The organism is Paenibacillus cisolokensis (assembly GCF_050481165.1).
Taxonomy (GTDB): domain Bacteria; phylum Bacillota; class Bacilli; order Paenibacillales; family Paenibacillaceae; genus Paenibacillus_AH; species Paenibacillus_AH cisolokensis.
The window spans coordinates 57,672-106,783 of the sequence record NZ_JBCNFP010000029.1 but is presented as its reverse complement, the minus strand read 5'-3'; the positions used below and the strand labels follow the sequence as shown (position 1 = coordinate 106,783).

The 49,112-nt window shown below is 52.1% G+C and carries 48 protein-coding genes and 3 pseudogenes (1 of these 51 only partly in view); 43 read left to right on the top strand and 8 right to left on the bottom strand.

The genetic code is table 11. The features are described 5' to 3' along the window. Nucleotides 1-387, bottom strand: a 387-nt coding sequence (locus tag ABEV74_RS05795; RefSeq protein ID WP_430144238.1) for an SRPBCC family protein, incomplete at its 3' end; no start/stop codon positions are given. Between the two features lie 85 nt (nucleotides 388-472). Next, nucleotides 473-811 carry an ArsR/SmtB family transcription factor gene (locus ABEV74_RS05790; protein WP_430144235.1) on the bottom strand — a complete coding sequence of 113 codons (339 nt, stop codon included), beginning with the start codon at nucleotides 809-811 and terminating at the stop codon, nucleotides 473-475. A 194-nt stretch (nucleotides 812-1,005) separates the two neighbouring features. On the opposite strand from ABEV74_RS05790, the pseudogene ABEV74_RS05785 reads away from it, so the two are divergent. Further along, nucleotides 1,006-1,890 (top strand): annotated as a pseudogene (locus ABEV74_RS05785) (serine/threonine-protein kinase). Here ABEV74_RS05785 and ABEV74_RS05780 read toward each other — a convergent pair. Continuing rightward, nucleotides 1,877-2,452, bottom strand: coding sequence for a histidine phosphatase family protein (locus ABEV74_RS05780; protein WP_430144232.1), 576 nt, complete (start codon nucleotides 2,450-2,452; stop codon nucleotides 1,877-1,879). The pseudogene ABEV74_RS05785 and the gene ABEV74_RS05780 sit on opposite strands and share 14 nt — an antisense overlap. 150 nt (nucleotides 2,453-2,602) lie before the next feature. Here ABEV74_RS05780 and ABEV74_RS05775 point away from each other — a divergent pair, with 150 nt between their 5' ends. The 7 genes from ABEV74_RS05775 (at nucleotide 2,603) to ABEV74_RS05745 (ending at nucleotide 7,129) form a co-directional block, all read left to right on the top strand. Beyond that, nucleotides 2,603-3,148, top strand: coding sequence for a GrpB family protein (locus ABEV74_RS05775; protein WP_430144229.1), 546 nt, complete (start codon nucleotides 2,603-2,605; stop codon nucleotides 3,146-3,148). Between the two features lie 211 nt (nucleotides 3,149-3,359). Further along, nucleotides 3,360-3,857, top strand: coding sequence for a VOC family protein (locus tag ABEV74_RS05770; protein WP_430144226.1), 498 nt, complete (start codon nucleotides 3,360-3,362; stop codon nucleotides 3,855-3,857). A gap of 218 nt (nucleotides 3,858-4,075) precedes the next feature. Continuing rightward, nucleotides 4,076-4,546, top strand: a complete 471-nt coding sequence (locus ABEV74_RS05765) for a DinB family protein (protein WP_430144223.1) — start codon at nucleotides 4,076-4,078, stop codon at nucleotides 4,544-4,546. A gap of 37 nt (nucleotides 4,547-4,583) precedes the next feature. Next, nucleotides 4,584-5,060: a DinB family protein gene (locus ABEV74_RS05760; RefSeq protein WP_430144220.1), complete on the top strand. Its 477-nt coding sequence runs from the start codon at nucleotides 4,584-4,586 to the stop codon at nucleotides 5,058-5,060. A 23-nt stretch (nucleotides 5,061-5,083) separates the two neighbouring features. After that, the gene (locus tag ABEV74_RS05755) at nucleotides 5,084-5,665 is read left to right on the top strand and encodes a DJ-1/PfpI family protein (protein ID WP_213529590.1); all 582 of its coding nucleotides are present in this window, start codon (nucleotides 5,084-5,086) and stop codon (nucleotides 5,663-5,665) included. Between the two features lie 111 nt (nucleotides 5,666-5,776). Further along, nucleotides 5,777-6,637 carry a DUF6597 domain-containing transcriptional factor gene (locus ABEV74_RS05750; RefSeq protein WP_430144217.1) on the top strand — a complete coding sequence of 287 codons (861 nt, stop codon included), beginning with the start codon at nucleotides 5,777-5,779 and terminating at the stop codon, nucleotides 6,635-6,637. Nucleotides 6,638-6,727: 90 nt separating this feature from the next. Further along, nucleotides 6,728-7,129 (top strand): VOC family protein, encoded by a 402-nt coding sequence (locus ABEV74_RS05745; protein WP_430144214.1) that lies wholly within the window; start codon nucleotides 6,728-6,730, stop codon nucleotides 7,127-7,129. An 805-nt stretch (nucleotides 7,130-7,934) separates the two neighbouring features. Here ABEV74_RS05745 and ABEV74_RS05740 read toward each other — a convergent pair. Then, entirely contained in the window at nucleotides 7,935-8,828 is an 894-nt protein-coding gene (locus tag ABEV74_RS05740; RefSeq protein ID WP_430144211.1) for a DUF559 domain-containing protein, read from the bottom strand. Nucleotides 8,829-8,978: 150 nt separating this feature from the next. Here ABEV74_RS05740 and ABEV74_RS05735 point away from each other — a divergent pair, with 150 nt between their 5' ends. From ABEV74_RS05735 to ABEV74_RS05660, 16 genes are all read left to right on the top strand, one after another. Then, entirely contained in the window at nucleotides 8,979-10,217 is a 1,239-nt protein-coding gene (locus ABEV74_RS05735; RefSeq protein ID WP_430144208.1) for an MFS transporter, read from the top strand. A 461-nt stretch (nucleotides 10,218-10,678) separates the two neighbouring features. After that, nucleotides 10,679-11,125 (top strand): PaaI family thioesterase, encoded by a 447-nt coding sequence (locus ABEV74_RS05730; protein WP_062493872.1) that lies wholly within the window; start codon nucleotides 10,679-10,681, stop codon nucleotides 11,123-11,125. After that, nucleotides 11,122-11,967: a VOC family protein gene (locus ABEV74_RS05725; protein WP_430144205.1), complete on the top strand. Its 846-nt coding sequence runs from the start codon at nucleotides 11,122-11,124 to the stop codon at nucleotides 11,965-11,967. Before ABEV74_RS05730 ends, ABEV74_RS05725 begins: the two co-directional genes overlap by 4 nt. 7 nt (nucleotides 11,968-11,974) lie before the next feature. Continuing rightward, a complete protein-coding gene (locus ABEV74_RS05720) occupies nucleotides 11,975-13,516 on the top strand; it encodes a class I adenylate-forming enzyme family protein (protein WP_430144202.1) in 1,542 nt (513 codons plus the stop codon). 19 nt (nucleotides 13,517-13,535) lie between these two features. After that, a complete protein-coding gene (locus tag ABEV74_RS05715; protein WP_430144199.1) occupies nucleotides 13,536-14,516 on the top strand; it encodes a zinc-binding dehydrogenase in 981 nt (326 codons plus the stop codon). A gap of 32 nt (nucleotides 14,517-14,548) precedes the next feature. Continuing rightward, nucleotides 14,549-15,319, top strand: a complete 771-nt coding sequence (locus ABEV74_RS05710) for an ABC transporter permease (RefSeq protein WP_062493863.1) — start codon at nucleotides 14,549-14,551, stop codon at nucleotides 15,317-15,319. Between the two features lie 45 nt (nucleotides 15,320-15,364). Further along, on the top strand, nucleotides 15,365-15,757 hold the full coding sequence (locus ABEV74_RS05705) for an ATP-binding cassette domain-containing protein (protein ID WP_430144196.1): 393 nt from the start codon (nucleotides 15,365-15,367) through the stop codon (nucleotides 15,755-15,757). Further along, a complete protein-coding gene (locus ABEV74_RS05700) occupies nucleotides 15,730-15,870 on the top strand; it encodes a hypothetical protein (RefSeq protein WP_430144193.1) in 141 nt (46 codons plus the stop codon). The genes ABEV74_RS05705 and ABEV74_RS05700 overlap by 28 nt, the downstream gene beginning before the upstream one ends. Nucleotides 15,871-16,085: 215 nt before the next feature. After that, nucleotides 16,086-16,889 carry an alpha/beta fold hydrolase gene (locus ABEV74_RS05695; RefSeq protein WP_430144190.1) on the top strand — a complete coding sequence of 268 codons (804 nt, stop codon included), beginning with the start codon at nucleotides 16,086-16,088 and terminating at the stop codon, nucleotides 16,887-16,889. After that, on the top strand, nucleotides 16,886-18,019 hold the full coding sequence (locus ABEV74_RS05690) for an LLM class flavin-dependent oxidoreductase (protein ID WP_430144187.1): 1,134 nt from the start codon (nucleotides 16,886-16,888) through the stop codon (nucleotides 18,017-18,019). Before ABEV74_RS05695 ends, ABEV74_RS05690 begins: the two co-directional genes overlap by 4 nt. Nucleotides 18,020-18,060: 41 nt before the next feature. Next, on the top strand, nucleotides 18,061-19,665 hold the full coding sequence (locus ABEV74_RS05685; protein WP_430144185.1) for a gamma-glutamyltransferase family protein: 1,605 nt from the start codon (nucleotides 18,061-18,063) through the stop codon (nucleotides 19,663-19,665). Nucleotides 19,666-19,866: 201 nt separating this feature from the next. Then, nucleotides 19,867-20,514 (top strand): GNAT family N-acetyltransferase, encoded by a 648-nt coding sequence (locus ABEV74_RS05680; protein WP_430144182.1) that lies wholly within the window; start codon nucleotides 19,867-19,869, stop codon nucleotides 20,512-20,514. A gap of 415 nt (nucleotides 20,515-20,929) precedes the next feature. Next, nucleotides 20,930-22,450, top strand: a complete 1,521-nt coding sequence (adh, locus tag ABEV74_RS05675; protein ID WP_430144179.1) for an aldehyde dehydrogenase — start codon at nucleotides 20,930-20,932, stop codon at nucleotides 22,448-22,450. 19 nt (nucleotides 22,451-22,469) lie between these two features. Then, nucleotides 22,470-22,844, top strand: coding sequence for a DUF779 domain-containing protein (locus ABEV74_RS05670; RefSeq protein WP_062497013.1), 375 nt, complete (start codon nucleotides 22,470-22,472; stop codon nucleotides 22,842-22,844). A gap of 44 nt (nucleotides 22,845-22,888) precedes the next feature. Further along, nucleotides 22,889-23,389 (top strand): MFS transporter, encoded by a 501-nt coding sequence (locus ABEV74_RS05665; RefSeq protein WP_430144176.1) that lies wholly within the window; start codon nucleotides 22,889-22,891, stop codon nucleotides 23,387-23,389. A gap of 28 nt (nucleotides 23,390-23,417) precedes the next feature. Further along, nucleotides 23,418-24,317, top strand: coding sequence for an SDR family oxidoreductase (locus tag ABEV74_RS05660; protein ID WP_430144173.1), 900 nt, complete (start codon nucleotides 23,418-23,420; stop codon nucleotides 24,315-24,317). 198 nt (nucleotides 24,318-24,515) lie between these two features. Here the strand turns inward: ABEV74_RS05660 and ABEV74_RS05655 are convergent, their stop codons facing one another. Next, a complete protein-coding gene (locus tag ABEV74_RS05655) occupies nucleotides 24,516-25,466 on the bottom strand; it encodes a beta-ketoacyl-ACP synthase III (RefSeq protein WP_430144170.1) in 951 nt (316 codons plus the stop codon). Between the two features lie 255 nt (nucleotides 25,467-25,721). Here ABEV74_RS05655 and ABEV74_RS05650 point away from each other — a divergent pair, with 255 nt between their 5' ends. From ABEV74_RS05650 to ABEV74_RS05630, 5 genes and pseudogenes are all read left to right on the top strand, one after another. Next, nucleotides 25,722-26,402, top strand: coding sequence for an Lrp/AsnC family transcriptional regulator (locus tag ABEV74_RS05650; RefSeq protein WP_430144167.1), 681 nt, complete (start codon nucleotides 25,722-25,724; stop codon nucleotides 26,400-26,402). A gap of 72 nt (nucleotides 26,403-26,474) precedes the next feature. Further along, nucleotides 26,475-27,086 carry a sterol desaturase family protein gene (locus ABEV74_RS05645; RefSeq protein WP_430144164.1) on the top strand — a complete coding sequence of 204 codons (612 nt, stop codon included), beginning with the start codon at nucleotides 26,475-26,477 and terminating at the stop codon, nucleotides 27,084-27,086. Nucleotides 27,087-27,108: 22 nt separating this feature from the next. Next, nucleotides 27,109-27,264 (top strand): annotated as a pseudogene (locus ABEV74_RS05640) (patatin-like phospholipase family protein); the annotation flags it as partial. Between the two features lie 179 nt (nucleotides 27,265-27,443). Continuing rightward, nucleotides 27,444-27,746: a phasin family protein gene (locus ABEV74_RS05635; protein WP_430144160.1), complete on the top strand. Its 303-nt coding sequence runs from the start codon at nucleotides 27,444-27,446 to the stop codon at nucleotides 27,744-27,746. Between the two features lie 13 nt (nucleotides 27,747-27,759). Continuing rightward, the gene (locus ABEV74_RS05630) at nucleotides 27,760-29,409 is read left to right on the top strand and encodes an AarF/UbiB family protein (RefSeq protein WP_430144157.1); all 1,650 of its coding nucleotides are present in this window, start codon (nucleotides 27,760-27,762) and stop codon (nucleotides 29,407-29,409) included. 53 nt (nucleotides 29,410-29,462) lie between these two features. On the opposite strand, the gene corA is transcribed toward ABEV74_RS05630, so the two are convergent. Then, nucleotides 29,463-30,407 carry a magnesium/cobalt transporter CorA gene (corA, locus tag ABEV74_RS05625; RefSeq protein WP_430144244.1) on the bottom strand — a complete coding sequence of 315 codons (945 nt, stop codon included), beginning with the start codon at nucleotides 30,405-30,407 and terminating at the stop codon, nucleotides 29,463-29,465. Between the two features lie 413 nt (nucleotides 30,408-30,820). Here corA and ABEV74_RS05620 point away from each other — a divergent pair, with 413 nt between their 5' ends. From ABEV74_RS05620 to ABEV74_RS05575, 10 genes are all read left to right on the top strand, one after another. Then, on the top strand, nucleotides 30,821-33,157 hold the full coding sequence (locus ABEV74_RS05620) for a DUF4855 domain-containing protein (protein WP_430144154.1): 2,337 nt from the start codon (nucleotides 30,821-30,823) through the stop codon (nucleotides 33,155-33,157). Between the two features lie 38 nt (nucleotides 33,158-33,195). Continuing rightward, on the top strand, nucleotides 33,196-34,833 hold the full coding sequence (locus ABEV74_RS05615) for a type 2 periplasmic-binding domain-containing protein (protein ID WP_430144151.1): 1,638 nt from the start codon (nucleotides 33,196-33,198) through the stop codon (nucleotides 34,831-34,833). A 64-nt stretch (nucleotides 34,834-34,897) separates the two neighbouring features. Then, nucleotides 34,898-35,848, top strand: a complete 951-nt coding sequence (locus ABEV74_RS05610; RefSeq protein ID WP_430144148.1) for an ABC transporter permease — start codon at nucleotides 34,898-34,900, stop codon at nucleotides 35,846-35,848. A gap of 12 nt (nucleotides 35,849-35,860) precedes the next feature. After that, on the top strand, nucleotides 35,861-36,754 hold the full coding sequence (locus ABEV74_RS05605; RefSeq protein ID WP_430144145.1) for a carbohydrate ABC transporter permease: 894 nt from the start codon (nucleotides 35,861-35,863) through the stop codon (nucleotides 36,752-36,754). Between the two features lie 20 nt (nucleotides 36,755-36,774). Then, nucleotides 36,775-39,837: a heparinase II/III domain-containing protein gene (locus tag ABEV74_RS05600; RefSeq protein WP_430144143.1), complete on the top strand. Its 3,063-nt coding sequence runs from the start codon at nucleotides 36,775-36,777 to the stop codon at nucleotides 39,835-39,837. A 93-nt stretch (nucleotides 39,838-39,930) separates the two neighbouring features. Beyond that, entirely contained in the window at nucleotides 39,931-40,794 is an 864-nt protein-coding gene (locus tag ABEV74_RS05595) for a MurR/RpiR family transcriptional regulator (RefSeq protein WP_062493813.1), read from the top strand. 64 nt (nucleotides 40,795-40,858) lie between these two features. Continuing rightward, entirely contained in the window at nucleotides 40,859-41,095 is a 237-nt protein-coding gene (locus ABEV74_RS05590) for a hypothetical protein (RefSeq protein WP_430144140.1), read from the top strand. A 181-nt stretch (nucleotides 41,096-41,276) separates the two neighbouring features. Then, nucleotides 41,277-41,648, top strand: a complete 372-nt coding sequence (locus ABEV74_RS05585) for an iron chaperone (RefSeq protein ID WP_430144137.1) — start codon at nucleotides 41,277-41,279, stop codon at nucleotides 41,646-41,648. A 211-nt stretch (nucleotides 41,649-41,859) separates the two neighbouring features. Continuing rightward, complete coding sequence (locus ABEV74_RS05580; protein ID WP_082655284.1) at nucleotides 41,860-43,191, top strand: cytochrome ubiquinol oxidase subunit I; 1,332 nt, start codon at nucleotides 41,860-41,862, stop codon at nucleotides 43,189-43,191. A 14-nt stretch (nucleotides 43,192-43,205) separates the two neighbouring features. Beyond that, nucleotides 43,206-44,222: a cytochrome d ubiquinol oxidase subunit II gene (locus tag ABEV74_RS05575; protein WP_430144134.1), complete on the top strand. Its 1,017-nt coding sequence runs from the start codon at nucleotides 43,206-43,208 to the stop codon at nucleotides 44,220-44,222. 139 nt (nucleotides 44,223-44,361) lie between these two features. On the opposite strand, the pseudogene ABEV74_RS05570 reads toward ABEV74_RS05575, so the two are convergent. Further along, nucleotides 44,362-44,523, bottom strand: a pseudogene (locus tag ABEV74_RS05570) (alkanesulfonate monooxygenase); the annotation flags it as partial. 11 nt (nucleotides 44,524-44,534) lie between these two features. Beyond that, entirely contained in the window at nucleotides 44,535-45,242 is a 708-nt protein-coding gene (locus tag ABEV74_RS05565; RefSeq protein ID WP_213528145.1) for an ABC transporter ATP-binding protein, read from the bottom strand. 771 nt (nucleotides 45,243-46,013) lie between these two features. Between ABEV74_RS05565 and ABEV74_RS05560 the strand changes: the two genes are divergently transcribed. The 4 genes from ABEV74_RS05560 to arsC form a co-directional block, all read left to right on the top strand. After that, a complete protein-coding gene (locus ABEV74_RS05560; protein WP_430144242.1) occupies nucleotides 46,014-47,219 on the top strand; it encodes a chromate transporter in 1,206 nt (401 codons plus the stop codon). Between the two features lie 110 nt (nucleotides 47,220-47,329). Continuing rightward, nucleotides 47,330-47,653 carry an ArsR/SmtB family transcription factor gene (locus tag ABEV74_RS05555; RefSeq protein ID WP_430144132.1) on the top strand — a complete coding sequence of 108 codons (324 nt, stop codon included), beginning with the start codon at nucleotides 47,330-47,332 and terminating at the stop codon, nucleotides 47,651-47,653. A gap of 18 nt (nucleotides 47,654-47,671) precedes the next feature. Beyond that, nucleotides 47,672-48,730, top strand: coding sequence for an ACR3 family arsenite efflux transporter (gene arsB, locus ABEV74_RS05550; protein WP_430144129.1), 1,059 nt, complete (start codon nucleotides 47,672-47,674; stop codon nucleotides 48,728-48,730). A gap of 14 nt (nucleotides 48,731-48,744) precedes the next feature. Further along, nucleotides 48,745-49,112, top strand: the 5' portion of a protein-coding gene (gene arsC / locus ABEV74_RS05545; protein WP_062493778.1) for an arsenate reductase (thioredoxin). 52 nt of this gene lie beyond the right edge of the window; only the first 368 of its 420 coding nucleotides appear in the window; its start codon is at nucleotides 48,745-48,747; the stop codon falls past the right edge of the window.

Genomic DNA, 49,112 nt, shown 5'->3' with positions numbered 1-49,112 from the left:
TGTACTTTCGAAATTCAGGGTCAAGATATTTAGTACTTCCAAGGGGAACGCGGGACTGAACGGAGCTCGGATCTTGTTGCCTTCGGCATCGGAGAACGAATTGACAAATACAATCTTTTCCGGTTCCTCGATTTCCCGATACTCAAACTTGCCCCACATCTCGATGCCGTCAGGCGTGCGCATACTGTAATGGAATACTCCGCCCGGACGAAAATCAAGCTTGGCCGTCCCCCACTCGAAACCTCTCGGTCCCCACCATTTCTTGAGATGATCGACTTCCGACCAGACTTTGAAGACGAGCTCGCGCGGCGCGTTGAACACCCGGGTGTACACAAATTCGTGGTGGTTTCCAGGTGTTTCCTTGCTTGTAACACTGCTTTCAGTCATGTTCATCATCCATTTTTAGATGATTTTATTGATCCAAGCAGCTCCTGAATAATATGACAGGCCAGCTGGGACTCCGCTAGTCAAACTATTCCTTGTCGCCACCACGGTGATCCGGTTCTTGTAATTGGCGCAAATATGCCTCCAAATTGTCGAATTTTTCTTCCCACATCCGGCGAAACGTTTCCAGCCAATCGTCCAGTTCTTGAAACGGTTGGGCGCGCAGTTTATAAATCCGCTTATTGGCCACCGGCTGCACTTCGACAAGACCGGCTTCGTTGAGAACGCGGAGATGCTTGGAAGTTTGCGGTTGTCCCAGCTGAAGCCGGTCTGCGATTTCTCCGACCGGCAGAGGACCGTCTCGCAACAGTTCAACGATATCTAACCGATTGGGTTCTGCAAGAGCGCTGAAAGTCGATACATTCATAAGTCATTTTGCTCCTCGAGAATTTCATGTCTATAATATAACCGATAAGGAATATTCCTGTCAAGTAATATTTATCGCATCAGTTTGCCGCAAATGTTCCGATAATGATCAGGTGAAAACAAGGAAATTATGACCTTGAAATGGAAGTAGTTATGATCGATCGAAGCATATCGGATAAACATGGAGGAGGCCGAATGAGCAGCGTTCCGTACACCATAACCATCGATAACGTTATGTTTCAATTGCAGGAAGCCTATTCGTTTGCTTGGCTTAAAAGTCTGGGCCGCGTATTCACCGTATTCGACCGGCAGGATTCGGGAAACATCGGTTTCGGAGTGGAGAAGGGAGGCAGGAAGTACTTTGTAAAGTTTGCGGGCTGCAAACCTATAGATTTCGAGGGCGATCCTCAGGAGGCAGTAGACCGATTAAAGCAAGCGATTCCGTTGTACCATGAGTTGAGCCATCCGGCTCTTATTTGATTGGTGTCGCATTTCCCGGTTGAAACCGGTTATGCGGCGGTGTTCGAATGGTTCGACGGCGAGTGTCTGCATTCGCACTGGTCTTTTCCGCCTCCGGCCAAATACGAGCATCCGGATTCCCCATTCTATCGTTACAAGCGACTGCCGATTGAGAAGAGACTGGCATCGCTGGACGCCATTTTTTCGTTTCATGTACATGTGGAATCGAAGGGGTATGTCGCCGTAGATTTTTATGACGGGAGCATTTTGTATGATTTTTCAAACCATGCGACCCGAATATGCGATATCGATTTTTACAGAAAAGCGCCTTCGGTAAACGATATGGGGGATTTCTGGGGATCCAAAAGATTCAAATCGCCTGAGGAGTTTACTTACGGGGCACCGATTGATGCCAGGACCAATGTATTCACGATGGGAGCCATAGCGTTCGGATTGTTGGGAGGGGAGCTTGACCGGTCATTTTCCAAATGGGAGGCCGGACAGGCGCTCTATGATGTCGCGATGCGTGCCGTCCGACCGGACCGGCCATTACGGTATGCCAGTGTGGCCGAATTCAAGGCCGCTTGGGATGCGGCCCGACCGCCTCCTATATGGACATGATGTGCCACCCGGTTTCGCCTTGAAAGTCCGCGCGGGTGAGTGCTTCACCGCTGATATGCCGGCGGTAGGAAGCGATTGTGCCGTCATGGGCAACGACGTACAGACGCGGCTTGTTCAGCGATTGGCACCACCGGACGAATTCGTTTGCCAGAGCATGAAAGGAGTGGTCAGGCAGCGCGTTGATTCCGTACTGCCAAACATGCTCCGCAAAATGTGCTGCATGTTCGAAATGCGGGAACTCGCGACGGATCGTTTCCCCGGAAAGAGACCGATCGCATGGCAGAGCAAACTCGGGGGGCAGCAGGGGAAACATGCGCGGCCCTACGAGCGGATGGACGATTTTCACACAGAGGACGTCTTCGCTCCAGATCGAAGCGGTCTGCAGGGTACGTCTTGTCGGGCTGGCAATGACCGCATCCGCCGAAGTAAGCGAAAGCGTTTCTTTCAGCTTCGCTGCCTGGCCAATGCCTGTTTCGGTTAGAGCCGGATCGGGAATCTGCAAGCTTGCGGGCGGGCGTACCGTATGCTCGCCTTGAGCGTGCCGAATAAAAACGATTTCCATAAAAAGCCCCCTTGCAATCTTGGCTATTTGTAGTGGGAAACGACACAACATGGACACATCATGGCGAGGTCAAATAGCATATGCGTAGCTTCTGGAGCAGTAACATAATCATAACTGAAAAATGAAATGGAAACATGAAAGGATGACACCATGCCTGACGAAATTACGGTCGAATCGTACCAGCCCGAATGGCCCCTCCGGTTTCAACGCATAGCGCAATTGCTGCGAGCGGAGCTCGGGGAAACAGCCGTTCGAATCGATCATATCGGCTCCACATCCGTCCCGGGACTTGCCGCCAAACCGATTATCGACATCCAAATATCGGTGCGATCGTTCGAACCGTTCGAAGCTATTCGGCTTCCTTTGGAACGCTGCGGTTTCCGGTGGAGGTCCGACAATCCGGATTTGACCAAACGATATTTCAGGGAGGGACCCGGAATGGCGAGAACACATATCCACGTAAGAAGAGAAGGGAGTTGGTCCGAGCAACTCGCGCTCTTGTTCCGCGACTATCTGCGTTGCCATGAGGAAGATCGCTTGGCCTATGCCGAGTGCAAGATTCGCCTGGCCGAACGATACAGAGACGATCGCCACGGTTATGTGGAGGCGAAACGGCCATTTATTTGGAGTATGATGCAGAAGGCGGATCAATGGAGCCAAATGGTCGGTTGGATGCCCGGCGAACGGGATGCTTAGCAGGTATCCAAAGAATGGGGAACATATGAATGAGAAACCGCGAGGAGAATTTAAAAAATAGTAGTAGGAACAAAAGTGAGCCATAAATCGGTTTTCATTGATATGCTGCTTAAAAAAGAACAACGAAACGTGCGAATAGTACGACAGGGTGAATCGTGAAACACTTGCATAATCGAATTGAAAAAATTTGACGCAGGCAGGAGGAATCGAGATGAAAATTGCTCGAAGAATTACGCCGTATTTGTGGTTTGAAACGCAAGCAGAAGAGGCGGCCCATTACTACACGACTATTTTCAACAATTCCAGAGTTGGCAGAAAAACGTATTACGGAAAAGACAACCGCAGGTTTCCCGAAGGAACGGTCATGACTGTCGAATTTGAATTGGACGGACAACCTTTCATTGCATTGAACGGCGGACCCCAATATAAATTTACGGAAGCGGTTTCTTTTGTCGTCCAATGCGAAGATCAGGCCGAGATCGACTACTATTGGGACAAGCTGTCGGAAGGCGGAGACGAAAAAGCGCAAGTATGCGGCTGGCTTAAAGACAAATTTGGCGTATCGTGGCAAGTCGTCCCCGCGAATCTTACGGAGATGATCACCGACCCCGATCCGGAGAAGTCGGAAAGAGTGATGAATGCTTTGCTCCGGACGGAGAAGAAAATCAACCTGCAATCTTTGCTCCAGGCCTACGAAGGGCGATCATAGCCAACGATGAGGAGAGGCTGGCATGCCTCCGGCTTTCCGCAAAACCGGCAAATGGCGGCGGCAACCAATAACACGATATCTGCGCCATTTGGCTTTTATCCTTCGGTCATCAGATGTATAATCATGGAAGAAGCTCGGACGACATATGACCCGGCCGAAGATCGGAGCTATCGAAGGTCGGGTCTTATCATGAGTACGTGAAAAGGAGGGGGGAAACGATGAAGCAACTATTTGTATATAACTGGGAAGTAAGAGATGAATGGTTCGAGTTATGTCGTCAACTTCCCCATCGGGAATTAACAAAAGAACGCGCGGGCGGAGTCGGATCAATTTTAAAAACTTTTTTTCATATCACGGATGTCGAATATAGTTGGATAAAAGCATTGCAAGAAGAACCTGTCCCGGACCCTGATTATTCGGATGATCTGGATTTGGAATTCATACGTCAGTTGTCCGATCAATATCGGGGGGAAATAAAGGACTTTTTAGATCATTGGACAGCGGATCTGGAAGAAAGGCAAATCCTCGCACCATGGAGTAAACATACATACACACACGGCGAAATTTTAAGGCATGTCATCGCGCATGAAATTCATCATATGGGACAATTATCCGTTTGGTCAAGGGAGCTCGGATTACAACCGGTCTCCGCCAGCTTTATTGGCAGAGGGATTAAAAACGATTTGTAGGGGCCAACTAAGTTCAATCGCGCTGGGAGAGAGTGGAATGAACGGACGGATTTTTCAATTGTATGATTATCATATTTGGGCGAATGAAAGAATGATGAATCATCTGAAATCATTGCCGGGTGAGATATTATTGAAAGAAGTCGATTTGGGGTTCAAATCCATTGCGGAAGTCATCGGCCATATCGTCTCCGTCGATGAAGTGTGGTTTTCCAGGATCAAGGAGGAACCTTCGGCATCGCTTGCGAACAAGCAATTTTCCAATATCGAGGAAGCCGGCAATTACATGAACAATTTGCAATCGCAAATTCGTGAATATTTATTATCCGTTCATGATATGGAGAAGAGCGTGACCTACACGAACACAGCGGGACAAGAGTTTCGGAATTCCATTGCTGAGATCGTTCAACATGTCGTGAATCATGGAACCTATCATCGGGGCAATATCTCTACGATTCTTAGACACTTAGGCTACTCAGGTATCCAAACCGATTACATTGCCTATTTAAGAAAGTAACTTTGAATCCAGGGGGGGCGCCTATGAGGATTGGTTTCGTCGTCTTTAACGGGATCACGTTTTTAGACTTTATCGGTTTTTATGATGTTGTAAATCGGTTGAATTGGTTTGAAGAGACAAAAGGAACGACGTGGGATATTTGCGGACTTTCGGAAGAAATATCCGATGAATCAGGATTAACGATTAAAGTCAACCGGATTAAGCCCGACCTGTCTGAATATGATTTATTGTTTGTTCCGGGAGGTATGGGAACGCGAAAACTTCGCTTCGATGAGGAATGTATTTCATGGCTGCGGCAAGCCGGTCAAGTCCAATACATCGTATCCGTTTGTACCGGCTCGCTCTTGCTCGGAGCTGCAGGTTTTTTAAAGAACAAGAAAGCAACCACCCATCCTAATGCTTATGAGCTATTAGAACCGTATTGCAAAGAAGTAGTGAAAGCCCGAATCGTTCGAGATGGGAACGTGATAACGGCGGGAGGCGTTTCAACATCCATCGACCTCGCTTTATATATTGTCGAACTTTTGGTAAACAAAGGAGCGGTTGAGATCATTAAGAAGCAAATCGACTATCCCTATGAAAGGCAAGGGATGATTGAGGTGTAGAGACCGATACCCTTGCCGCGATCGACAAGGGATTTTCGCTACGCCAAGCGCTCGGCGGGCAACCTCACGACTCGATCTTCGACGCAAGCCTCACCTTTTTCAATTTTGACAATGGAGGAAAGCGGCCCCGCAGTATGTATCCCGCAGACTCTTTTGGAAGCCGCACAACGGTTTATGCTAATTCACACATACATCCCCATCGCCCCGTTAAGCATGTTTGTCGATTATTTTTGGTATATGGAAGGTTACAACTCTTTTCATACTTGGGAACGCACTTTGCCGGACGGCTCTGCCGATGCGATCTTCGTTCTTCAAGACGAATCCGTCCGCTTGCTTGACCGGAGAGCGGGGCAGATGGAACCGGGGTATTCCGTCCTGTGCGGCCCGCATTCGGATTATTATGCCATTGATACGGCCGGCGAAGCGACAGTCATCGGCATTCATTTCAAGCCCGGAGGAGCCCGTCCGTTTTTGAAAGAACCGCTGCAGGAGCTTCTGAACAGTCATGTGCCGTTGGATGCAGTCTGGGGAGCAAAGGCGGGTTCTCTTCGCGAGGAACTGCTGGCGGCCCAGTCTCCGGAAGGAATGTTCCGGGTGATGGAACGCGGATTGTTGTCCTTCGCGTGTAGGCCTTTAACGATCCATCCGGCTGTCCGATACGCGTTGAATAACTTGCCGGGCCGTCATGTCATGGAAATCGTTGACCGGATCGGACTGAGCCACCGGGCATTCAACCAAATGTTTAAAGAAACGGTCGGCATGACTCCGAAAGTATACAGCCGCATCCTCCGTTTTCAACATGCGCTTGACTGTATCGCACGCAGTGAAAACATCGTCTGGACAGACATTGCCCTCTCTTGCGGTTACTACGATCAAGCTCATTTTATTAAGGACTTTCAGTCTTTTTCCGGCATCAATCCGAGCGATTACCAGGCAGTACCGGGGAGACACCGCAACCATATTGCACTTTAAGCCAAGGTCAAAAATTTACAATATCCGTTCGCGTATCTTCGTTACAATGATTAACGAGTCTGAAATTTGAATAAGCCGGAGGGTCGACCCATGAAACAGTTCGCGCCTGTCGGGTATCAAAGCGTAACGCCTTACTTCATCGTAAGCAATGCGGATCAAATGATCGAATTCCTCGTAACCGCGTTTTATGCGGAGGAACTGAACCGTCATACGGATGAAACCGGCACCGTCACTCACGCTGAAGTTCGTATCGGCGATTCGGTCGTTGAAATTTCGGAGGGGAATGACCGATTTCCGTCTCGCGTCAATACGCTGCATGTATTTGTCGAAAATACGGATGATTGCTTCAAGCGGGCGTTGGACGCCGGTGCCGAAACGCTTTATGAACCATCGGACATGCCGTATGGAGAGCGCAGCGGCGGTATTGTGGACCCGTTCGGCAACCATTGGTATATCGCAACTTTTACCAAAGGGAGCGGTTATTACGGATGAAATGCGCGGATAGGCACTCGCCCCGCCGGTAGTTGAGGCACACACTCTCTTTTGAGTCGCGACTTGCGCGGTGCGGAAGTCCGCGGCCATACTGCGCGATGCGGAAGTCCGCGGCCATACTGTGCGATGCGGAAGTCCGCGGCCATACTGCGTGGTGATTGTTTGCGGTCATGGAACTTTCGCAGTGATTGCTTGTATTCATGGAGCTTTTGAAAGGTGCAAAAGTGCAGGAATTTACGCGCAAACCGAGCACTGGCGGAGAAATTCCTGCGATTATACAGTTTTTTTGCTCGCCACCGCCGATATTTTGGTAGTTCAGGGTAAAAATGATGTATTTTTACAGGAATTTCATCAAAAAAGCGCTTGGCTAAGGAAAAATGATGTAAAAATGCAGGAATCCTGCAACCATGGTTGCCCGCACCGCGCAGTGTGGCCGCGGATCCCGCACCGCGGTGCGGCCGCGGACCCGCACCGTGGTGCGGCCGCGGACCCCGCAGCGCAGGTGCGGCTGCGGCCCCCGCACCGCGCAATGTGGCCGCGGACTTCCGCACCGCGCAGTGTGGCCGCGGACCCCGCACCGCGGTGTGGCTGCGAACTTCCGCAGCGCAGGTGCGGCTGCGGCCCCCGCACCGCGCAATGTGGCCGCGGACTTCCGCACCGCGCAATGCGGCCGCGGACCCCGCAGCGCAGGTGTGGCCGCGGATCCGCACCGCGCAGTGCGGCCGCGGACTCCTGCGCCGGGGTTGCCGCAATCCCGCACGGCGCACCGCTGCCATTCGCAGCAAAGGCTGCCCAGCTGCGATTCCTATAATCCGTGAAACGCGTTGTGCTGCAGAACGTAACGGACGACATACTTCCCGTCTGCTCCGGTAACAGGAGAGAATACGCCTTTCCCGCAAAGCGATTGCAGGGCACGTACGGACGTGCGATAATTAATACCTAAATGTTTTTCCACATCGATCGGACGCAGCGGACGGGCCAGCGCGTAGGCAAGACGGACGATTTCACGCTCCGCCGCGCTTTTCAAATCGGGAGCGGAAAACTGATAGCGGCTAAGCACCAAGCGCAGAAGCGTGATGCATAGATCGGGACGCTGGGCAACATCGTCGTAAGCAAATGAAATCACTTGAAACCCGATCGCTGACAAAAACGTTTCCCGATTCAGTTCGTTGCAATATTTTTGTCTGTCCATATCGCGGACATGAGGTCCGAATCCTTTAATTTCAATGACCAGCTTTACCGTCGGGGTCAGCCAGACGAAATCGCAAAAATAGGAATGCCCCCGCCAATCCAGCACTTCATATTCCGGGTGCAAATCGTCGAAATTTCCGCGGAGAGGCCACCAAACATTGTGGCAAAACAATTTTTCCGCGGTTTGATGTCCCCGTTCCAAACGGCCTTTTCGTTCTCCTTTCCTTTTCTGTAAATGGTATTGAATCCACTGAGCATGCATGTCCTCGAAATTCATCGCCACGATCACCTCCGGGAAATAAAAAACGTCCCGGCTCCATATCGAAAATGGATCGGGACGTGCTTCGTCTTTTTCCATTATATTGGAAAACTGCCCGCCGGACAACCCGCACAGACGATCTTTTTCTTTAGGCCGGGAAGTTCGGGCCCGTGGGGTGATCCGAGCAGCCCTGCCATGCGGCGAGCAGAGCAGTCCGGGGGCGTGCGGCAATTCGAGCAACCCGGCCATACGGCAAGCCGAGCGGTCCGGCTATGCGGCAAGCCGAGCAGCCGCGTTCAATAACGTATAAACCCGGAATTGTATGGAAAAGATGTTCGCAGCCGCAGACGGCGCATGAAATGATGAAACGAATCGGATAAGGGGAGAAGCAGGTTGGATATGTATCGAAATTGGAAAAAGAATCTTACCCTCTTTCTCGCGAGCCAGACGATTTCGCTCTTCGGGTCGTCGCTCGTGCAGTACGCGATTATGTGGTATATCACCTTAAACACGCAGTCGGGCGTTATGATGACGATCTTCATTATTTGCGGCTTTCTGCCGACCTTCTTTCTTTCCCCCTTCGCAGGGGTATGGGCCGACCGCTACAACCGGAAAAAGCTTATTATGATATCCGACTCCTTAATTGCCCTCTCGACGCTTATTTTGGCGATGTTGTTTCTTATCGGTTACGATGCGCTGTGGCTGCTCTTTGTCGTCTCCGCGGTCCGCGCGCTCGGGACCGGCGTTCAGACGCCGGCGGTCGGCGCTTTTCTGCCGCAGCTTGTGCCGGGAGACAAGCTGACCAAAGCGAACGCGACATACGGCAGCCTCCAATCGCTCGTCATGCTGGCGTCGCCGATGCTTAGCGGCGCTTTGATGACGATGGCCCCGATCGAAACCATCTTCTTCATCGACGTCGTGACGGCGGCCATTGCGGTGTCGATCCTGCTTCTGTTTTTGAAGGCGCCAGTTCATGCGAAGGCGCTAGACAAGCAAGAGATCAGCTATTTCGACGATATGCGGAAAGGCTTCGCCTATATTAAAAATCACGATTACGTGAAAACATTTTTTCTGTTTGTCGCCATTTTCATGATACTGGCCGCTCCCGTCGCCTTTCTGACGCCGCTGCAAGTGACGCGCAGCTTCGGCAACGATGTCTGGCGTCTGACAGCCATTGAAATCACGTTCTCGATCGGCATGATGGCCGGAGGCGTCATGATGGCTTCGTGGGGCGGCTTCAAAAACAGAGTTTATACGATGGTGCTGGCGAATCTGGCGATGGGCGTCTGTACCTTTGCGCTCGGCATTATCCCGGTGTTCTGGCTATACCTCGTCGTGATGGGGATGATCGGCATTGCCATGCCGGTCTTTAACACGCCGTCTACCGTTTTGCTTCAGGAGAAGGTGGAGGAAAATTATTTGGGCCGGGTATTTGGCGTGTTCGGAATGATCACAAGCAGCATGATGCCGCTCGGCATGCTGGTGTTCGGACCGATAGCCGATGTCATCGAAATCGAATGGCTGCTGATCGGGACCGGTGTCCTGCTTGTGATCCAAAGCTTGATCATGCTCGGCAACAAAGTGCTCATTAAAGCGGGAAGTCCGCTTCCGCAGGTACAGGCAGAGGCAGAGGAATAAGGGGGGACGAGATCGCCAACATGATCTCCACGTGGCTACTAAGCTTACGCAACATGCCGCGCAGATCGTGCGGCTCGCCTCCGTAAATGCGAATTTTGCGGACTCCCAGTGCTGCAAAGTGTTTTGCGAGAGATAAGCGGCTTGCCCATCGTTCTATAACTAACAGGTATCGAATCAGACTGTTGACGGAAAGTGTCGACAGTCTTTATTTATGTATATGGGGAAGGCTGTACGAAATACGGCTCGAAATTTCACGAAAAAACACGTTGTTTATCAAAAAATGACGGATTGACTATAAGAAATATTGTGGTATGATTTAAAAGTACTATTCCAATTGGAATTATATTATTAAGCATCTAGCGGCCGACTAGACATACTGGAGGCCCCAATTTAGGTGATCGCGATCACCCGAATTGGGGCCTTATTTTTTTTAAGAAAATACCCGACAGGAGGGCAAAGCAGTGTCTGTTTTGACAAAAGATCAATTATCCGAATTGCTCCTCAAATCCAATTTTCATCGATTTTTAAATATTACGGTGGAAAGCATCTCGGAAAATACGATAACGCTGCGCCTGCCTTTCAAAGAAGAATTTTTGGCGGGGGCAAGCGGAACACATATTCATGGCGGCATCATCGCCTCGCTCATCGACATTGCCGGAGACTTCGTATTTGCCGCGATATTGGGTACGGCACTGCCGACCATCAATATGCGGGTCGATTATTTATCCGCCGGGGGCAGAGAGGATTTGATCGCTTCCGCTCATGTCATTAAACTCGGCCGATCGGTAGGCATCAGCGATATTGTCATCGCCAACCCGGAAGGCAAAACGATCGCCATCGGACGGGGGCTGTACAGTACGGCGGCGGCCGGAAAATCATCTCCTCCGGGCGAGGGGAAACAGGGATGAGCTTCGAATTCGATCATCTCATTCATTACGTTCGCGAGCCGAATGAAGCGATCCGTCTGTTGCGCCAGACCGGACTCCATGCAGTCGAAGGCGGACGGCATGAACAACGGGGGACCTACAATGCCCTGTGTTACTTCGATTTAAGCTACATCGAGCTGATCGGCGTCTTTGACAAGCAGCTGGCGGATCGGAACCGGACACCTCACAGCTTGCTTCATACGATCGCCAATGCTTCCTACGCCGAAGGTTTTGTCCGTCTCGCCATTCGGACCAACCGGATCGAAGAGGATGCCGAACGTTACGCGAAACAGGGATTCGAGGTGATCGGGCCGGTGCAGGGCCACCGCAAAAGGCCGGACGGAAGCTCCGTTCGATGGCAGCAGCTGTACTTGGCGCATCCGGATCAGCGGTTTCCGCTGCCCTTCCTCATTCAGTGGGAGGAGAACGATGAGGAACGAAGACATGACCTCGCGAAACGGAATGTCATTTCCCCTCATCCGTCAGGTATCGTCGAGCTTTCCTACGTCGCTCTCGCCGTTCTCGATTTCCAAACGGCGGCGGATTGGTCGCGGTGGTTCGGCCTTGCTTTGGGTGACGTCGTGACGGACGAATCCATTCAAGCCGTGCCGGACGCTGAAGCTGCACGGCGGGAATCTGAAGTTTTGCAAGCCGGCAGGCGCCGGAATCGTATCCGACGCGCTGGCGGAACGCGGGGAAGGCCCGTTTATGGTCGGTTTATCGGGAGGCTTGAAGCGAGAGGAAGCGCATCTTCTCGGCGGACGTTACCGATTCAACATATAAGGCGCACAAAGAAAAGCATACAGATGCAAGGGGAAAGGTGACATTGACATGAAGGCGTCCAATTTCGGATTGCTGATCGATCAGGCTGTCCGGCTCCATCCCGACAAGGCAGCACTCATCTCCGGGGAACAAACTTGGACTTACGCCGAATTGAACGACAGAATGAACAAGGCCGGCAATCTCTTTAAGTCCTTCGGGGTGAAACGAGGAGACCGGGTCGCCGTCTTCTTCGGCAACGACTTGCGTTTTATTGAAATCATTTTCGGAATTATGCGAATCGGGGCCATCCCCGTTCCGGTCAATGTCAAGCTCGGCGACGACCATTTGGCTTACATCATACGAGACTGCGGCGCGGACGCGATCGTCTTTCATGCCTCGTTCGAGGAAAAGAAATCCCGCCTGTACGAAGCCGGACTGCTCAAGCACTATATCGGGGCGGGCAGCACCTCCTTGTTTCCCGCTCATTCGTATGACGAGCTGCTTGCCGATCAGCCTGCCGGGCTGGCTGTGGCGGAAGTGCAAGCGGAAGACGTATGCTACCTTCCTTATACGTCGGGTTCGACCGGAAAACCGAAGGGCTGCATGCTGACCCACGGAGGGCAGTACTGGATTTCCGAAGCGCTGCGGACGGTGCGCAAAGTCAGCCACGAAGACCGGGCGCTGATCGCGGTGCCGCTGTATCATGCCAATGCGATGGTGAACATCCAGATGAGCTTGCGGGCCGGCGCCTCGATCGTCCTATTGCCGGGTGTCGATCCGAAAAACATTCTGGAATCGGTGCAAACGCACGGCTGCACGTTTATGACGGGCGTCCCGGCCATGTACCAGATGATTCTGGCCTATTACAAGGAAAATCCTCATTACGATTTGTCTTCGCTGCGGTTCATTCTTTGCGGTTCGTCGGAGGTTCCTCTCGAGCTGGTGCAGGAATTGGAGAGGAATTTGCGCGTGGACATTCTGGAAAGTTACGGATTAACCGAAGGCGGTCCGGTCGTATTCTCCAGTTCCAGAGGCGCGCATAACCGGCAAGGGTCTCCGGGACACCCGCTTCCGGGTTGCCAGGTGCGGGTCGTAGGGGAAGACGGCGAAGATTTGCCGCCGGGCCAGGTGGGAGAGCTTTGGGTGAAAAGCCCGGGGGTCGCCAAAGGATACTGGAACCTTCCGGAAGTCAATGCCAGCCGGTTTACGCCGGACGGTTGGCTCAAGACAGGGGACCTGGTTCGCCTGGACGAGGAAGGATACGCCTATATCGCCGGACGGAAGGACGACATGATCAACATTGGAGGTGAAAAAGCCTACCCGAAAGAAATTCAGAACCTGTTATTGAAGCACCCGAACATCGCGAATGTCTGTGTCATCGCCAGGGCGCATCCGGTTAAAGGTCAGGTTCCTGTCGCTTTCGTCGTTCCGACTGAAGATTCGGAATTATCTGCGAAAGACGTCCAAGACTACTTCTTTCAGCACGGAGCCGCCTATGCGTATCCGCGCGAAGTTTACTTCCTGGACGAGCTGCCGTTGACGGGTACGGGCAAGGTTGACCGGACCAAATTAACAAGTTTGTTGAACGAAAACGATGCAAACGCAAATTGAGAAAGGGGTATCTTCTTCTATGAAAGCAGCTCTGATTGTAGAGAATGGAGATTTGAACAACGTTGTTATCGGCGAATATCCGAAGCCGGAACCGCAAGCGGGAGAAGTGCTCATTCAGGTCAAAGCTTGCGCGCTCAACCATCTTGACATCTTTGTCCGTCGCGGTATTCCGGGCAGACAATTGAAGCTGCCCCATATTTCGGGCGGAGACGTGGTCGGGATTGTCGCCGAGTTGGGAGAGGGCGTCACGGAAGTACAAGTCGGACAAAGGGTGCTCATCGACCCGAAAATCCCGAAATTCGGAGCGTTGGGCGAAGATCTGCAAGGCGGGTTGGCGGAATATGTGAAAGTGCCGGCCGGCAACTGCATTCCTTTGCCGGACGATATTTCCGACGAGGATGCGGTTGCCCTTCCGATCGCCTACGGTACGGCGTTGCGAATGCTCGTTACGCGCGGAAAGCTGCAGGCGGGCGAAACGATACTCATCCTGGGAGCAAGCGGAGGAGTAGGCAATGCGGCCGTGCTCATCGCCAAATCGATAGGCGCCACGGTCATCGCCGCCGCCGGATCGGACGAGAAGCTGGAGAAATTGAAAGCGCTGGGCGCCGACTATTTGATCAACTACAACAAGGTGAACTTTTCCCATGAAACATGGCATATTACCGGCAAACAAGGGGCTGACGTCATCGTCGATTATTCCGGTAAAGAAACCTGGCCGAAAAGCATTCTCGCATGCAAAAAAGGCGGACGCATCCTGACCTGCGGAGCGACGACCGGGTTCGAAGCGGTAACCGACCTCCGCTATGTCTGGAAACGCGAAATTACGATCATCGGCTCCACCAGCTGGGAGCGCAGCGATCTGCTTACGTTGCTCGATTGGGTCAGAAGCGGCAGATTGAAGCCGGTCATCGATCGCGTCCTTCCGCTGGAAGAAGCGCGCGAAGCTCATCGTTTGATGGAACAGCGGGAGATTTTCGGAAAACTGATCCTGAAACCGTAATCGAATCTATCAAAAATCAAGGAGTCGCAAGCATGAGTGAGCGTGGAATATTGTGGAGAATCGTTGCCGGACAAATACTCTTGCTGGTGCTGTTTCTCGGAACGGTAGAGGTTGTGGTTCAAAAGGGCATCGTCGGCAGACTCTACCTCTCTGCGCCGACTCAGGTGGTCCAGGAACTGGTCAAGCTGCTCCAGCAAAGCGAAACATTCCGAAATCTGTATGTCACGCTGTTGGAATTCGCGCTGGGGTTTGGCCTGTCGGTCGTCTCGGGATTTGGAATCGGGCTGTTTCTGGTGCTGGTGTCCAGAGCGGAACAATTCTTTAATCCGTTCCTGTCCGCGCTGATGGCCATCCCTAAAGTGACGATCGTTCCGCTGCTGACGTTGTGGCTCGGAATCGGCCTCGTTCATAAAGTGGCGGTCGTGTTCTTGTTCTGCATCTTCCCGATTATTTACAACACCGTAGCAGGCATCAAGCAGACGTCGGAAAATTATCTCAAAGTCGCGCGCGTATTCGAGGCCACATCCTATCAGACCGTCACCAAAGTGATCTTGCCGTCGGCCGTACCTTCGATTTTCGCCGGATTGCGGGTTTCGGCCGGGTCCGGCCTGATCGGCGCTTTGTTCGGGGAGATGCTGGCCTCCAAAGAAGGGCTCGGCAACATGCTGGTCCAATCGACATCGCTTTACGACACGGCCCGGGTCTTTGCGCTCATCACCGTCGTGACCGTCGTTTCGATTCTGATTATCGCGTTTATCAATTTGCTCGAGAAAAAAGTGTTTCTGAGATGGAAATCGTCCTGAGGAACCTTCGGAACGTTAAATTTTGCAGACTGGGTGGTTAATGCCATGAAAAAGAGCGGAAAAACCGGACAAGCCCTCTTGCTTGTCATGCTGCTTTTCGTATTCGCGAGCCTGCTTGCGAGCTGCTCGGGCGGCAAACAAACGACGGCGGCGGAAGGGGCGCAGGAAGACGGGCAGCCGAAGCTGGAACCCGGAAGATTGGGGGTCGTATTCCAGGACCCCTCTTTGTATCCTTGGCGTACGGTGTTTGAAAATGTCGAATTAGGATTGGAAATTCGCGGGGTGAAAAAGGCCGACAGAAAGAACACGGTGCAGAAATATTTGACCATGGTCGGACTGGACGGCTTCGAGCACAAATATCCTCACCAGCTTTCCGGAGGGATGAAGCAGCGTGCCGGGCTGGAAGGGCTTTGGCCAACCGTCCGGACGTCCTGCTGATGGATGAGCCGTTCGGCGCGGTCGATCATCTGACCCGGCTGCAGCTCCAGAACGATCTGCTGAACATTTGGAGGCGGAGAAGAAAACCGTTGTGTTTGTCACCCATGATGTGAACGAAGCCGTTTTCCTGGGCGACCGGGTCGTTCTCCTGTCTCCGAGACCCGGGAAGTTGAAGCAAATTTTCAACATTTCGCATCAGCGACCGAGGGAACGCGGTGACGCGGGTTTGCTGAAAATTCAAAACGACATTTATGCGGCCATCTACGAAAACAAAAAGCAGGCCGAACCGGAATATCATTTATAGACAGGAAAAGAAGACCGTCGATCGATGACAGCGCAAGCCGGCACTTTTACGCAGAAACAAGTTTCATTGCCTTCCGGCGTTATGGAATATTGGGAATCCGGCCAGGGCAGTCCCGTTTTGTATTTGCACAGCGCGGGAGGCGTAAGTGTAAATACCGCCTTGGAGAAGCTCGCGGAATCGTATCGCGTGCTCATTCCGGTTTTCCCCGGCTTTGATGACACCCCGGTCTTAGAGCATATCCGCTCGATGCAGGATTTGGCCCGCCTGTCCGCGCAGTTCGTCGTTCATGCGCTGGGGGAACAAAGGCAGGTGGACGTGATCGGCCATTCCTTCGGCGGTTGGGTTGCGGCGTGGCTTTCGGTGCTGCATCCGGAAATCGTCGGCCGCTTGGTTTTAGAAGCCCCCGCAGGCTTTCGTCCAAACGGCCAGGGCGGTCTCGTCGGCGATCCGGAAACCATTCGGCGGAAAATGTTTGCCTATCCGGAACGTGCCGCGCTATCGGAAAAACCGGCGTCCGTCAAAAAAAGGAACAGGGAAATGGTTCACTTCTACCATGAATCCGTCTCGCTGGACGAGGAGTTGTTGTCGCGATCGGGCGAAATTTCGATGCCGACTCTGATTTTGGCCGGTACGGAGGACGGCATCATTCCGGCAGAAGGCTTGCGGATGCTGAAAGCGAAAATCCGGACCTCTTATCTTTTCTACATTTATGATGCCGCCCATCAGATTGAAGTAGATCAGCCCGAACGGTTCGTTCGCGTGGTGAAAGATTTTTTCACTTATGGAGAACTGTTTCTGATTCCACGGAAAGAAGACGAGCAGATATGAAATTTTTATTCTTCCATTTGATGCCGTATTTGGACGCTAACGATTCACCGACCGGCTGGCCGGCGCCCAATAAACAATTTAATCCCGGACTCGGTCACGAATTGTACGATACGTATTTGAAGGAAATCGTTCTGGCAGAGCAGTGCGGCTTCGACTTCCTTGCCGTGAACGAGCATCACATGAGTCCATACAGTCTGATGGCGAACCCGAATCTCATTGCCGGCGCGTTGAGTTACCGGACGCAACATGCGAAACTGGCCGTACTGGGCAACCTGGTCCCGCTGCTCAACCCTGTTCGCGTAGCCGAAGAATATGCTATGCTGGACGTGATGAGCGGCGGACGGCTGATTGCCGGATTGATGCGCGGTATTCCGCATGAGTATATGGCTTACAGCATTCCTCCAGACGAATCGTGGGAACGGTTCAAAGAAGCCTGTGATCTCATTGTCAAATGCTGGACCGAACCCGAACCGTTCGCTTGGGAAGGCAAGTATTATCAGTACCGTGCGGTATCGATTTGGCCGCGTCCGATGCAGCAGCCCCATCCCAACATTCTCCTTTCGGGCGGAAGCATCGAATCCGCCAAATACGCGGCCAAAAAACGGGCGATGATCGGCATTATTCGGGTAAAGTCAATCGACGATGCGAAACGGAATATCCAGGCCTATGTGGACACCGCCCGGGCTGAAGGATGGGAACCGACGCCGGAGCATGTTCTCGTCGGTTTTCATGCCTGCATTGCGGAGACGGATAAAAAAGCCCGCGAATTGCTGGAAGCCGGCGAAAACTATTTTTACCATGTGTTGTCCAAAGCCCAGCACGAAGCCGGCCAGCTCATCCTGCAAAAATCGAAATATGACAACAGCCGAGACAGTCAGCCGCAAAAGGGCCGGTTCAACGAGGTTCAAGCCAAAGCGGGCGAGATGAGCTTTGACGACAGAATACGCAATCATACTCTGATTTGCGGTTCGCCCGAGACGGTAGTCGAGCAGATCAAGTTTTTGCGCAAGGAACTGGGCGCAGGCATATTCAGCCTCAATTTCAAAATCGCCAAAATTCCGCACGAAGATGTGGTCAAAGGGTTGCAATTGTTTCAGGAAAAAGTGCTGCCCCACGTGCGCAATCACTAGTTTCTCTAGTTTCTCTAGTTCATGCAAGGGAGTTGAAGGCCATGAGGAATCACGATTCCCAGTACTACCCGTATCCCTCCCGAAGAACCCCCGTATATGCGAACCGCGGCATGGTCGCCACTTCGCAGCCGCTCGCGGCTCAAGCCGGACTTGCGATATTGCGAAAAGGCGGAAACGCCATCGATGCGGCGATTGCCACGGCCGCCGCTCTAACCGTGGTCGAACCGGGCTCCAACGGGATCGGCGGCGATGCCTTTGCCTTGGTGTGGTACAAGGGCAAACTGCATGGGCTTAATTCGAGCGGCCCCGCTCCCCGCAACCTCTCGATTGAGGCGCTGAAACGGGCGGGAGTGAACGTAATCCCCAAATACGGCTGGATACCGGTGACGGTTCCGGGCACACCGGCCGCATGGGCCGAGCTTTCCAGACGTTTCGGCAAGCTGCCGCTCACAGAGGTGTTGGCTCCCGCTATCGAGTACGCCGATCGAGGCTATCCGATTTCAGCGGGAAACTACTGGGGGCGGGCATACGAAATTTTCAAAACCGGGCTGGTCGGCGAACCGTTTCACGAATGGTTCCATACGTTCACGCATAACGGCAACGTACCGAAGATCGGCGAGTTGTTCCGCTTGCCGGATCATGCCAAAACGCTTACGTCCATCGCCGAGACGAATGCGGAAGCTTTCTATCGCGGCGAGCTGGCCGAGCGAATCGACCGTTTGTCGCGACAATACGGAGGCTTTTTGCGCAAAGAGGATCTGGAAGCGTTCCGGCCGGAATGGGTCGAACCGATCAGCGTCAATTACCGCGGGTATGACATTTGGGAAATCCCTCCGAACGGGCAAGGGCTCGTTACCCTTATCGCGCTGAACATCTTGAAGGGCTTCGACTTTGCCGAAAGAGACACGGTGGACACGTATCACAAGCAGCTGGAAGCGATGAAATTGGCATTTGCGGACGGGCAGAAGTATATCGCCGATCCGGCCCGGTCGCATGTACCGATTCAGGCATTGCTGTCCGACTCTTATGCGGAACAACGGAGACGGCTGATCGGACGCAGCGCCCTGGAGCCCGCGCCGGGCGAGCCCCCGCAAGGAGGGACCGTCTACTTGTGCACGGCCGATGCGGACGGTCATATGGTTTCGTTCATTCAGAGCAATTACATGGGATTCGGTTCGGGACTGGTGGTGCCGGGTACGGGCATCGCGCTGCATAACCGCGGTCACAACTTCTCCCTTGATCCGTCGCACGCCAATCGACTGGAGCCGGGCAAAAAGCCTTACCATACGATCATTCCGGGTTTCATTACCCATAAGGATCGTCCTGTTGGTCCTTTTGGCGTGATGGGCGGGTTCATGCAGCCGCAAGGGCATGTGCAGGTGGTGATGAACCTGCTGGATTTCGGCCTGAATCCGCAGGCCGCTCTTGATGCGCCAAGGTGGCAATGGTTGAAGGGCAAGACGGTGGAGTTCGAGCATCAGACGCCGGCCCATCTCGTGCAAGCGTTGGCTCGCAGAGGCCATGACGCCCAATGGGCGTTGAATTCCACGACGTTCGGACGCGGACAGATCATATGGAGACTGGAGAACGGGGTGCTTGTGGGCGGCACGGAACCCCGGACAGACGGACAGGTCGCCGCGTGGTAAACGCGTTTCGCCCGCAATAGATCGATAACGAGGTGAACTATGATTTTCTCCCTTCCATCCCATCAGCGGATTCAAGAAATCGCTTCGTCGGAAGCCGATTACATGCTTGATCGCATGACAGCTATTCGGAGCAGACCTCATAATCCCGAAGGAATTGAAATCGAGCGGTTCGGAAATGCCTTATGTTTATACAGCAGGACTATGCCATGGGCCACCTTCAATACGGTCAAAGGAATAACAAGCACCGATATCGAATACATGGACCGGATCATCGATTTTTACCGCACGAGAGACCGGAAAGCCCAGTTTGAAATCGTCCCCTCGTTGGCAGATCAGCAAGTGCTGCAGCGCTTGTCGGATCGCGGATTTTATCAGTCCGGATTCCATACTTCCCTCTATATCGAACCGACAGAATTCCAAGACGACGACCGGGAACAGATCAGAATTGAAGAGCTTCGGGAAGATCAATTTCAGCTCTATGCGACTATTCATTGCAGAGGCACCGGATTATCGGACGATGGAATCCCCTATGTCGCGGCGAATAACGAAGTGTTGTACAACCGGCCCGGCTGGAAGTTTTTTATCGCTTACATGAATGACGAACCGGCGGCGGTGGCGGTCATATATAGGAAGGATGGCATCGCTTCCTTGACATTTGCCGCAACATTGCCGGAGTTTCGAAATCAGGGATTGCATCAAATGCTGTTGAAAAGAAGAATCGCGGAAGCCGCGCATCGCCATTGCAGACTGGCTGTAAGCCAATGTGCTTTTTTATCGCAAAGTCATCGGAATATGGAACGGATCGGAATGAAAATCGGATACGTCCGAACAACGTGGACCGAAAGATAAGGGAGGCGGAAATGTCCAAATCGACGAACATGCTGTCCATTTTGTGGATGCTTCGGGCGGGCAGACGAATGACGGCCCAACACCATTCATCATCGCGGCCAAATGACGGTACTGCGGGTGCCCGATATGATGGGCCCGGCCTACGAGGATTGGATCGAGAAGGGCGAGGCGCCGCGCGCTTGAGCCTCAATGAAGCGATGCGCTCATTCACGCGTTTAACCTGCCATGAGGCGGCCTGCCGGGATTGCGCCAGTCGCACAACTCGAGCCTTTCTCGCCCTATTTATAGCGAGCTAATAAGTTCATTATGACGCCTCCTTCTGTTTATGTTCCTGGCATGAAAGCCGGTCCGGGACCATATTTATGGTACAGGCAAAGAATGCTGGCACTATTTTAAAAAACGAAGGAGGTATTTCATGGTGTACGCGTCACCAGGTCAACCGGGGTCGAAAGTTGTATTCAAACACCGGTATGAGAACTATATTGGAGGAAGGTGGGTTCCGCCGATTGACGGGGAATATTTTGAAAACGTCTCCCCGGTGAACAACAGGGTGTTCTGCGAAGTTCCCCGCTCCAATGCGAAAGACATCGAGTTTGCGCTTGATGCTGCGCATGATGCCAAAACGGCCTGGGGCCGCACGTCTCCTGCCGAGCGCGCCAATATTTTGAACAAGATCGCCGACCGCATTGAAGCCAATCTGGAATTGCTGGCCGTCGCCGAGACGTGGGAAAACGGCAAGCCAATTCGCGAAACGCTGAACGCCGATCTGCCGCTCGCGATTGACCATTTCCGCTATTTCGCCGGAGCGGTACGGGCGCAGGAAGGATCGATCAGCATTATCGACGACGATACGGTCGCATACCATTTCCATGAGCCGCTCGGCGTTGTGGGTCAGATTATCCCGTGGAATTTCCCGCTCTTGATGGCTACCTGGAAGCTGGCGCCCGCGTTGGCTGCCGGAAACTGCGTCGTTTTGAAGCCGGCGGAGCAGACGCCGTCCACCATTCTCGTTTTAATGGAGCTGATCGAAGACTTGCTGCCGCCCGGCGTTGTCAACATTGTCAACGGTTTTGGGCTCGAGGCTGGCAAGCCGCTCGCTTCGAGCAGCCGGATCGCGAAGATCGCCTTTACCGGCGAAACGACCACGGGCCGTCTGATCATGCAGTATGCATCGCAAAATTTGATCCCGGTGACCCTGGAACTGGGTGGAAAATCGCCGAACCTTTTCTTTGAAGACGTGCTCCGCGAAGACGATGCTTTCCTGGATAAAGCGCTTGAAGGTTTCGTTATGTTCGCGCTGAACCAGGGTGAAGTGTGTACGTGTCCGTCCCGGGCGTTGATCCAAGAGTCGATTTACGACGAGTTCATGGAGCGTGCGCTGAAACGCGTTGCCGCGATTAAACAAGGAAATCCGCTTGATCCGTCGACGATGATCGGAGCGCAAGTGTCGACAGAACAGATGGAAAAAATCCTTAGCTACATCGACATTGGCAAGCAGGAAGGCGCGCAAGTGCTGGCCGGCGGCGCCAGAGCCGAACTGGGTGGCGATATCGCCGATGGGTATTACATTCAGCCGACGGTACTCCTCGGCAACAACAAAATGCGCGTCTTTCAGGAAGAAATATTTGGTCCGGTCGTAGCTGTCACCACGTTCAAGACACAAGAAGAAGCACTGGCGATTGCGAACGATACGCTCTATGGTCTTGGAGCCGGCGTGTGGACCCGAGATGCGAATACGGCTTACCGTGTAGGTCGTCAAATCGAGGCCGGACGTATCTGGACGAACTGTTATCATGCCTATCCTGCGCACGCAGCATTTGGCGGCTACAAAATGTCCGGCGTCGGACGCGAGAACCACAAAATGATGCTGGCCCATTACCAGCAAACGAAAAACTTGCTGGTCAGCTACAGTCAGAACGCTCTCGGCTTCTTCTAAATTGCGGGGCATGAGCAAGATGGATAAGAACCTTGCCGTACCCAAAGTGGTGGCGACCGACGCCGCGCTGGAGCTCATCCGCGTAGTGCGAGCGAAGCATGGTCCGGTCATGTTTCATCAATCCGGTGGCTGTTGCGATGGCAGTTCGCCGATGTGTTATCCGCTCGGCGAATTTCTGGTTGGAGACAGCGACGTACTGATGGGCGAGATTGGAGGCGCGCCGTTTTATATGAGCAAGGCGCAATACGAGTACTGGAAATATACCCAGCTCATTATCGATGTTGTGCCCGGCAGAGGCGGAATGTTTTCGCTCGAGGGACCGGAGGGTAAACGGTTTCTGACCCGTTCGCGGGTGTTCACGCAGGAGGAAATGCAAACGCTTGGACTGATGTAGCAGGCAGAAAACATCGATTTCGCTGTAAATAACGGGGCAATCACTTGCGGTGGATGGTGGTAGAATCGCCGGTTAGTAGCTGTCAGTATATCATAAGCCAGCAACTCTTTAAGATAAGTTGTTGGCTTTTTCGCATTGTTCACGCGAAGCTCCCCATTTTTGCACCCATTTCTCCATTTCTTTCAGCGCCGTTTGTTGATCGGCGCTACGGTACGGATAAATGGGGGACGATTCGAACCATATCTTCGACCGCGGCCATCGCCGCCATTTCGCTTACGCTGCTTCCCGCGTTTACCGCCGCGCTCTTTGCTGGACTGGCGCTGATCCTGGTGTGGATGTTTACGGTGTTTATGAACACTCCGGCTGTTCAGGCCTACTTTATCCAGTCGGCGCCCCAATCGGCCAACCTCGTACTCAGTTTCAACACTTCGATTTCCCATTTGTGGGAACGGCGGCGGGAGGTCTGCTGGTCAATTTCAATTCCACCGTTCAATACCATCCGTGGCGGCATGTTTGATTTCGGCCGAAAATACAATAGGTTATGACATTGCAGTCTCGGAAGGAGAATGAACAATGGCATATCCGATGTATCCTTATATCGGTTGGGAGCAGCAATGCACCAATGTTCCGGTCGTCTTTCCTCCGCAGCATCAGAACCGGCATCCGGGGTTCGAATATTTGATGAATCCCCGGCCGATATCCGACAATCCGGGTTATACGGGAAGCGGGAAGTTGAAAAATAAAGTGGCGATCGTGACGGGCGGGGATAGCGGGATCGGGCGGGCAGTGGCCATAGCTTTTGCCAAGGAAGGGGCCGATCTGGTTATTCCGTATCTCGACGAACACCGGGACGCGGCCGAAACGAAGCAAATGATCGGCAAGCTTGGCCGAAGCTGTCTGCCCATTGCTGCGGATTTGAGGGAGGAAGATGCTTGCCGCTACGTTGTCGAGACCACGGTTAAAACCTTCGGACGGATCGACATCCTGGTGAATAATCACGGCGTGCAGTTTCATCAGAACAGTATTATGGACATTACGAGAGAACAGCTGATGAATACGTTCCAAACCAATATTATTTCTTTTTTCGATATGACCAAAGCCGCGTTGCCTCATATGTCCGCCGGGAGTTCCATCATCAACACGACTTCGGATACCGCTTTTTCCGGAATGGGGAATATGATCGATTATACGGCGACGAAAGGGGCCATCGTATCGTTTACCCGTTCGTTGTCGCTGTCGCTGGCCAAACACGGGATTCGCGTAAACGCGGTGGCGCCCGGACCGACCTGGACGCCGCTCATCCCGTCCGCCTTTACAGCGGAAGAGGTGAAAACCTTCGGAACGGAAGTGCCGTTGAGACGGCCGGGACAACCGTTTGAATTGGCGCCGGCTTACGTGCTGCTGGCTTCCGACGATTCATCCTACATATCAGGTCAAATTATGTTCGTAAACGGGGGCTCGATCGTAACGTGATCGATGCCCGGGCTGAATTTGAAGTCCCGGTTAGATTATTATAAAGAAGATAAACCGCACATGATTTTTTATGAGGAGGAATAAACTCCGCAGCTGCGCCAGTTGCGAACGGACGGCCTGGAGGTACGAGACGTACCCGCTTTTCACCGGTTCCTGGCGCATTGCGGACATGGCGGCGTATATCCGGAACGAAATGCTTCAGGCTATCCGGATAACCTGAACGCCCCAGTTCAATCCGGCGCCAAAACCGATCAGGATGACAAGGTCCCCGGAACGGAGACGGTTTTGGTCCATCGCTTCCGTGAGCGCGATCGGAATGGAAGCCGCTGAAGTATTGCCGTATTTATCAATGTTTACAAAGAATTTATCGATCGGAATGTTCGCCTTTTCGGCGGCATGCTCGATAATCCGGATATTGGCTTGATGCGGAATGATCAATGCGATGTCATCGATATTCAAGCTCAACTCGGTCAGCGCTTTCCGCAGCAACGTCTCGACATTGCGAACGCCGAACTTGAAAACTTCTCGGCCTTGCATGGAAATGGGACCTGTGACCGGCGCTTGGAGCAGTTCCGCCCCGCCGTCTTCCGAACCCAGCAGGGAAAAGCACGGAAGTGCGCCGGGCCGGGATTGCAGCACGACGGCGCCTGCCCCGTCTCCGAACAGCACGGCGGTGCTCCGGTCCTGCCAGTCGATGAGTTTCGACATCAAGTCTGCGCCGATCACCATGACGTTGTTGTAGGCGCCGGAACGGATCATTTGACTGCCGACCGAGAGGGCATAGACAAAACCCGAGCAGGCGGCCGACAGATCGAAGGCAGGCGCGCGGATATCCAACTTCTGCTTGACCAGCATGGCCGTGGACGGAAAAGCGTAATCCGGCGTCGAAGTCGCCACAATAACGAGGTCGATTTCTTCGGGCGACAATCGGGCACGGCTTAAAGCAGCGGCAGCCGCTTTGGCTGCCAGATCGGATGTAGCCATCGGCTCGCCGGCGATATAGCGCTGGCGAATGCCTGTTCGCTTGCTGATCCATTCATCGGAAGTTTCTAGTGTCTTGGATAAATCATCATTGGTTAACAGGGATGGCGGCACACAAAAGCCCGCCCCTGTAATGGCGACCCCATTCCGATCGAAATTGAAAGACATGACAATCCCTCCATACATTCATAACACACAAAAGACCCAAAAACAAAAAAACCAAAAAGACCCAGAAAAAACCTACAGACTGTAATATATAACAGGTCGTTTTAAAAGAAAATATGTTAACCAGGAAGAGGAAGCCGTTTGGAATAGGCCGCATTTCATTCTTGACTTTATGCGATTTCGATGCTACGATACTAATCACAAAAAACCCAAAAACATACATCATCGTTGCGAATGCGAAGGGAAGAAGGTGTTGCCGTGGCGCTTACGAAACGACGTCTCCAGTTTTTGCACAAGTTAATGGATTTATACCAGAAAACGAATTTGCCCATCCATTACGAAGCGTTGGCCAAATCGATCGGCGTCAGCAAATGGACGGCTTATGACATGCTGAAGGAAATCGAAAAGCTGGGCTTTATTTCCCGAAGCTATGAAGTCAATTCGAAAGAAACCGGGAGATCCCAGGTGGTGTTCATTCCGACGTCCAAAGCTTCGGAGCTTTTCAACCAACCTCGAAGCGAAGCGTTCGATCTGACGGATTGGAACAAGACGGTTGCGAATATTTCGAAGCTGCTCAAGGATTTGAAGAACACCGGTCTGAACGAGGCCCTTCGGAAAATGATCGACGAAATTGTAAAAATGAACACACGCATTCATTTTTGCGCGTATATGATCGGCTTGCTGCTGGTGTATCTGAAAAAGCTCGGAGGCAAGACCGAGTCTTTGATTCATCATATCGTCCGCAAGGCGCCGAGCAAAGAGTCGGGTATGACGATGTTTATCGGCACCGTGATGGGAACGGCGATCCAAACGTTGAACGAAGATTTGGGCCATGAGATTACGGAGCTTGTTTCCAAGCTTCTGAAATCGATTTCGGATCTTTCCCGTGAGGAAAAAGATATGCTGGCCGATTTTCTTGAGAGAAGCTTCGCAACGTAAGCCTCTCGTTCGCTTTGTTTTTGGGTCTTTTGTGTGGAATATATGAATTTTATCGCGAAAGGAGCATACTCGATGTCCCACTATCGCGAATTTTTTTCCAGCAACCTCATTCGTTTTGTTGCCGGATCGAGCCTGCTTGGCGTGACGCTGACTTGCCTTTATTTTGACGGCTTTGTCACGATTCTTGCGCTCGCCTTGGGCGCGCTCGTTTATGCCGTTGCCGAGTACGTCGTGCACCGGTATGTGCTGCATGAGTTTCCCAGGCTGATGCCCGCGTTGTACCGGGGACATGTCGAGCATCATAAACATCCGCAGGAGCTGAAATATTTATTCAGTCCGGTTCACTATGACGTTTTGATTTACGCCGTTTACATTCCTCTGGTTTGGCTCATTTTTCGCCAGTTTTCCGTCGTTGTAGCTGTCGTTACCGGCACGCTTCTGTTTCAGCTCTATTATCAAAGGATGCATTATGCGGCGCATCGTCCGGTTGTTCCCCGGACAGCCTGGGGGAGGTGGATGAAAAAGAAACATTTGCTGCATCATTTTAAAGACGAATACGCTTGGTACGGCGTGTCTCACCCTGTCCTGGATTATGTGATGGGAACCGACAAGGAACAGGATCGAGCGGCAAGGAAAGCGGGCACGGAAACGGGAAGTTCGTCGACTGTCCATGACGTAAAGTGAATTTGGTTTAGAGGAGCTTATCATGGGGAAAGTTGGCCTCGTATTAGGCGGAGGCGCGGTCAGAGGGCTTGCGCATCTCGGTGTGCTAAAGGTGTTTGAAAGACACCGGATCCCCATTGACCGCATCGCGGGTACCAGCATGGGCGGCGCCATCGGCGGGTTGTACGCGGCGGGTGTTCTCGGCTTGCCGATGTTGTCATTCGGCCTGAAGTCGGACATATTCCGGCATTTGATTTTACGAAATGGCAGGAATGTATCGCAGCGGGCGAGGAAGCGGCTGAACGCATCATCGATGAGTTGAAGCTGCAAATTGCGCAACAATCAAGAATAAATGGATAAAAAGGAGCTGTGAACGATATGAAAGACACGATCGAAAAAATCATTTCGCTCGGTTTGGGCATTGTAAGCGCAGGCAAGGAACAGATCGAGAAAACGGTTGGTGAATTAGTGAAAAAAGGCGAGGTAAGCCGGACCGAATCCAAAGCTTTGGTGGAGGAACTGATCCAGAAGGGAGAAGAGGCGCGGCGGCAAATCGAGGCGATGGCGAGGGAACGCGTAAACGCCATTCTGAGCGAAATGCGGTTGGCTACCCAGGAAGACATCGCACGGCTCGAACGGCGATTGGATGCTTTGGAACGGAAAGACCATACCGAGAACTGACGGGAGGAGACCGATGAGCGCCGGAAAACGGATTCGACAGCTGCAGCGGTACCGGACGATCGCCTCGGCTTTTGCGCGCAACGGACTCGGATACGTCTTTCATGAAATGGGACTGACCGAGAAGTTTCCGTTTATTCGGAGCGAAGAACTTGGCGAGCGGATTCGTCTGCTGCTGGAGGAATTGGGTCCGACCTTTATCAAGCTGGGGCAAATCGCCAGCACGCGTCCCGACTTGATTCCGCCCTCTATCTTGTCGGAACTGGAGCGTCTCCAGGACAACGTGCCTGCGTTCTCTTATCGGGAAGCATCCCGAATCATTGAACAGGAACTGGGGGAGCCCATCGAAAATCTGTTTCTGCAGTTTTCTGAAACTCCCCTTGCGGCTGCCTCCATCGGGCAGGTCTATCGCGCCGTATTAAAGGATGGAACCGCCGTCGCCGTCAAAGTGCAGCGTCCGGATATTCAAGCGCTGATCGAAACCGATCTGGACATTCTGACCGATTGGGCAAGATTGGCCGAAAATCGATTGGAGTGGGCGCGAAATTACCGGCTCCGCGACATAGTGGACGAACTCGGAAAAGCGCTGCGCGCGGAATTGGACTATATGACCGAAGCGCGGAATGCCGAAAGGTTCGCGCACCAATGCAAAACATGGAAACATGTCCGCGTGCCGACGGTTTATTGGGATTACTGCACAAGACGAGTACTGACTATGGGATACATAGAAGGGATTAAGCTATCCGACCAGGAACAGCTTGATCGGGCCGGACTGGATCGCAGATTGCTTGCGGAGCGTTTTGCCGAGACCATCTTTCATCAGGTTCTGGTCGAAGGTTTCTTCCACGGCGATCCTCACCCGGGCAATGTGCTGGCGCTTCAGGACGGCAGCCTTGTCTTGCTGGACTTCGGCATGGTGGGGCGGTTGACGCCCGAGATGAAGAAGCATTTTGCGTCATTTGTCATCGCCTTGCGGAATCAAAGCTCCAAAGGGGTGATCCGTGCCATTTCCAATATGGGCGTTGTCCCGGAAGATATGAACAAAGAATTGCTGTATGCAGATGTAGACGAAATGCGCGAAAAATATTATAAGGTGCCGTTAAACCAGGTCAGTCTGGGAGAAGCCGTCCAGGATTTGTTTTCCGTGGCGTTCCGCCACCGGATTCGAATTCCGACGGAATTGACTTTGCTCGGGAAATCGCTTTTGACGATGGAGGGGGTGGTGTCGGCACTGGATCCGACATTCAGCGTCTTCGATGTGGCCGAGCCGTTTGGGAAGAAGCTGTTTTTGGAACGGTTGAGTCCCATCCAAATGCTGAAGACATGGATGGAGGATGTGCCTGAATATATGGATCTGTTGCGAGAAGTCCCGTTAGGCTTGAAGCAATTGTCTTCGCTGATGCGGAAAGGACAGGTGCGGGTAGAAGTTGAGGTTCCTCAGCTGGAAGCCTTGATGAAAAAAATGGATCGCATCAGCAATCGGCTGTCGTTCAGCATTGTGCTGCTATCGCTCAGCATCGTCATGGTCGGCCTGATTATCGGCGCCGCCCTGAGCGATTCGCAAACCTTCATATGGCGGATTCCTGTCATCGAGATCGGTTTTGTCATCGCCCTGCTCTTGTTTATGTGGCTCATCTTCGCCATCTTTCGTTCCGGCCGTTTTTAGCCGGGCTGCATCACCTGAATATTTTTTTTGAATAGTTTTTGGGTTTTTTGTGCTTAATCGAACCAACCTTTGCGGCGAAACCATACATACATGCCGAAGCCTATGCTGAACATGACTCCAAGAACGGTAAAATACCCCCAGTCCCACTTCAACTCCGGCATATACTCAAAATTCATTCCGTATATTCCGGCAATAAACGTGAGCGGCATAAATATCGTCGTAATTACCGTCAGCGTCTTCATAATGGCATTCATCCGATTGGAATTGATTGAAATATAGCTGTCCCGCATATCGGCGGTCATCTCCCGGTTGGATTCGATCATTTCCGAAAGCTTCAGCAAATGATCGTAAATGTCCGTAAAGTAAGCCAAATGTTCTTTAACGCCTTCAATACGTTCCGAATTCAGGATACGGTATAACAGATCCCGCATCGGCAAAATCGTTTTGCGCAGCTTCAGCAGCTTGGCCCGTATTTCAAAAATGTCGTCCATCAGAGCCTGGATCGATTTGCGTGCGCTTTCCGATTCGGAAAGCTGGTCTTCAAGCTGATAAACGGCAGGGAAGTATTGATCCACTAATTTGTCCATCACCAGGTAGGCGGCGTAAAGCTGACCTTTTTCCCGCAAGTCGGGCTGCCCGGTTATCCGCTTCCAGGCCTCGTCGATTTCGCTGGATGGCTGCAAATGAAAGGTGACGACAAAGTTTTTCCCCAGGAACAAATCCACTTCTTCCGCATCTAGCGTGATTGGATTGATCGCATGGAGTACGAAAAAATGAACGTCATCGTAATGATCCAATTTTGGACGCTGCAGCAGGTGAAAGCAATCTTCGATGGCGAGCGGATGAAAATGAAAATGCCGTTCCAACAACATCGCTTCTTCTTCCGTCGGTTCGTTGAAATCAACCCAATACCACTGAATGTCTGGTCGGTTCAATTGCTGCAATGGCAAATCGTTTGCAATTGTACCGTCTTTATGGATCGCCATAATCCGAAGCAAATTCAAAACCCCTTATCCCAAAAGTTGCATATCGTTCGACTCCTTGCAGACGTTATTCATTATACCTTAATCAGCATTGAATTACAGAATACCGGGCCATTTTGCAATCATGCGCACGAGCCGATTGTTTGTATCCGCAGTCCTAAGTAGCATGATGTTTATCAGTCCCCGCCTTATGGACAAGGCGGGGATTTTTTTGATGCCCGGACGGTTAAATAAAAAGGATTGAAATAGAAAATGTTAGCAATTATAATGAAGGAGAATAAATTTCCACCCTAAATCAAGTTTTAGGGAGAAAATTTCCACACAAAAGGAGGCGAAGAATAGTGGTATGGAAGAAAGGGCTAAACCTATTTCTGCTCCTTTGTATGACGGTCTCTTTCTTATCAGGAAATGTAAGCGCTCAACAGGAAATGTCAGCGGTTACGAACACGGATGAGGGGGGAGAAGGGGTCAACCTCGCCTATGGCAAACAAGTCGCGATTTCACAGCCGGACGCCGTATTCGACCAGATTCAGGGAATCGGCTTGTATGGAAGCGAATCGCCTTTGAACCAGGCGTGGAAGCTGACCGACGGAAAGTACGGAGATGTAACCAACTGGGCCAACACTGCCGATTGGTTCGTGTTTTATCGGAAGCTGAAGCGCGAGGTTGTCATTGATTTGGAACAAGTCAGCACCATCAACAAAATCTCTACCGGCTTCGGGATGCGCGGGGATGTCGGCATCGCGCCGCCGATCAATGTTCGTTTTTATGTATCCAATGACGGGAGCGATTATCGGTACTTGGGCAAGTCGGAGCCGGATACGCCTTTTTACTTCGAATACACAAAAGGCAGCAACGATATGCACCGTAAAGTGTATGCCATTGACCGGACGGTTGACGGACAGCCGCTTAACGTCCAGGGACGGTTTGTCAAGCTGGTATTTGCCATCAACATTTTTGGTTGGATGGACGAAATCGAAGTGATCGGCAAGCCAGGCGTAGTCGATGGAGCCGAGCTTCCGCCGCAGCGGGACGACGGGTTTACATACGATCAGTACGCTGCTCCGGGCGCCGCTTCTTCGGCGGAAATTCGGGACCAATTTCTTTGGTATTCGGGTCCGATGAGCGCGTCAAACAGCCATTTTACGGATTGGACGAAAGAGAAGGCCGCCGCTTTTCTCGCCTACAAAGATATTTACGGCCGTATTCGCGATTGGTTCTTCAGCGACATTCTGGCTATTCCGGTTACCCAAATGATCACGCCGTCCGGGTTCGACCAGGCGGGCAATGCGCGGTATGTGACCAAAGAAGACCTGCTTGCCTATCTCGACTTCATCTTTCAGGAGGATACGCAGCTCGGGGCGATCGATCAGGCCGCTTCGGAAATTAACCGGGCGCTGCGGACGAATCAAAAGGTGCGCGTCAATATGGCCATCCCATTTATCGAAGAAAGCTCCAACTTCGGCGACATTTATAACGATGGCGGCACCTTGCCTTTAAGGGCGATCGACTTTGCCGATCAAGTCGACGATCCTGCCAGCTATGAAGGGCGGCTGGAAATGGCGCGGCTTGCTTTCGAGAATAAAAAAGCGGCTGTCCGCTGGTATATCGAGGAGGTGGAACGGCGCTTCCAAGAGGCGGGCTATCGCAATCTCGTCCTGAACAGCTTCTATTGGTATCATGAGCGGATTATGGAGCCGACCGGCGAAGCGGAACTCATTCAAGCGACTTCCCAATACTTGAAGGACAAAGGATACTACTTTACCTGGATACCTTATATCGGACCCGGTTCAGCTTATTTGTGGCGCGATCTCGGTTTTACGACCGCATCCGTTCAGCCCAATTTTGCGTTTGGCAACTCGAAAAAGGCCATTTTTCCCGCCATATCCGACCTGGCCAGGCGAACGGGAGGGGCGCTTGAAATCGAGTACGACGACTACCGCACACTCTCGCAATATTTGAATTATGGCGTTTTCGAAGGCTATATGACCGGGGCGCACAATACTTACTATCTGGCGGCCATGCCGATCGTGGACGGGGCCTACGCCTTTACGCCCTTGGATCCCACGAAGGTTCCCGACTCGCTATCCGCAATCCGAAGGGGGGTGTACGATCAAATTTACAACTATGTAAAAGGGCAGTATGAACCGACTTTTGGTATACATCAGTCAGTCGACTTGTCGGACCCGGCCGATCTGAAAGTTACCGTTAAGCTGCCGCTCGCGGATCAAGTTGTGGAAGGCGAATTTACGCTTCATTATGATCAGGACCATGTAACGTTTTCGCGATTCAGTCTTCCTGCCGCGCTGCAAGGAAAAGGGACGTTTCAAGTGGACGACAGCAGAAAGGGGCGGTTGAAAGTCAGCTTCCGGATCGATCATCCTGATCATGCCATTTTTGCCAACCTGTTGGAACGGCGCAATCCGCTGGCCGGCGCTCCGGATCTGATTACGCTTCATTTTGTCAAACGGGATGCCCGGGACGATGCCGCCTTGACATCAAGGATGTTCGCAATCGACGACAGCGCCGTCATGAAGGGGAAGGACGGGACGGTTTACCGGTTGTGGAGCGACAGCGACATCATTCCGGGTTCTCCGGAGGATCAGCTTGTCAGCGCATTCCTGGCTGTGAAGAAGGCGGAAGAGACGAAAATGAGAGCGGATATTACCTATGCGAGAGTGCTCGTCGCCAGATTGCCTCATAGTCCGGTCCGATCGGAGCTGACGGATCGGTTGAACGAATTGAACCGGAATCATCAATCCTGAATGGGTAAATAGTTTATAAAGAATGCGGGGGCTGGGAAATGAGTATGAAGGCGTCGAAATTGTGGTTCGTATGTCTTGCGGTTGTCCTTGTGTTTAGTCTGGCTGCATGCTCCGGAAGTAAAACGGGGGGTTCGGAACAGGGAACCAATACGCCGGAAACCGGCTCGACCCCTCCGGCTGAAAATCAGACGTCCGGCGAAGAAAATGAGCCGGCTGAAGACGACCAAAAGCAGTTGACACTCGAATGGCTGACCTATCAATACGGACCCGTGGATGAAAATGCCGCAGTCAAGAAAAAACTGGAAGAGATGTTCAATGTAAAGTTCAACATTTGGTATATCGATGTGACCAAGCGTGAGGAATTGCTCGGCGCCAAGTTGTCGGCAGGGGAAATTCCGGATTTGATGACCGTTTATTCTTCAGCGGATCTGGTGAAATTTATGGACCAGGGCATTATTACAGGTTATACCGAGGAAGAGCTGAACCAATATATGCCCAATTATAAAAAGCTTGTGGACAAATATGATCCGAATATTTGGAAATATGCCAAATTCGGAGACCAATACATCGGCATACCGAGCATCGCCGATGGCGGCGCGAGTTTGGCGACCGCATGGCGAAAAGACTGGCTGGAAAATGTCGGCATCGACAAAATACCGGTAACGTTGGAGGAAACGGAAGAGGCGCTTTATAAATTCCGCAACGAAGACCCGGACAAAAACGGCAAGAAAGATACGTACGGCATGTCGGTCAGCGGAATGACGAACGTATACGGAGCCTATGGCGTCTATCCGGAGTTTTGGACCGTTCGCGACGGAAAGATGGTTTGGAGCGGTATTTTGCCGGAAACGAAGCAGGCGCTTGCCAAGCTGGCTCAATGGAAAAAGGACGATATTATAACGCCGGAATGGGTCGTCGGCGAAAATCAGGGTGGATATTGGGCGGTCTCTCACGATTTCGTCAACGGCAAAATCGGCTATTCCACTCATGGCATGAACTATCACTGGAATCCGGATTTGACCAAAGAGACTGGCGGAGCGCCTGGCGATAATGTCAAATTGACGCTTGAAGTGAACCCTGACGCCAAAATCGGCTACGGTCAGCCGCCGATCGGACCCGACGGGAAGTTCGGCAATATTACGCCCGATTTCGTCGGCACGACCTATATGGCATTCGGCGCGAACGCCGATCCGGAGAAGAAACATCGCATCATGAAAATCTGGGACGCCCTTTACGGCGATTTCGATTTATGGCTGGCGGTCAAGTGGGGAGAAGAAGGCGTCCACTGGGAGCACGGCCCGGACGGGGTATCCGTTATACGCACGGAGGCGTACAGTCAGAATGATGCGCAGGCGAAGGATGGCTTGAACATTACCTTTGTCCCCTTCGATCAGCCCGATTTCCGCTATCAACTGACGAATCCGAGAAGCCTGGAAGTGCGCGACGAATTGTTCGTCTGGGAAGGGGCCGGCTACAGCGATGCCAAAAAAACGGCGCTGCCTTCGGAATCGAAGTATATGAGCAATTTGATCGCTTTGCAGAAAGACACGTTCACCGCCATCATCAACGGGGAGAAGCCGCTTGATGAATTCGACAAATTCGTGGAGGAATGGAAGAAAAACGGCGGGGAACAGTTGACGGCCGAAGCGAACGAATGGTATGCGCAAATCCAGTAACAGCAACAAAAGCGGTCAGTTGCACGTCCCGATTGACCGCTTTTTCCCCTAAGGAGTGAACAGCTTGGAAACTGTTGAAATCGGCTTGGAGCCGAAAACGCAGAGCGCATTCCGGAGATGGGCCCGTTCCTATTGGAAGCATCGTTATTTGCTCTCCATTCTCTTTCTGTGCCTGCTCTATTTTTTGCTGTTTAAATATGTGCCCATGTACGGCGTCATTCTGGCATTCAAGGATTATCGCTTTATAGACGGTATATTCGGAAGCCCTTGGGCAGGCTGGGAGAACTTTCGGACTCTCGTGGAAGGAAGGGATTTTCCCCGGGCATTCCGGAATACGGTGATCATCAGTCTATACAAGCTCATATTCGGTTTTCCCGCGCCGATTATTCTGGCCCTCTTGCTGAATGAACTGCGAGTCATTTTGTTTAAAAGAATCGTGCAGACGCTCAGCTATTTGCCGCATTTTTTGTCGTGGGTCGTCCTGGCCGGCGTGTTTATGGAATTGTTTTCGCCTACGCGCGGAATCGTGAATTATATCATTACCGCCATGGGCGGAGAAGCGATCTTCTTTTTCGGAGACAAAGACTGGTTCCGAACTTTGCTCGTTTCAACGGATGTGTGGAAATCGGTAGGCTGGGGTTCCATTATCTACTTGGCCGCCTTGTCAAGCGTGGATACTTCGTTGTACGAAGCGGCCGTTGTGGACGGAGCGAACCGCTGGAAGCAGATGGTTCACATCACGCTGCCCGCCTTGATTCCGGTTACGACCATTATGTTCATTTTTGCTGTCGGGGGCGTTATTACCGACGATTTCGACCAGGTATTCAATTTTTACAACCCGGCCGTTTACGAGGTTGCGGATGTTCTGAGCACCTATACGTATCGGGTCGGGATATCCGAGATGGAGTACGGCTTGGCCACCGCGTCGGGCTTGTTTACCAATGTGATCGCGCTCGTTCTCATCGTATCCGCCAATTTTATTGTCAGACGCTATAGCGAATATGGGATTTGGTAGGAGGGTGGCAGCATGTCGATAACGGCAGGGAAACCGTCTGCGGGCGAAAGAATATTCGACATTTTCAATGTGTTGTTTTTGACGGCGTTTGCGGTTACGACCGTTTATCCGTTCATTAATGTGCTCGTCGTGTCTTTCAGCACGCCCGCAGCCGCCAACGTATACGGAATCAAGCTGTGGCCCAAGGATATAACGCTTGAAGCTTACAGGTCCGTTTTCGCGAATGAATATATCTGGATCGGATATGCCAATACCCTTTTCCGGACGGTGATCGGGACGTTCCTGAATGTCGCGTTTACCGTATTATGCGCCTATCCGCTCGCGAAGAAATATTTGCCGAACCGGGACCTGTACACGCTCATTATTATTTTCACGATGTTTTTCAGCGGCGGTCTCATTCCCAATTATCTTCTGATCAAGGAGCTGGGGCTGCTGAACAGCCGCTGGTCGCTCATTTTGCCGGGGCTGATCGCTCCTTTTACGATGATTATTGTAAGAAATTATTTTATGTCTCTGCCGTCTGAGGTCGAGGAATCGGCTAAAATAGATGGTGCCAACGATATCCGGATTTTGACTTCCATCGTGCTGCCGGTGTCGCTGCCGATCGTGGCGACGATTTCCCTCTGGTATGCCGTCTCGCATTGGAACGCATGGTTCGATTCGCTCCTGTACATTACCGATCCGGAGAAAACGGTACTTGGCAATGTTCTGCGTAAAATCGTCATTGAAGGCTCTTCGCAGTTTCAAAATTTCGAGACAGCTCGGCCCGGCGAAGGCAATACGGTCACACCCGACATTATAAAGGCGGCAACGATCATGGTGGCGACGATTCCGATCTTGTGCGTATATCCCTTTATTCAAAAATATTTTGTCAAAGGCATCATGATCGGTTCCCTGAAAGGATAAAGAGAGAGGTGTTAGGCAGCATGTCGATCAAGGAAGAAACCGTAGCTGTACCGAAAAGCGGGCTTTACTTTACGGGCAAGGACGTCCGGCAGGCCAGGCGCAACATCGAAATATACCCATGGGCCCGCGAGAAATATGAGGCGCTGAGAAGGGCTTGCGACGAACATTTGCAACTGTCTGATGAGCATCTGTATCGCGTTGTCCTCGGGATGAAAGATGCGACATTTGCCTACGGCATTTCAGGCTGTCCGAAATGCGGGCAACCTTTTCCGCTGGAGCTGGAAGACCAGCTCGGCATGTTTTCGTCCATATCCGAGTGGCCCCGAAAAACCGTGACTTGCCCGCATTGCGGCACTGTATTTCCGAATGAAGAGTATCCGGATGACGGAAACGGATTGGAGCGGGACGGGAAAGCTTATTATTTGATCGGGATGTGGAATTTTTATCACGCCGGGCTGCTCTTCGGCGGCGTGCGCAATCATGAAGGGCTGGTCACCAGGCTGGTTGCCATGTATATGCTGACCGGAGATGCCCGATACGCGAAGCGGGCGCTGTTGTTGCTGGATGCCTTTTCCGCCATTTTTCCGGGAACTTTGGGTCCGAGAGATTTCACGCCTTTCGGCAGCGATTTTGAAATCGGAAGACTGCATTTGTTAACGAGTATTGTACATCGTGTGAAGGTATGGCTGGCTCACGACTATGACTGGCTGTACCGGTTGCCGGAGCTGGACGGACCGTCCCCCGCGCTGAGGCAATTGGGCCGTGAAGGCACGATCAGGCAAAATATCGAGACGATGCTGAATGACTATATGCTGACCGAGCCTGGAGGGCCCTATTACGATTTGACCGACGGCAATTTGACCAATCTGCAAAATCATGAAGCGGACGGCGTGCGCGCTATGCTTGCGGTGGGCCTCGTATCCGACAGGGAAGATTACTGCAAGTGGGGGACCGATTCGCTTACGGCGTATTTTTATAATGCCATCGGGCGGGACGGCATGTATTTTGAAAGCTCTTACGGGTATTCGCTGTTTACGGCATCCGTCTATTTGGATCTTGCCTTGCTATCCATGCGTGCGGCGGAGCTTTATAACTGGAACATTGCGCATCCTTTCGCGAACGCCCGTTTTTTCCGTTTTGCCGTCGAAAATCCGCTCGATATGCTGTGCGAAGGCCATATGCCGAGCTACGGCGATTGGGGGGCGGACAGAAGGATCGGCAAAGATCCGGATGTGAAGCTTTGTCTGGACGTATACCGTTCCGCCCAGTTTTTTTACCGGTATTCGCCCGATGAAGTGATACGGATGAAGGCCGGTGAGACGCTTCGTCTGCTTTATCCCATCGTCGAAAGCAAGCTCGGAGAGCGCAGTTCGGAATTGTTTTTACCTCATAACGGCGTGCACAGTCCGTCCGGCTCGCGTCTGGATAAAAAAAGGCATTTTACCGTGATGGGTCAATCCGGCGTGTCCATCATTCGCAGCTCCGGCGATACGACGGCGCTGATGCGGTTTGGCCGCAACAATACGCACGGGCATGATGATGTGTTGGCTTATTCCTATTATGCCGGCGGCAAGGAAATATCGGCCGATATCGGGTACAGCGTTTACGGTACGAATGCGCATTACGGCTGGGCGTCCAAGTCGATCGCTCACAATACCGTCGTTGTCAATCAGGACGAAGGCATGAGAAAAAACCAATTGTTCAAAATTTTTTCCGGCGGCGAGTTAACGCTTTTGTATTCGTCCGAAACGGTTGCGGCGATGGAAGGGGACGCTACCGAATTATACGGAGAATGCGGAGTCGAGCAATACCGGCGCATGATCGGACTTGTCGATAACGAACGCGGCGGGCATTATGTCATCGATTTTTTCCGTGTGGAAGGGGCGCGAGTGACCGATTATGCCTTCCATGCGTTTCAAAGCAGCAGCACACTTGAGCTCCGTCATGCACAGCCGTCCCCGCGCAAGCATTGGACGCTCGCCGGAGTGGATTCGCCTGACAAGCTGTATTTTGACGAACCGGGCAAGAGTTTGGGAGAACGGCTGACGACCGGTGAAACCTTTGTTCCGCTGCTTCCCGGAGAAGAGCCGAGGCTCTGGACACCCGAACGAAATAACGGGTACGGCTTTATTTACAATGTGCAAGAGTACTTGCCCGATCAAGAACTGGTTTATGCGGTCTGGAACTCGGAACAGCAGGAAAGGTTGCACTGGTTTGGTCTGTGCGGCGGGGGAGACCGCATATTTACAGGGTTATGCCCCGATCTGGAAGGGGGACGCAAGCATGCGATATTGGTGCACCGCAGCTCCCGTCCGGTCGTCCAGTATGCCGTTGTCACATGTCTCCAGCACGATGCGCGGCAGCGGATGCCCGTCGAGGGAGTCGCCAGTCTTTCCGCGGAAGGTCGGCATGTCACGGCATTGGCTGTTTCGCTTCCGGAAGGGTACACGGACTACTGGTTGTACAGTCCGTCGACACAGACGATGAAGCTGCTCGTTCAGGGTCAGGAATGGACGGTAACCGGCAGATGCGCCCTGCTTCGTCTGGATCGTGAGGGCCGAGTCGTCAGAGCGGACTGCATCCAGGCGCAATCGATGTCGTACGGCGATTACCAATTGTATGGAAGAGAGGATAAATGGCTGACGATCGATCAGATCGACGAACAGTCCGGAACCGTCTGGGTACCCGAACGGCCGCCTCTGAAAGGAGATACGCCGAGATTCGTTCGTTTGCGTTCTCCGCACAAAGGCGCTTCTGTCGTTTATCGCGTGAACAGCATGCATGTCTTCGGCAACCGGACGGCCATTCAATTAACCGATTCGCTTATTTTGTCCAAAGGAATTGTGCGTTCCGTCACGGACCATGAGATGGAAACTTTATATCCTTTGCCGCTCGGCGTTGCGGAGAAGGGCAAATCCCCTTTTGCCGGAAAACGGGTTGTCGGCCAGCGAGGGGGATTGGGCACCATTGTCGGAGTTCCGGAGCTGAAAAAGCTGCAAATTCAGGTGATTCGGCCTTTTACTGCAGGAGAAGCATTCGATATCGTCGATTTGGAACCGGGTTATGAATTGCAATGGCTTTAATGGGCTAGACGGAATGACAAGGCAGTATAGATTATCCCATACCATTCAATATTGATATAATGGAAAGTAAATCATATTGAGCGAGGTATAGGGATGAAGAATAAGGCTGTTTTCCATCAATCTTTGCCGCTTATGTTAGAAAGCATATATCCCTCCCTGACCAATTCGGAGCAGAGAGTGGCGCGGACCGTATTGGACGATTTGGAAGGAGCGCTGTTTTATACGATAACGGACCTGGCGGAAAAAGCGAATGTAGGCGAAACGACCGTCATCCGATTATGCCGCAAACTCGGATTCAAAGGGTATCAGGAATTCAAGCTTGCCGTCGTGCAAAACATCTCATCGCCAACGAAACAGATACACGATGAAATCCAGGAAGATGACAGCTTGATTCAAATTGCGGAGAAGCTCGGCAATATCAATACCCAGACGATTCAGAACACAACCGCGCTGCTGGATGAAGAACGTTTGCAGCGAACGATCGACGAATTGGTCAACGCGAGAAAAATCTATTTCTTCGGTGTCGGTTCCTCGGGCATAACCGTGGAAAGCGCCAAGTATCGTTTTATGAGAATGGGGTTCAATGTGGAGGCGGCGACGGACGCCCACATTATTGCCATGAACGCCGCGGTAGCGGGGAAGGGGGATGTGGTGGTCGGCATCTCGGTGTCCGGAAGCACCAAAGATTTGGTCGATGCGGTCCGAATCGCCAAACAGGGCGGCGCCACGATCATTTGTTTGACCCATTATGCGAGATCGCCGATTACGCAATATGCGGACGTGGTGCTGCTCGGTTCGTCCCGGGAAAATCCGCTCCAGGGAGGAGCGTTTTCGTCCAAGATGGCGCAAATCCACATCCTCGATATTATTTGCACGGCTTTATCCATACAGCACCGAGACAAAGTTTACAATATGCTGCAAAAAACCGCGAGATCCGTATCGGACAAGCTTTATTGACCGCGGGCACAAGCGGCCGGGACAGGACTTCCGCAAGCAGGGAAGCGTATCCCGGCCGCTGGTTTTGCAGCCAAACTCAGGTCAAGACTTTGCACGAATTGCGTTCGAATATCTCCGTATCCACGATATACTTCATCTTTTTCCCTTCGCCGGAGCGTTCCCTCATCTCGATAATCCTATTATTCCGGCTCTGCAAAAGGCGCGCGATGCGGGCATCAAGATCGTATTTGAGATCGGCAAGGCCGTCACGATGCTGGAAGGGGATGATCTGACCCTGATCGCTTCCGGCGAGACGGTCTGATATATTAAAAGTTTTATAATATGTGAAACAATCATACTTATATAATTTTAGTAGAAACTATAGATTTTTGAGGAGGGAGAATACAAGAACGTGTCTGAGCGGTTCTGTGAGGAGTTTTAACGACGAATGGGTTTGAGGAACTTCTCTGAACGACATAATTTTTATTTTAGGAGGGAACAACATGGAAGTTTTTGCGAAATATTTAGCAGGTATCGATAACCCCGACCACCGCGACCGAACAGAGGAAATTTTGGCGTGGGTTGCTAATAAATTCCCGAATTTGGAACCGCAAATCAAGTGGAATACGCCAATGTTTTCCGATCACGGCACATTTATTATCGGCTTTTCCACAGCGAAGCATCATTTGAGCGTTTCACCCGAAGAAGTATGCATTGCGCACTTTGCCGATGACATTGCACAAGCTGGCTACAGCGCTACCAAAGGCTTGTTTCGAATTCCGTGGAATGAGCCGGTAAATTACGAATTGCTTGAGAAAATAATTGAATTTAATATTCAGGATAAAGCAGACTGTTCAACATTTTGGCGGAAATAAAAAAATAGGATAGCTTAAGGGCGCGATTGTAGAGTAACAAAAAGCCCAATTTCTCAGTATTGAATTTGAGAAATTGGGCTTTTAATATTGGCGTTTTCTAAGCGTTGTAAATCCCTCTCCCCCGATGATTGCTGCATACATGAACGCTTTTTGGGCAAAGTAACCATCGGAGGAAATCACTAACGTTTGGTTCGATCGAGGGGGATACGTTTTGGAGACGGTGGATTGGAGCCGCGGATTAACGGAAATGACACTGGCCTTTCATATTTTGTTTGCGACGGTCGGGGTGGGCGTTCCGGTATTCATTTCGCTGGCCGAATGGATAGGGATTCGCAAAAAGGATGCTCATTATTCGTTAATGGCCCGGAGATGGGCGCGCGGCTTCGTCATTACGGTGGCCGTAGGCGTCGTCACCGGGACCTGCATCGGCCTGCAGCTTAGTCTGTTGTGGCCGGAATTTATGCGGTTGGCCGGTAATGTGATCGGCTTGCCGCTGTTCATGGAGACGTTTGCGTTCTTCTTCGAGGCGATCTTCCTCGGCATCTATCTCTATACCTGGAACCGATTTTCCAATCCGTATTATCACTGGCTGCTGACCCTTCCGATCATCATCGGCTCGTCCGCCTCCGCGCTGTTTATTACGACCGTCAATGCTTTTATGAATACGCCGCAAGGCTTTTCGCTCGAAAACGGGAGGCTGACGCATATCGACCCGATCGCAGCCATGTTCAATCCGGCGGCTCCGTCGAAGGTGGCGCATGTCCTGTCTTCCGCTTATTTGACGGCCGCTTTTCTATTGGCCATGATCGCCGCTTTCGCGATGCTGAGAGGACGAAAGGACGAATATTACCGAAAATCGATTCGCCTGAATATGACAGCAGGCCTGATCCTGGCGGCCGTTACGATCGGAGTCGGGGATATGGCCGCCCGTTTTTTGGCCGCGGAGCAGCCGGAGAAGCTTGCGGCAGCCGAGTGGCATTTTGAGACCGGCAGCAGAGCTCCGCTGGTCGTCGGAGGCCGGTTGGACCCGGATACGCAAGAGGTAACCGGGGCTATTGAAATTCCCTGGGCGCTCAGTCTGCTCGCAACCCACGATCCGGACGGGGTCGTCGTCGGCCTGAACGATATTCCGAGAGACGAATGGCCTCCGCTGTATGTGCATTACTTGTTTGATGCGATGGTCGGCATCGGGTTTTATTTGCTGGCCGTTCCGGTCCTTTTTCTTGCGCTGCTAAGGCTGAAACGGGAAAATGCTGCTTATCATCGCTGGCTGTTGGCCGGCATTTTGGCGGGAGGTCCGCTGTCCTTGCTCGCCATCGAACTTGGATGGTTTTATGCCGAGGTTGGCAGACAGCCATGGATTTTACGGGGATATTTGCGCGTGTCCGATGCGGCGACCACGAACGCGCATGTTGACATTGCCTTCTGGCTGTTTGCCGGCTTGTACGCCGTGCTCGGGATCGTATGTCTGTTCGTGCTGGTCCGTCTGTTTCGCAACAAACCGGCCGAACTGGAACTGGAAATGCGCCGCATCATTTTGTAAGGAGGAAGCCGGACATGTCGATCGAACAGCTTGGCATCACCATCCTTTGGAGCTTTCTGTACGGTTACTTGATTGTAGGTTCCATCGATTTCGGGGCGGGTTTCTACGCTTACTACAGTCGGGTGAGCGGTATGGAATCGATCATCGGGCCCGTCATTTCCAGGTACTTGTCCCCGGTCTGGGAAGTGACCAACGTGTTTCTCGTGTTTTTTATCGTCGGGATCGTCGGTTTCTTTCCGGAAACGGCTTATTATTATGGCACGGCGCTGCTCATTCCCGGCAGCATTGCGCTCATTTTGCTTGCCATTCGGGGGTCGTTCTACGCATTTGCGAATTACGGGGCGAAAAATAATTCCTTCTACCTGTTCGCATACGGAGCTACCGGACTGCTCATTCCTGCCGCTTTATCCACGGTGTTCACGATTTCGGAGGGAGGCTTTTTGTCCGTTCGGGGCAGCCATGTCGTCTTGCTGCTGGAAGAGCTGTTTTTCAGCGCGTACTCCTGGGCGGTTGTGTTGCTTGCCATGTCCAGCGTGCTGTTTATCAGTTCGACGTTTTTGACGTATTACGGGGCCCGCGCGGAAGATGCGAGAGCGCTCGAGCAGATGCGCCGCTTTGCCTTGTGGGGCGGCATTCCGACGATCATATCCAGCCTGTTCGTCTTCATTGCGCTGCGAAACCATAATCTGGAGCATTTTCAGCGCACGCTGGACGTATGGTGGATGTTCGGGTTGTCGCTCATCAGCTTTGCGATCGCGATGTGGCTCATTTGGCGGCGAAAATATTATGGCATCGCTTTTGTCATGGTGATGCTGCAGTTCGCCTTCGCTTTTTTCGGTTACGGCATCTCCCATCTTCCCTATTTGCTGTACCCTTACTTGACGGTGTACGGCGGGGTGACGAATCCGGCAATGGGGCGCGCGCTGATCGCGGCATTTATTGCCGGGTTCATATTGCTCGTCCCGTCGCTCGTTCTGCTGCTCCGATTGTTTTTGTTCAATGCCCGGTATGTGAAGGGGGAACTGTCGTGAATGTGTTCGATCAACAGGACAAATGGCTGATGCGCCTTTGTTTCGGCATCGCCTTTCTGCTGTTCGTATCCATCGTAAGGTTGGTATTGGAATGAAAAAAGAACAGGCAGCCAGGCGGTGAACGAAGCACCGGCTATGGCTTGCAAGCATGGCCCGTTGGCACGAGCATCCCGGTATAACCGAGCCGGTCCACCGCTTGCGCGATTTGCCGGAAGTAATGCAGATCCGTAATTTTGGCGCCTTTCGCAGTGCCCAGATATCTTCCGTCGCCCATCGTGGGCAAATACCAGAACATTTCCATATCGCATCCTCCTAGTCGTTTGTCGTACGGCTGCCGGCAATGAGAGCTAGCAAATGCCGCCGCAAAGCGGTAAATTCCTTGTTGGCGCGCAGCTCGTCGAACGGCACGTCGAGTTGTTCGCGGAACAGCGGATTGGCAAAGTCCTGAACGATCCGTCCGGGACCCGGCTGCATGACCAGAATCCGGCGGCCAAGCAGCAGCGCTTCGTCCACATCATGCGTGATGAAGAAAATGCATATGCGCGTTCGCTGCCAGATGCTGCGCAGGTGCAGCTGCATGGACTCCCGGGTGAGCGCGTCGAGCGCGCTGAAAGGTTCGTCCATCAGTACGATGCTGGGCTCCGCGGCTAATGTCCTCGCCAAGGCGGCGCGCTGCTTCATGCCGCCGGAGAGCTGATGCGGCAGCAGATCAGCCGCTTCCTCCAGGCCGACCAAGGCCAAATATTCGGCAACGATGCGTTTGCGCTCCTTGCGGGGAACGCCTGCCATCCGCAGACCGAACGCCACATTGCCGGCGATGGACAGCCACGGAAACAGGTTGGCGTGTTGGAAGACGACGCCGACATGCGGATCGGGCTTCGTATGAATCGAACCGTTGATCCGGACCGTGCCCTCGGTCGGTTCCAGATAGCCTGCAATAATGTTCACCAGGGAGGACTTGCCGCAGCCTGACGGTCCCAGCACGCAGACAAACTCGTCGGGCTTCAGGTCGAGGTCGATTCCTTGTCAATGCATTTTTTGATCCCCTGCTATCGAGCAGCATATCGAGTGTTTTGGGGCGGCTACTCGGGGTTTTAAGTCGGTGGGACGTCGTAGGGCAAGGAGCTTATGATTGACATTTTGAGGTGAGGCAAATGAGAAATGATAATGAAATCTTGTATAAAGAGGTGCAACTCTCCCAAAGTGGATATGGATATTGATGATCTTCTTGTTGCCCGCTCTTCTTTTTTGGGGGATCGCATATGTACAAATCGGATTAGGTAAGACAGTTGGAAATCAACCGATGTCAGATACAGGAGTTATGATTATGGCTTTGATATTTGGACTCCTAATACCAGCGCTATTCATATTTATGAAAGCTGGGATCGTCGTAACAAAACAAGAAGTGATCATGCTTTGAAGGAGAACTTAAAAACAAGTTGATGAAAGATTCGAAGAAGCTGGCATCATCTCACAAGAATGCCGGAAACTCTTGTACCACAAGGGTTTTCGGCATTTTCTCACTTCGCAAAGACAAGCCGTTAGGCTCAAAAACCGGATGCTCCTCACCCGATAAAGCATCCGTTTTTGCGTTTAATACACGTCGCGCCTATATCTTTTCCCTTTGTTCCGGGCCCCGGAACGGAAAGATCGTTCATTCCGGCCAGACCTTCCGGAGTCTGGCGTTGTGGCCGGGTCAGCCGTTTGTCCGTATAATAAGTAAGGATGACAAACACCGACAATAAACCGTCTCCAAAGCCAGCTGACAAGGAGGAGTAACAGAACGTGGAAATGAATGATGCCGCTGTCCGGAATAAGCCCAAAAGCAAAACTCAGGCACTTCTGGAAGTATTCGCCGTATCCACGAAACTCGGTCTCACTTCATTCGGAGGGCCGATCGCTCATCTCGGTTATTTTCATGACGAATACATACGTAGCCGCAAATGGATGGACGAACGAAGCTATGCCGATCTGGTCGCGCTATGTCAATTTCTTCCCGGTCCTGCCAGCAGCCAGGTGGGGATCGGAATCGGCATCATTCGCGCCGGTCTGCTTGGCGGGCTGACGGCTTGGCTCGGATTTACGCTGCCGTCGGTCATCGCGCTTGTTCTGTTCGCCTTTCTTTTGCAAGGTTTTGATATCGGCCATGCAGGATGGATTCACGGACTCAAGATCGTCGCCGTGGCCATTGTCGCTCAGGCCGTTCTGGGCATGGGACAAAAATTGACTCCTGACCGCAACAGGGCGACAATCGCGATCGTTGCAGCGTCCGTTACCCTCTTGTGGCAGACCGCTTTCAGCCAGGTATTGCTTATTGTTCTCGCCGGTGCAGCCGGACTTCTGCTATACCGAAAAACGACCATACCGAAAGCGCCTAACCTGTCTGTTCCGGTCAGCCGCAGCTTTGCTGTCGTCTGCTTGACGCTTTTCTTCGGACTTCTGATCGTATTGCCTCTGCTTCGACAATTCGGTGCCTTGGACTGGCTGGCCTTGTTCGACAGCTTTTATCGCGCAGGTTCCCTTGTGTTCGGAGGAGGGCACGTCGTTCTTCCGCTGCTCGAACGGGAAGTCGTGCCTACGGGGTGGATCAGCAAGGAGGACTTTTTAGCGGGTTACGGCGCGGCGCAAGCTGTGCCCGGACCGTTGTTCACCTTTGCCGGGTATTTAGGGGCGATGATTAGCGGTGTGAAAGGGGCTTTAATCGCGACAGCGGCTATTTTCCTGCCCGCTTTTCTGCTGATCACAGGCGCGTTACCGTTCTGGAATGCCTTGCGGAAAAGCCCGAAAGTACAGGGGGCGCTGGTCGGGATCAACGCAGCGGTTGTCGGTATTTTGTTAGCCGCGCTTTATAACCCTCTATGGACGACGGCTATTCTGGCTCCGGCCGATTTTGCCCTCGTTTCGATTCTGTTTTTAATGCTCGTCTTTTGGAAGCTGCCGCCTTGGGTTGTCGTCATCACGGGTGCAATAGGGGGAACACTAATTGGTCTTATTTGAGTCAGATATACCCCACCGGATATCCATTTCGGTGGAGGTATTGACTTTTTCATATTCATATATAACAATATGGTTATATGATGATTGAATAGCGAGGTGACATCGCGATCATGACATTCGAGAAATTGGCCGATACGTTGAAAGCACTCGCGGACCCGACCCGGTTGAAAATCATTTCGTTATTGCGTATCCGCGATTGCTGCGTCTGTGAACTGGTTCCCATTTTTAATATATCCCAACCGGCCGTTTCCAAGCATTTGAGTCGTCTTAAAACGGCTGAACTGGTCCGCGAGACGCGCAAAGGCCAATGGGTGTTTTACTCGTTGAATGAGAAGAGGCTTGCGGAAACCGGATTGGCTTTAAGCCATTTGCCCGATTTATCCGAGCATTTAAAGAAATTGGAGGAGCAAGGGCTGTTAGTCACATGCGAGTAAACAAGAGGGGTACACGAAATGGGTGAAAAGGCGGGAAAGCGATTATCTTTCCTGGATCGTTATTTGACATTATGGATTTTTGTTGCGATGGCTATCGGAATTGGAACAGGCGCTATGTTTCCGAATTTCGTTGCGTTTCTCGATCAATTTCAAGCGGGAACGACGTCCGTTCCGATTGCGATCGGTTTGATTCTGATGATGTATCCGCCACTTGCAAAGGTTCGTTACGAGGAGTTGGGGCGCGTTTTCCGGAACGGAAAAATTTTAGCGCTTTCCCTTGTGCAAAACTGGGTCATCGGTCCGCTCTTCATGTTCGTCCTTGCAATCGTCTTTTTACAGGGATATCCCGAATATATGGTCGGGCTCATTATGATCGGGCTCGCCCGTTGTATTGCGATGGTCATCGTTTGGAACGATTTATGTCAAGGAGATACTGAATATGCCGCGGGACTCGTCGCGTTCAATTCGATTTTCCAAATACTGTTTTACTCGGTGTACACCTATCTTTTTGTGACGATCTTGCCGGGGTGGTTCGGTCTCAAAGGTATGGTTGTCGACATTACGATGTCCGAAGTGGCCCGAAGCGTGTTGATTTATTTGGGCATTCCGTTCCTGGCCGGCATGATCACCCGCCTCCTATTCGTGAAAGCAAAGGGGCGGACCTGGTATGAAAAAGTCTTTATTCCGAAAATCAGCCCCGTTACCCTGATTGCTTTATTGTTTACCATTATCGTCATGTTCTCGTTAAAAGGCGACACCATTGTTCGATTGCCGCTCGATGCGGTCCGGATTGCGATCCCGCTGCTCATTTACTTCGTGGCGATGTTCTTGATTTCTTTCTATATGGGAAAAAAATCGGGGGCGAATTATCCGGTTACGTCGACTCTCGCGTTCACGGCTGCAAGCAATAACTTCGAGCTGGCGATTGCCGTTGCGGTTGGCGTATTCGGCATTCATTCGGGCGCGGCTTTCGCTGCCGTCATCGGTCCCTTGGTGGAGGTGCCGGTCATGATTGCTTTGGTCAACGTCGCCCTGTGGTTTCAGCGGAAGTATTTCCAACCTAAAACGATATCCTGAAGGGAGCTCCTGTCATGGCCCAAAAAATCATTTACTTCCTATGTACCGGCAATTCTTGCCGCAGCCAGATGGCGGAAGGATTCGGGAAGAAATATCTCGGAGACAAGTACGGCGTGTACAGCGCGGGCATTGAAGCGCATGGTCTGAATCCCAATGCCGTCAAGGCAATGGCGGAAAAAGGGATTGACATCTCCAAACAAACGTCGGATGTGATCGATCCGGAGATTTTGAACAACGCGGATTATGTCATTACGCTTTGCGGTGACGCCAACGATAAATGCCCGATCACGCCGCCGCACGTTGTCCGGCTTCATTGGGGATTTGACGATCCGGCCAAGGCTGCAGGCACAGAAGAAGAGAAATGGAACGTGTTTCAGCGTGT

Bases quoted from the DNA above. Each gene is read 5' to 3' on its own strand.
- ABEV74_RS05790 (WP_430144235.1), bottom strand. From the start codon at position 811: ATGAATGTATCGACTTTCAGCGCTCTTGCAGAACCCAATCGGTTAGAT.
- ABEV74_RS05780 (WP_430144232.1), bottom strand. From the start codon at position 2,452: ATGGAAATCGTTTTTATTCGGCACGCTCAAGGCGAGCATACGGTACGC.
- ABEV74_RS05775 (WP_430144229.1), top strand. From the start codon at position 2,603: ATGCCTGACGAAATTACGGTCGAATCGTACCAGCCCGAATGGCCCCTC.
- ABEV74_RS05770 (WP_430144226.1), top strand. From the start codon at position 3,360: ATGAAAATTGCTCGAAGAATTACGCCGTATTTGTGGTTTGAAACGCAA.
- ABEV74_RS05765 (WP_430144223.1), top strand. From the start codon at position 4,076: ATGAAGCAACTATTTGTATATAACTGGGAAGTAAGAGATGAATGGTTC.
- ABEV74_RS05760 (WP_430144220.1), top strand. From the start codon at position 4,584: ATGAACGGACGGATTTTTCAATTGTATGATTATCATATTTGGGCGAAT.
- ABEV74_RS05755 (WP_213529590.1), top strand. From the start codon at position 5,084: ATGAGGATTGGTTTCGTCGTCTTTAACGGGATCACGTTTTTAGACTTT.
- ABEV74_RS05750 (WP_430144217.1), top strand. From the start codon at position 5,777: ATGGAGGAAAGCGGCCCCGCAGTATGTATCCCGCAGACTCTTTTGGAA.
- ABEV74_RS05745 (WP_430144214.1), top strand. From the start codon at position 6,728: ATGAAACAGTTCGCGCCTGTCGGGTATCAAAGCGTAACGCCTTACTTC.
- ABEV74_RS05740 (WP_430144211.1), bottom strand. From the start codon at position 8,828: ATGGCCGGGTTGCTCGAATTGCCGCACGCCCCCGGACTGCTCTGCTCG.
- ABEV74_RS05735 (WP_430144208.1), top strand. From the start codon at position 8,979: ATGTATCGAAATTGGAAAAAGAATCTTACCCTCTTTCTCGCGAGCCAG.
- ABEV74_RS05725 (WP_430144205.1), top strand. From the start codon at position 11,122: ATGAGCTTCGAATTCGATCATCTCATTCATTACGTTCGCGAGCCGAAT.
- ABEV74_RS05720 (WP_430144202.1), top strand. From the start codon at position 11,975: ATGAAGGCGTCCAATTTCGGATTGCTGATCGATCAGGCTGTCCGGCTC.
- ABEV74_RS05715 (WP_430144199.1), top strand. From the start codon at position 13,536: ATGAAAGCAGCTCTGATTGTAGAGAATGGAGATTTGAACAACGTTGTT.
- ABEV74_RS05710 (WP_062493863.1), top strand. From the start codon at position 14,549: ATGAGTGAGCGTGGAATATTGTGGAGAATCGTTGCCGGACAAATACTC.
- ABEV74_RS05705 (WP_430144196.1), top strand. From the start codon at position 15,365: ATGAAAAAGAGCGGAAAAACCGGACAAGCCCTCTTGCTTGTCATGCTG.
- ABEV74_RS05695 (WP_430144190.1), top strand. From the start codon at position 16,086: ATGACAGCGCAAGCCGGCACTTTTACGCAGAAACAAGTTTCATTGCCT.
- ABEV74_RS05690 (WP_430144187.1), top strand. From the start codon at position 16,886: ATGAAATTTTTATTCTTCCATTTGATGCCGTATTTGGACGCTAACGAT.
- ABEV74_RS05685 (WP_430144185.1), top strand. From the start codon at position 18,061: ATGAGGAATCACGATTCCCAGTACTACCCGTATCCCTCCCGAAGAACC.
- ABEV74_RS05680 (WP_430144182.1), top strand. From the start codon at position 19,867: ATGCCATGGGCCACCTTCAATACGGTCAAAGGAATAACAAGCACCGAT.
- adh (WP_430144179.1), top strand. From the start codon at position 20,930: ATGGTGTACGCGTCACCAGGTCAACCGGGGTCGAAAGTTGTATTCAAA.
- ABEV74_RS05670 (WP_062497013.1), top strand. From the start codon at position 22,470: ATGGATAAGAACCTTGCCGTACCCAAAGTGGTGGCGACCGACGCCGCG.
- ABEV74_RS05660 (WP_430144173.1), top strand. From the start codon at position 23,418: ATGGCATATCCGATGTATCCTTATATCGGTTGGGAGCAGCAATGCACC.
- ABEV74_RS05655 (WP_430144170.1), bottom strand. From the start codon at position 25,466: ATGTCTTTCAATTTCGATCGGAATGGGGTCGCCATTACAGGGGCGGGC.
- ABEV74_RS05645 (WP_430144164.1), top strand. From the start codon at position 26,475: ATGTCCCACTATCGCGAATTTTTTTCCAGCAACCTCATTCGTTTTGTT.
- ABEV74_RS05635 (WP_430144160.1), top strand. From the start codon at position 27,444: ATGAAAGACACGATCGAAAAAATCATTTCGCTCGGTTTGGGCATTGTA.
- ABEV74_RS05630 (WP_430144157.1), top strand. From the start codon at position 27,760: ATGAGCGCCGGAAAACGGATTCGACAGCTGCAGCGGTACCGGACGATC.
- ABEV74_RS05620 (WP_430144154.1), top strand. From the start codon at position 30,821: ATGTCAGCGGTTACGAACACGGATGAGGGGGGAGAAGGGGTCAACCTC.
- ABEV74_RS05615 (WP_430144151.1), top strand. From the start codon at position 33,196: ATGAGTATGAAGGCGTCGAAATTGTGGTTCGTATGTCTTGCGGTTGTC.
- ABEV74_RS05605 (WP_430144145.1), top strand. From the start codon at position 35,861: ATGTCGATAACGGCAGGGAAACCGTCTGCGGGCGAAAGAATATTCGAC.
- ABEV74_RS05600 (WP_430144143.1), top strand. From the start codon at position 36,775: ATGTCGATCAAGGAAGAAACCGTAGCTGTACCGAAAAGCGGGCTTTAC.
- ABEV74_RS05595 (WP_062493813.1), top strand. From the start codon at position 39,931: ATGAAGAATAAGGCTGTTTTCCATCAATCTTTGCCGCTTATGTTAGAA.
- ABEV74_RS05585 (WP_430144137.1), top strand. From the start codon at position 41,277: ATGGAAGTTTTTGCGAAATATTTAGCAGGTATCGATAACCCCGACCAC.
- ABEV74_RS05575 (WP_430144134.1), top strand. From the start codon at position 43,206: ATGTCGATCGAACAGCTTGGCATCACCATCCTTTGGAGCTTTCTGTAC.
- ABEV74_RS05560 (WP_430144242.1), top strand. From the start codon at position 46,014: ATGAATGATGCCGCTGTCCGGAATAAGCCCAAAAGCAAAACTCAGGCA.
- ABEV74_RS05555 (WP_430144132.1), top strand. From the start codon at position 47,330: ATGACATTCGAGAAATTGGCCGATACGTTGAAAGCACTCGCGGACCCG.
- arsB (WP_430144129.1), top strand. From the start codon at position 47,672: ATGGGTGAAAAGGCGGGAAAGCGATTATCTTTCCTGGATCGTTATTTG.